This window comes from Micromonospora sp. CNZ286, from assembly GCF_014207755.1.
In genome coordinates, this window is the sequence record NZ_JACHIZ010000001.1 from 4,798,673 (window position 1) to 4,855,717 (window position 57,045).

Annotated in this window: 53 protein-coding genes (2 of these 53 only partly in view); 35 read left to right on the top strand and 18 right to left on the bottom strand. The window is 71.9% G+C overall.

Translation table 11 applies throughout. From position 1 onward, the window contains the following. On the bottom strand, positions 1-251 hold the beginning of the coding sequence (locus FHX31_RS20955) for a substrate-binding domain-containing protein (protein WP_013285142.1). It extends 865 nt beyond the left edge of the window; the window shows 251 of its 1,116 coding nt (coding positions 1-251); it begins with the start codon at positions 249-251; its stop codon lies beyond the left edge, outside the window. Between the two features lie 369 nt (positions 252-620). On the opposite strand from FHX31_RS20955, the gene FHX31_RS20960 reads away from it, so the two are divergent. The 12 genes from FHX31_RS20960 (at position 621) to FHX31_RS21015 (ending at position 16,440) form a co-directional block, all read left to right on the top strand. Then, on the top strand, positions 621-1,808 hold the full coding sequence (locus tag FHX31_RS20960; RefSeq protein ID WP_013474641.1) for an ROK family transcriptional regulator: 1,188 nt from the start codon (positions 621-623) through the stop codon (positions 1,806-1,808). A 356-nt stretch (positions 1,809-2,164) separates the two neighbouring features. Further along, on the top strand, positions 2,165-3,457 hold the full coding sequence (locus FHX31_RS20965) for a cellulose binding domain-containing protein (RefSeq protein WP_184977051.1): 1,293 nt from the start codon (positions 2,165-2,167) through the stop codon (positions 3,455-3,457). 287 nt (positions 3,458-3,744) lie between these two features. Beyond that, complete coding sequence (locus FHX31_RS20970) at positions 3,745-6,174, top strand: ricin-type beta-trefoil lectin domain protein (RefSeq protein WP_184977052.1); 2,430 nt, start codon at positions 3,745-3,747, stop codon at positions 6,172-6,174. Between the two features lie 124 nt (positions 6,175-6,298). Further along, a complete protein-coding gene (locus FHX31_RS20975; protein ID WP_184977838.1) occupies positions 6,299-8,023 on the top strand; it encodes a family 43 glycosylhydrolase in 1,725 nt (574 codons plus the stop codon). Between the two features lie 11 nt (positions 8,024-8,034). Next, positions 8,035-9,159 (top strand): RICIN domain-containing protein, encoded by a 1,125-nt coding sequence (locus tag FHX31_RS20980; RefSeq protein ID WP_013474637.1) that lies wholly within the window; start codon positions 8,035-8,037, stop codon positions 9,157-9,159. A 104-nt stretch (positions 9,160-9,263) separates the two neighbouring features. Further along, positions 9,264-9,680, top strand: a complete 417-nt coding sequence (locus FHX31_RS20985) for a PPOX class F420-dependent oxidoreductase (RefSeq protein WP_013474636.1) — start codon at positions 9,264-9,266, stop codon at positions 9,678-9,680. A 43-nt stretch (positions 9,681-9,723) separates the two neighbouring features. Next, positions 9,724-10,314, top strand: coding sequence for a DinB family protein (locus FHX31_RS20990; protein ID WP_184977053.1), 591 nt, complete (start codon positions 9,724-9,726; stop codon positions 10,312-10,314). Between the two features lie 88 nt (positions 10,315-10,402). Beyond that, positions 10,403-12,214 carry a hypothetical protein gene (locus FHX31_RS20995; protein ID WP_184977054.1) on the top strand — a complete coding sequence of 604 codons (1,812 nt, stop codon included), beginning with the start codon at positions 10,403-10,405 and terminating at the stop codon, positions 12,212-12,214. A gap of 15 nt (positions 12,215-12,229) precedes the next feature. Further along, positions 12,230-13,264 (top strand): glycosyltransferase family 2 protein, encoded by a 1,035-nt coding sequence (locus FHX31_RS21000; RefSeq protein WP_013285132.1) that lies wholly within the window; start codon positions 12,230-12,232, stop codon positions 13,262-13,264. A gap of 114 nt (positions 13,265-13,378) precedes the next feature. Beyond that, complete coding sequence (locus tag FHX31_RS21005) at positions 13,379-14,509, top strand: SPFH domain-containing protein (protein ID WP_184977055.1); 1,131 nt, start codon at positions 13,379-13,381, stop codon at positions 14,507-14,509. Then, a complete protein-coding gene (locus FHX31_RS21010) occupies positions 14,506-15,594 on the top strand; it encodes a TFIIB-type zinc ribbon-containing protein (RefSeq protein ID WP_013285130.1) in 1,089 nt (362 codons plus the stop codon). Before FHX31_RS21005 ends, FHX31_RS21010 begins: the two co-directional genes overlap by 4 nt. 147 nt (positions 15,595-15,741) lie before the next feature. Next, positions 15,742-16,440, top strand: a complete 699-nt coding sequence (locus FHX31_RS21015; RefSeq protein ID WP_071096025.1) for a DUF4386 domain-containing protein — start codon at positions 15,742-15,744, stop codon at positions 16,438-16,440. Between the two features lie 6 nt (positions 16,441-16,446). On the opposite strand, the gene FHX31_RS21020 is transcribed toward FHX31_RS21015, so the two are convergent. Next, on the bottom strand, positions 16,447-17,244 hold the full coding sequence (locus FHX31_RS21020) for an SDR family NAD(P)-dependent oxidoreductase (RefSeq protein ID WP_184977056.1): 798 nt from the start codon (positions 17,242-17,244) through the stop codon (positions 16,447-16,449). An 87-nt stretch (positions 17,245-17,331) separates the two neighbouring features. On the opposite strand from FHX31_RS21020, the gene FHX31_RS21025 reads away from it, so the two are divergent. After that, positions 17,332-18,183 carry a helix-turn-helix transcriptional regulator gene (locus tag FHX31_RS21025; RefSeq protein ID WP_184977057.1) on the top strand — a complete coding sequence of 284 codons (852 nt, stop codon included), beginning with the start codon at positions 17,332-17,334 and terminating at the stop codon, positions 18,181-18,183. 75 nt (positions 18,184-18,258) lie between these two features. Here FHX31_RS21025 and FHX31_RS21030 read toward each other — a convergent pair whose 3' ends face one another. Beyond that, positions 18,259-19,494, bottom strand: a complete 1,236-nt coding sequence (locus FHX31_RS21030; protein WP_184977058.1) for a cellulose-binding domain-containing protein — start codon at positions 19,492-19,494, stop codon at positions 18,259-18,261. A gap of 241 nt (positions 19,495-19,735) precedes the next feature. Then, positions 19,736-20,599 carry a DUF6745 domain-containing protein gene (locus FHX31_RS21035; RefSeq protein ID WP_071096028.1) on the bottom strand — a complete coding sequence of 288 codons (864 nt, stop codon included), beginning with the start codon at positions 20,597-20,599 and terminating at the stop codon, positions 19,736-19,738. 152 nt (positions 20,600-20,751) lie between these two features. Here FHX31_RS21035 and FHX31_RS21040 point away from each other — a divergent pair, with 152 nt between their 5' ends. Beyond that, complete coding sequence (locus FHX31_RS21040; protein WP_030270875.1) at positions 20,752-21,213, top strand: SRPBCC family protein; 462 nt, start codon at positions 20,752-20,754, stop codon at positions 21,211-21,213. Positions 21,214-21,259: 46 nt separating this feature from the next. On the opposite strand, the gene FHX31_RS21045 is transcribed toward FHX31_RS21040, so the two are convergent. The 4 genes from FHX31_RS21045 to FHX31_RS21060 all read right to left on the bottom strand — a co-directional run bounded on the left by FHX31_RS21045 (position 21,260) and on the right by FHX31_RS21060 (position 27,667). Then, the gene (locus FHX31_RS21045) at positions 21,260-21,952 is read right to left on the bottom strand and encodes a hypothetical protein (RefSeq protein ID WP_145752571.1); all 693 of its coding nucleotides are present in this window, start codon (positions 21,950-21,952) and stop codon (positions 21,260-21,262) included. 16 nt (positions 21,953-21,968) lie between these two features. After that, complete coding sequence (locus FHX31_RS21050) at positions 21,969-24,278, bottom strand: NucA/NucB deoxyribonuclease domain-containing protein (protein WP_402881794.1); 2,310 nt, start codon at positions 24,276-24,278, stop codon at positions 21,969-21,971. Positions 24,279-24,439: 161 nt separating this feature from the next. After that, a complete protein-coding gene (locus FHX31_RS21055) occupies positions 24,440-26,299 on the bottom strand; it encodes an AfsR/SARP family transcriptional regulator (RefSeq protein ID WP_184977060.1) in 1,860 nt (619 codons plus the stop codon). Positions 26,300-26,488: 189 nt separating this feature from the next. Next, positions 26,489-27,667 (bottom strand): zinc metalloprotease, encoded by a 1,179-nt coding sequence (locus FHX31_RS21060; RefSeq protein ID WP_184977061.1) that lies wholly within the window; start codon positions 27,665-27,667, stop codon positions 26,489-26,491. A 128-nt stretch (positions 27,668-27,795) separates the two neighbouring features. Here FHX31_RS21060 and FHX31_RS21065 point away from each other — a divergent pair, with 128 nt between their 5' ends. From FHX31_RS21065 to FHX31_RS21075, 3 genes are all read left to right on the top strand, one after another. After that, on the top strand, positions 27,796-29,379 hold the full coding sequence (locus FHX31_RS21065) for a nucleotidyl transferase AbiEii/AbiGii toxin family protein (protein ID WP_013474624.1): 1,584 nt from the start codon (positions 27,796-27,798) through the stop codon (positions 29,377-29,379). A 93-nt stretch (positions 29,380-29,472) separates the two neighbouring features. Then, entirely contained in the window at positions 29,473-30,042 is a 570-nt protein-coding gene (locus tag FHX31_RS21070; RefSeq protein WP_047890929.1) for a hypothetical protein, read from the top strand. Positions 30,043-30,144: 102 nt separating this feature from the next. Next, positions 30,145-30,549 (top strand): DoxX family protein, encoded by a 405-nt coding sequence (locus FHX31_RS21075; protein WP_114919856.1) that lies wholly within the window; start codon positions 30,145-30,147, stop codon positions 30,547-30,549. 23 nt (positions 30,550-30,572) lie between these two features. Here the strand turns inward: FHX31_RS21075 and FHX31_RS21080 are convergent, their stop codons facing one another. Both FHX31_RS21080 and FHX31_RS21085 read right to left on the bottom strand, forming a co-directional pair. Continuing rightward, on the bottom strand, positions 30,573-31,697 hold the full coding sequence (locus FHX31_RS21080; RefSeq protein ID WP_091329216.1) for a glycoside hydrolase family 53 protein: 1,125 nt from the start codon (positions 31,695-31,697) through the stop codon (positions 30,573-30,575). An 11-nt stretch (positions 31,698-31,708) separates the two neighbouring features. After that, on the bottom strand, positions 31,709-32,884 hold the full coding sequence (locus FHX31_RS21085; protein ID WP_091329217.1) for a cellulose binding domain-containing protein: 1,176 nt from the start codon (positions 32,882-32,884) through the stop codon (positions 31,709-31,711). A 210-nt stretch (positions 32,885-33,094) separates the two neighbouring features. Here FHX31_RS21085 and FHX31_RS21090 point away from each other — a divergent pair, with 210 nt between their 5' ends. From FHX31_RS21090 to FHX31_RS21100, 3 genes are all read left to right on the top strand, one after another. Next, on the top strand, positions 33,095-33,373 hold the full coding sequence (locus tag FHX31_RS21090; protein ID WP_091329219.1) for an FmdB family zinc ribbon protein: 279 nt from the start codon (positions 33,095-33,097) through the stop codon (positions 33,371-33,373). 21 nt (positions 33,374-33,394) lie between these two features. Beyond that, on the top strand, positions 33,395-34,648 hold the full coding sequence (gene fmdA, locus FHX31_RS21095) for a formamidase (protein ID WP_184977062.1): 1,254 nt from the start codon (positions 33,395-33,397) through the stop codon (positions 34,646-34,648). 98 nt (positions 34,649-34,746) lie between these two features. Then, entirely contained in the window at positions 34,747-35,076 is a 330-nt protein-coding gene (locus FHX31_RS21100; protein ID WP_184977063.1) for a cupin domain-containing protein, read from the top strand. Positions 35,077-35,162: 86 nt separating this feature from the next. Here the strand turns inward: FHX31_RS21100 and FHX31_RS21105 are convergent, their stop codons facing one another. Continuing rightward, complete coding sequence (locus tag FHX31_RS21105; protein ID WP_091329221.1) at positions 35,163-36,059, bottom strand: hypothetical protein; 897 nt, start codon at positions 36,057-36,059, stop codon at positions 35,163-35,165. Next, positions 36,056-36,439 (bottom strand): PadR family transcriptional regulator, encoded by a 384-nt coding sequence (locus FHX31_RS21110; RefSeq protein WP_030270894.1) that lies wholly within the window; start codon positions 36,437-36,439, stop codon positions 36,056-36,058. The genes FHX31_RS21105 and FHX31_RS21110 overlap by 4 nt, the downstream gene beginning before the upstream one ends. Positions 36,440-36,530: 91 nt before the next feature. On the opposite strand from FHX31_RS21110, the gene FHX31_RS21115 reads away from it, so the two are divergent. Together FHX31_RS21115 and FHX31_RS21120 are read left to right on the top strand one after the other, a co-directional pair. Next, a complete protein-coding gene (locus FHX31_RS21115) occupies positions 36,531-37,778 on the top strand; it encodes an FAD-dependent oxidoreductase (protein ID WP_184977064.1) in 1,248 nt (415 codons plus the stop codon). A gap of 8 nt (positions 37,779-37,786) precedes the next feature. After that, the gene (locus FHX31_RS21120; protein WP_225319448.1) at positions 37,787-38,275 is read left to right on the top strand and encodes a MarR family transcriptional regulator; all 489 of its coding nucleotides are present in this window, start codon (positions 37,787-37,789) and stop codon (positions 38,273-38,275) included. A 17-nt stretch (positions 38,276-38,292) separates the two neighbouring features. On the opposite strand, the gene mraY is transcribed toward FHX31_RS21120, so the two are convergent. Then, a complete protein-coding gene (gene mraY, locus FHX31_RS21125) occupies positions 38,293-39,396 on the bottom strand; it encodes a phospho-N-acetylmuramoyl-pentapeptide-transferase (RefSeq protein WP_013285107.1) in 1,104 nt (367 codons plus the stop codon). Positions 39,397-39,511: 115 nt separating this feature from the next. On the opposite strand from mraY, the gene FHX31_RS21130 reads away from it, so the two are divergent. The 3 genes from FHX31_RS21130 to FHX31_RS21140 all read left to right on the top strand — a co-directional run bounded on the left by FHX31_RS21130 (position 39,512) and on the right by FHX31_RS21140 (position 40,862). Next, positions 39,512-39,721 carry a hypothetical protein gene (locus FHX31_RS21130; RefSeq protein ID WP_013285106.1) on the top strand — a complete coding sequence of 70 codons (210 nt, stop codon included), beginning with the start codon at positions 39,512-39,514 and terminating at the stop codon, positions 39,719-39,721. A gap of 13 nt (positions 39,722-39,734) precedes the next feature. Then, a complete protein-coding gene (locus tag FHX31_RS21135; RefSeq protein ID WP_162881521.1) occupies positions 39,735-39,899 on the top strand; it encodes a hypothetical protein in 165 nt (54 codons plus the stop codon). Positions 39,900-40,055: 156 nt separating this feature from the next. Continuing rightward, positions 40,056-40,862, top strand: coding sequence for an aminoglycoside adenylyltransferase domain-containing protein (locus FHX31_RS21140; RefSeq protein ID WP_184977065.1), 807 nt, complete (start codon positions 40,056-40,058; stop codon positions 40,860-40,862). A 109-nt stretch (positions 40,863-40,971) separates the two neighbouring features. On the opposite strand, the gene FHX31_RS21145 is transcribed toward FHX31_RS21140, so the two are convergent. After that, on the bottom strand, positions 40,972-41,826 hold the full coding sequence (locus FHX31_RS21145) for an aldo/keto reductase (protein WP_184977839.1): 855 nt from the start codon (positions 41,824-41,826) through the stop codon (positions 40,972-40,974). A gap of 96 nt (positions 41,827-41,922) precedes the next feature. On the opposite strand from FHX31_RS21145, the gene FHX31_RS21150 reads away from it, so the two are divergent. Next, the gene (locus tag FHX31_RS21150; RefSeq protein ID WP_047890939.1) at positions 41,923-42,336 is read left to right on the top strand and encodes a nuclear transport factor 2 family protein; all 414 of its coding nucleotides are present in this window, start codon (positions 41,923-41,925) and stop codon (positions 42,334-42,336) included. A gap of 38 nt (positions 42,337-42,374) precedes the next feature. Here FHX31_RS21150 and FHX31_RS21155 read toward each other — a convergent pair whose 3' ends face one another. The 3 genes from FHX31_RS21155 to FHX31_RS21165 form a co-directional block, all read right to left on the bottom strand. Then, entirely contained in the window at positions 42,375-43,352 is a 978-nt protein-coding gene (locus FHX31_RS21155; protein ID WP_145752552.1) for a phosphotransferase family protein, read from the bottom strand. A 93-nt stretch (positions 43,353-43,445) separates the two neighbouring features. Continuing rightward, positions 43,446-45,917 carry an ABC transporter permease gene (locus FHX31_RS21160; protein ID WP_184977066.1) on the bottom strand — a complete coding sequence of 824 codons (2,472 nt, stop codon included), beginning with the start codon at positions 45,915-45,917 and terminating at the stop codon, positions 43,446-43,448. Beyond that, entirely contained in the window at positions 45,914-46,675 is a 762-nt protein-coding gene (locus tag FHX31_RS21165) for an ABC transporter ATP-binding protein (RefSeq protein ID WP_184977067.1), read from the bottom strand. The genes FHX31_RS21160 and FHX31_RS21165 overlap by 4 nt, the downstream gene beginning before the upstream one ends. 270 nt (positions 46,676-46,945) lie before the next feature. Here FHX31_RS21165 and FHX31_RS21170 point away from each other — a divergent pair, with 270 nt between their 5' ends. Next, positions 46,946-48,049 carry an FUSC family protein gene (locus FHX31_RS21170; protein ID WP_184977068.1) on the top strand — a complete coding sequence of 368 codons (1,104 nt, stop codon included), beginning with the start codon at positions 46,946-46,948 and terminating at the stop codon, positions 48,047-48,049. Between the two features lie 20 nt (positions 48,050-48,069). Here the strand turns inward: FHX31_RS21170 and FHX31_RS21175 are convergent, their stop codons facing one another. Next, complete coding sequence (locus tag FHX31_RS21175) at positions 48,070-49,143, bottom strand: XdhC family protein (protein ID WP_091329231.1); 1,074 nt, start codon at positions 49,141-49,143, stop codon at positions 48,070-48,072. Between the two features lie 116 nt (positions 49,144-49,259). Between FHX31_RS21175 and FHX31_RS21180 the strand changes: the two genes are divergently transcribed. The 8 genes in view from FHX31_RS21180 to FHX31_RS21215 are tightly spaced (at most 34 nt apart) and all read left to right on the top strand, a layout consistent with a single transcriptional unit that may run on beyond the window. Further along, positions 49,260-50,132, top strand: a complete 873-nt coding sequence (locus FHX31_RS21180; RefSeq protein ID WP_123109534.1) for an FAD binding domain-containing protein — start codon at positions 49,260-49,262, stop codon at positions 50,130-50,132. A gap of 2 nt (positions 50,133-50,134) precedes the next feature. Continuing rightward, positions 50,135-50,683, top strand: a complete 549-nt coding sequence (locus tag FHX31_RS21185) for a (2Fe-2S)-binding protein (RefSeq protein ID WP_013285096.1) — start codon at positions 50,135-50,137, stop codon at positions 50,681-50,683. Continuing rightward, positions 50,680-53,070 carry an aerobic carbon-monoxide dehydrogenase large subunit gene (locus FHX31_RS21190; RefSeq protein ID WP_123109533.1) on the top strand — a complete coding sequence of 797 codons (2,391 nt, stop codon included), beginning with the start codon at positions 50,680-50,682 and terminating at the stop codon, positions 53,068-53,070. The genes FHX31_RS21185 and FHX31_RS21190 overlap by 4 nt, the downstream gene beginning before the upstream one ends. Before the next feature lie 34 nt (positions 53,071-53,104). Then, positions 53,105-53,950 (top strand): XdhC family protein, encoded by an 846-nt coding sequence (locus FHX31_RS21195; RefSeq protein WP_184977069.1) that lies wholly within the window; start codon positions 53,105-53,107, stop codon positions 53,948-53,950. A gap of 8 nt (positions 53,951-53,958) precedes the next feature. After that, on the top strand, positions 53,959-54,531 hold the full coding sequence (locus FHX31_RS21200) for a nucleotidyltransferase family protein (RefSeq protein ID WP_396851860.1): 573 nt from the start codon (positions 53,959-53,961) through the stop codon (positions 54,529-54,531). Continuing rightward, positions 54,528-55,397, top strand: coding sequence for an AAA family ATPase (locus FHX31_RS21205; protein WP_030270922.1), 870 nt, complete (start codon positions 54,528-54,530; stop codon positions 55,395-55,397). Before FHX31_RS21200 ends, FHX31_RS21205 begins: the two co-directional genes overlap by 4 nt. After that, the gene (locus tag FHX31_RS21210; RefSeq protein ID WP_047890949.1) at positions 55,394-56,203 is read left to right on the top strand and encodes an SRPBCC family protein; all 810 of its coding nucleotides are present in this window, start codon (positions 55,394-55,396) and stop codon (positions 56,201-56,203) included. The genes FHX31_RS21205 and FHX31_RS21210 overlap by 4 nt, the downstream gene beginning before the upstream one ends. Next, a protein-coding gene (locus FHX31_RS21215; protein ID WP_013285090.1) for a vWA domain-containing protein crosses the window boundary here: on the top strand, positions 56,200-57,045 show its 5' portion. Its footprint extends 390 nt past the window's final position; 846 of the gene's 1,236 nt are visible here — the first part of the coding sequence; the start codon lies at positions 56,200-56,202; the stop codon falls past the right edge of the window. The genes FHX31_RS21210 and FHX31_RS21215 overlap by 4 nt, the downstream gene beginning before the upstream one ends.

The following is a 57,045-nucleotide window of genomic DNA, read 5'->3' on the forward strand; positions in this document are numbered from 1 at the left end:
CCCTCGTGCCAGACGAAGGCGGCGGAGTACTCGCCGTCCTTGACCTTCTGCCGCTCCTCGGGGGTGAGCGAGAGCTGGTCGGCGGCGGTCGGCGTCTCGCCGCCGGGGCCGACGAACGACAGGCTGGGTTCGGTACGCGGGCCGCTCGACGCGCCGCCGCTCCCGGAGGTCTCGTTCGAGCAGGCGCCGACCATGAGCGCCAGGGCGCAGAGCGCGCCGAGGGCGGCACCACGTCTACGGCTGAGAATCATTGCTCTTCCCTTCACAGCAACGGGGTCTGGAACCGGTGATTCCGGACTGACACGGGGGTCCGATGCGACCGGCACGGCGCGTGCGGGGGCACCCGCCGCCGTCCCTGGGGGCCGGCGACCTCTATTTCCGTTCAGGGTGAAAGTATTATCGCGTTCATCACAGGGAGTCAAGAGTGCTGGTCAGAGATTCGACCCACTCCGTCCGGCGCTCCTCCACCGCGCTTCACCTCGGGTTTCGCGCTTGGGCCAGGCGGGAGCCGGAGACGGACCGCGCCGGGGAAGTCCGCCGGGACGACATGGCCCGGGTGGTTGCTCATCCACCGGCGCAGCTTTAGCATTCGGTCGGAAATAAAATCGGCGGAGGTGGGCGTGGAATCTCGGGCACCCCGGGCGGCGAACCGGTCCACGGTGCTGGCCCACGTGCTGACCCATGGTCCGGTGAGCCGTACGGCCATCGGCCAGGAGACCGACCTCTCCCCCGCCACCGTGTCGCGGATCGTGGAACAACTGCTCGACGAAGGGCTGCTGACCGAGACCGACGGCGCCCCGACCACCACCCGGGGCCGGCGGGCGACCCGGGTGGCGATCGCCGCCGGACGCGGCGTGGTCTGCGGGGTCGACGTCGGAGGCTCCAACGTCCGGCTGGTCGTCGCCGACCTCGCCGCCCGGCCGCTGACCGGCCGGACCGTGCCCACGCCCGCCGACTACGACGCGCCCCGGCTGGCCCAGTGGCTGGCCGACCTGATCGTCGCGACAGTCGGCGCCGACCGGGAACGGCTCGACTGCGTCGCGGTGGGCCTGCCCGGCGCCGTCCGGCAGGGCGACCGGGCGGTCTCCAACGCCCCGAACCTGCCCCAGGTGGAGGACCCGCTGTTCCTGCGGCTGCTGGAGAAGCACCTGGGCACCGCGGTCGAGGTGGACAACGACTCCAACTACGCGCTGCTCGGGGAGCTGCGCTTCGGCGCCGCCCGGGACGCGCAGACCGCGGTGATGCTCACCATCGGGGCGGGGCTCGGCGCCGGCGTCGCCATCGACCGCCGGCTGTTCCGGGGCCGCAGCGGCCTGGTCGGCGAGTTCGGCCACCTGCCCGCCGGTCCGCTCGGCGCACCGCTCGAACGGATCATCAGCGGCTCCGGCATCCTCGCCCGGGCCCGCGAGCTCGGCCTGTCGTTCGACAACGCGGCCGACGTGTTCCGCTCGGCCGACCCCCGCCTGGCGCCGGTCCGGCAGTACGTCGAGCAGGCGCTGCTGGTCATCCTCACCGCGGCGGTGGTCGCCTACGAACCGGAGGTGATCGTCCTCGGCGGCGGCATCTCCCACGCGCTCACACCCGACCTGGTCCGGCTGCGCGGCCGGCTGCACGAGATCGTGCCCGCCGCCGAGGCGACAGTGCACGGCGCGGAACTCGGCGACCTCTCCGGCGCGCTGGGCGCCGTGGTCGCGGCGCTGCACACCGCGTACCGGCGACTCGGGCTCGCGGAGGCCGACCTGGCCCGCGTACCCCAGCCGGACGCCCTAGCCGGCTGCGACCTGCCGGCCCTGGCCGACCACGCCTGAGCAGGCGGCGGCGCCGACGCCGTACGCTCCTGTGAGCGCTCACCCGGCGGCCCACCCGGCACTCCTCCGGGCCCGGCCGGTTGAACATGTTATCGATAACCTGCTATGTTCCGGCACGGGAGCGAAGGGCACGCTCCCCGTCACCCCCGCAATCGGCAAGGCGACCCGAGGCACCTTCCTCGCCGCCCCGCCGGTCGGTGACCGGTCCGGGCCGCTCCGCCGATGCACGCCGACGCAGGCGGCCACGGACGACTTCGGCCCCGGCCGCACGCGCGGCTCCGCGCCCTCTTCGCAGGCGACGTCGGCATCGACGGACGGTCCGGCCTGCACCGCCACCCAGGGCAAGGAGTCAAGCAATGGCGAAACGAACACCGCTTCTCTCATCCATCGCCGCCGCGGCCGTGCTCCTCGCGGCGGTCGCCGGCGGCGCGCTCAACGGCGGCCTCGGCGAGACGGCACAGGCGTCGACGAACGGCACACTCGCCGCGACCGCCGGCTGCGGCAAGGCACCCACGCTGTCCAGCGGGACGCGCACCATCTCCAGCGGCGGACAGAACCGCAGCTACATCCTGCGCATCCCGGACGGGTACGACCGCAACCGCCCGTACCGGCTGATCTTCGGGTTCCACTGGCTCAACGGCTCGGCGAACAACGTCGCCTCGGCCGGCTACTACGGCCTGCTGCCGCTGTCGAACAACAGCACGATCTTCGTCGCGCCGCAGGGCATCGACAACGGCTGGGCCAACACCAACGGCCGCGACCTGACGCTGTTCGACGACATCTCCCGGCAGGTCGAGAACGACCTCTGCGTCGACACCAGCCAGCGGTTCGCGCTCGGCTGGAGCTACGGCGGGGCGATGAGCTACGCGGTGGCCTGCGCCCGGCCCACTGTCGTCCGCGCGGTCACCGTCATCTCCGGCGCCAACCTCAGCGGCTGCAACGGCGGCACCCAGCCGGTCGCCTACTTCGGCATCCACGGCATCTACGACAGCGTGCTGAACATCTCCGCGGGCCGGTCGCTGCGGGACACGTTCGTCCGCAACAACGGCTGCACCGCGCAGAGCCCGCGCGAGCCGAGCCGGGGCAGCCTCACCCACATCACCACCACGTACTCCGGCTGCCGCGAGGGCTACCCGGTGCAGTGGGCCGCGTTCGACGGCGACCACACCCCCAGCCCGGTGGACGGGTCGTCCAGCCCGAACGACTCCCGGACCTGGACGTCGGGGGAGATCTGGCGGTTCTTCAGCCAGTTCGCGTCCACCACGCCGCCGCCCACCACCGCGCCGCCGACCACCGCCCCGCCCACCACGCCTCCGCCCACCACGCCCCCGCCGACCGGTGAGCCGGGCGCCTGCACCGCCACCTACCGGACCGTGAACACCTGGCCCGGCGGCTACCAGGCCGAGGTCACGGTGGCCAACAACGGCGCCGCCACACTCAACGGCTGGACCGTACGCCTGACCCTGGCCTCCGGCCAGGCGATCAGCAGCCTCTGGAACGGCGTCAACACCGGCACCTCCGGCTCGGTGTCGGTCCGCAACGCGGCGTACAACGGCACGCTGGGCGCGAACGCCTCGACGACGTTCGGGTTCACCGCCACCGGGAACGGCGCCACGGCGCCCAGCGGCGTCAGCTGCACCAGCCCCTGACCGGGCCGGCCCGCCGATCCCCGCACGGGGAGCCGGGCCGTGGGGTGGCACCGCGCCGCCCCCGGCCCGGCACCGGCGAGAGGACCGACGCCCCGCCGGACGCCGGGATGTGCTCTAATTAACTCTGGTCGATGTTTGCGCTAACATTGACGACCCCGCAGGCCACCACCACCGGCACCCCTGGGGCCACCGCACCGCCGCTGTTAGCGTTTACACCGACGGCCATCCACAACTCGCGAGGCACCGTCCCGGACGGTCGGGCGCCCGCGCGTACCCGAGGAGCCGTCATGGTGATCCCCCGTCCCCGGCCCGTCCGATCCGGGCCATCGCGTCTCGCCGCACCCGCCCTCGCTCTCGCCCTGGCCGCCACCGGCGGCGGCCTGACGCTCGCCGCGACCCCCGCGCAGGCGGCCACCTCGATCACCGTCAACGGCGCCTCCGGCGGCCAGACGTTCGACGGGGTCGGCGCGGTCAGCGGCGGCGGCGGCAACAGTCGGCTGCTGATCGACTATCCCGAGCCGCAACGCGGGCAGATCCTGGACTACCTGTTCAAGCCCGGCCACGGCGCCGCGTTGCAGATCCTCAAGGTGGAGATGGGCGGCGACACCAACTCCACCAGCGGCTCCGAGCCGAGCCACGAGCACGTCCGGGGCGATCTCAACTGCAACCGCGGCTACCAGTGGTGGATCATGGAGCAGGCCAAGGCCCGCAACCCCGCCATCAAGCTGGCGGCACTGCCCTGGGGCGCTCCCGGGTGGATCGGCAACGGCAACTTCATGTCCCAGGACATGATCAACTACTTCGTGGACTGGCTGGGCTGCGCGCGGCAGCACAACCTCACCATGGACTACATCACCGCCGCCCAGAACGAGAAGCGGACCGACGCGAACTGGACCATCAGCCTGCGTCAGGCGCTGAACGCCAACGGCTACAGCGGCGTGAAGATCATCTACGGGGACGACTACCCGGGCAGCTGGGGCCCGGCGAACGCCGTCGCCGGCAACACCACGCTACGCAACAGCATCGACGTGCTCAGCGGCCACTACCCGTGCGGCTACCTCAGCGCGCAGACCACCTGCACCGTCTCGTCCACCGCCACCAGCACCGGCAAGACGCTGTGGAACAGCGAGGGCGGCTCGCAGGACTACAACGACGGCGCCAAGCCGCTGGCCCGCGGCATCAACCGCGGCTACATCGACGGCCGGATGGTCGCCTACCTCAACTGGGACCTGATCGCCGCGATCACACCGAACCTGCCCTGGTCCACGGTCGGGCTGATCCTGGCCAACCAGCCCTGGTCCGGCTGGTACTCGGTCGGCAAGAACACCTGGGCGCTGGCGCACACCACCCAGTTCACCGCGCCCGGCTGGCGCTACCTCGACTCGTCCTCGGGCTACCTGGGCGGCAACCGCAACAACGGCAGCTACGTGTCGCTGCGCTCCCCCACCGGCGGCGACTACAGCACCGTCATCGAGACCATGGACGCCACAGCGGCGCAGCAGCTCACCGTGAACGTCACCGGCGGGCTCTCCACCGGCCAGGTGCACGTCTGGTCCACGAACCTGAACTCGACGAACCCGAACGACTTCTTCGTCCGCGGCGCGGACATCACCCCGTCGGGCGGATCGTTCTCGCTCACCGTCCAGCCCGGACACCTCTACACCGTCACCACGACCACCGGGCAGGGCAAGGGCACCGCCACCAGCCCGGCCCAGGGCTCGCTCGGCCTGCCGTACCGCGACGACTTCGACGGCTACGCGGCCGGGCGGATACCGAAGTACCTCCAGGACATGCAGGGCGCGTTCGAGACCGTCGGCTGCGGCGGCGGCCGGGCCGGCATGTGCCTGCGGCAGATGTCCGCGCAGGCCCCGATCACCTGGAAGACGCTCGCCGACCCGGCCACCTACGGCGGGAACCTGAGCTGGGGCAACTACACCGTCTCCGCCGACGTCCTGCTCGAACAGTCCGGCTACGCCCAGATCCAGGGCCGCGTCGGCACCACGAACCTCGACCCGATCGGCCGGTACAACGGCTACTTCCTGCGGGTCACCGACTCCGGCTCGTGGTCGATCCTGCGCAACAACACCGCCGGGCAGCTCGCCACGCTGCGCAGCGGGAACGTCGCCGCGCTCGGCACCGACCGCTGGCACAGCCTCGCGCTGGGCTTCGCCGGCTCCACCATCACCGCCACCATCGACGGCACGACTGTCGGCACGGTCACCGACTCCACGTTCGGCACCGGCCAGGTCGGCTTCGGCACCAGCCAGGGCGAGACCGCCCAGTTCGACGACCTGTCGGTGGTCGCCGGCCCGGGCGGCAACCCCGGGGGTACGAGCGGCGCCCTGCTCAACCCCAACTCCAGCCGCTGCCTGGACGTGCCGAACCAGTCCCAGACCAACGGCACGCAGGTGACGTTGTGGGAGTGCAACGGCGGCGCCAACCAGCAGTGGACGGCGACCTCCGGCCGGCAGCTCCAGGTGTACGGCAGCAAGTGCCTCGACGCCGAGGGCCAGAGCACCTCGTCCGGCACCCGGGTCATCATCTGGGACTGCAACGGCGGCGCCAACCAGCAGTGGAACGTCAACACCGACGGCACGATCACCGGCGTCCAGTCCGGACTGTGCCTGAGCCCGAACGGCGGCGGTACCGGCAACGGCACCCCGATCGTCCTGTCCGCCTGCACCGGCGGCAGCAGCCAGAAGTGGAGCCGGGCGTGACGGCCCGACCTTCGCCGACCGTACCCATCCGCCGCGGCGCGGCCTACCGGGGAGACGACCTGTGACCTCAACGCTATGGAGACCCGACCGCCGGACCAGACGATGGCTCGCGCTGGCCGTGACCATGCTCGCCCTGCTGGGGCTGGCCCCGGTCATCGCCGGAGGGCTGACCCCGACCGTCGCCCGGGCGGACAACCCGATCGTGCAGACGATCTACACGGCCGACCCGGCCCCGCTGGTCCACGACGGCCGCGTCTACCTCTACACCGGCCACGACGAGGACAACTCGACCTGGTTCACCATGAAGGAGTGGCGGGTCTTCTCGTCCGACGACATGGTGAACTGGACCGACCACGGGTCGCCGCTCAGCCTCGCCACGTTCAGCTGGGCCAAGCAGGACGCGTGGGCCGGCCAGGCGGTCCAGCGCAACGGCAAGTTCTACTGGTACGTGCCGATGGTCGTCCGGGCGACCGGCCAGATGGGCATCGGGGTGGCGGTGGCGGACAGCCCCACCGGGCCGTTCCGTGACGCCATCGGGCGTCCGCTGGTGAGCAACGGCGAGATCGACCCGACGGTGTTCATCGACGACGACGGCCAGGCGTACCTGTACTGGGGCAACCCGCGACTGTGGTACGTGAAGCTGAACGCGGACATGACCTCGTACTCCGGCAGCCCCACCCAGATCCCGCTGACCACCGCGGGCTTCGGGGCGCGGACCGGTGACGCGAACCGGCCGACCCTCTACGAGGAGGGGCCGTGGGTGTACAAGCGCAACGGCCTCTACTACATGGCGTTCGCGGCCAAGTGCTGCTCGGAGTTCGTCGCCTACTCGACCGCTCCCGGGCCGCTGGGCCCGTGGACGTACCGCGGGACGATCATGCCGACCCAGGGCAGCAGCTTCACCAACCACCCCGGGATCATCGACTTCAAGGGCAACTCGTACTTCTTCTACCACAACGGCGCGTTGCCCGGCGGCGGCGGTTTCACCAGGTCGGTGGCGGTGGAGAAGTTCTCCTACGGCGCTGACGGCTCGATCCCCACGATCAACATGACCACCACCGGCGCCCCCCAGGTCGGCACCGTGAACCCGTACTCCCGGCAGGAGGCCGAGACGATGGCCTGGGGGCAGGGGGTCGAGACCGAGGCGTCCTCCCTGGGCGGGAGGAACGTCGGTTACATCGACAACGGGGACTACATCAAGGTCAAGGGCGTGGCCTTCGGCGCCGGCGCGACCAAGTTCACCGCCATGGTGGCCTCGGCCGGCAGCGGGGGGTCCATCGAGCTGCGCCTGGACAGCGTGACCGGCCCGCTGGTGGGCACCTGCCAGGTGACCCCCACCGGCGACTGGCAGACCTGGACCAACCCGAGCTGCCCGGTCAGCGGCGCCACCGGCACCCACGACCTCTACCTGCGGTTCACCGGCGGCAGCGGCTCGCTGTTCAACATCGACCACTGGTGGTTCACCTCCGGCCTCAGCGGCACCCCGCCGCCGGTCCCCCCGTCGACCCCGCCACCCTCCTCTCCCCCGCCGCCCAGCACGCCGCCGCCGACCGGCGACGCCTGCACCGCGACCTACCGCACCACCAACTCCTGGTCCGGCGGTTTCCAGGCCGAGGTGACGGTCACCGCGGGCGCCGCGGCGCTCAACGGCTGGTCGGTGCGGTGGAACCTCGCCGGTGGTCAGAGCATCAGCCAGGTCTGGAGCGGCACGCTGAGCACCAGCGGATCCACGGCGACCGTCCGCAACGCGGCGTACAACGGCTCCGTGCCCGCGTCCGGCTCGACCACGTTCGGCTTCATCGCCGACGGCTCACCGTCCACCCCGTCCCTGACCTGCACCAGCCCGTGAGAGGAGCGTTCATGCGTACCGGAGCGAGGAGATGGCTCACCGCGGGCGCCGCGCTGGCGCTGCTGGCCGCCGGCGTGCTGACGCCCGCCGGCCCGGCGGGCGCGGAGTCCAACGGCGGCACCCGGGTGATGCCGCTCGGTGACTCCATCACCGAGGGCACCCAGGTGCCGGGCGGTTACCGGATCGGCCTGTGGCAGCGGCTGGCCGGCGGCGGCTACCGGGTCGACCTGGTCGGCTCGCAGTTCAACGGGCCGGGCAACCTCGGCGACCACGACCACGAGGGCCACCCCGGCTGGCGCATCGACCAGATCGACGCCAACATCACCGGCTGGCTGAACGCCTACCAGCCGCGCACCGTGCTGCTGCACATCGGCACCAACGACATCCTGCAGAACTACAACGTCTCGACCGCGCCGAACCGGCTCTCCTCGCTCATCGACCGCATCACCACCACGGCGCCGAACGCGGACGTGTTCGTCGCGCAGATCATCCCGCTCGCCAACTCCGGCCAGGCGGCGGCGGTGCGCACGTTCAACGCCGCGCTGCCCGGCATCGTGCAGTCGAAGGTGAACGCCGGCAAGCGGGTCCACCTGGTCGACCAGCACTCGGCGCTGACCACCGCCGACCTGATCGACGGCATCCACCCGACCGCCACCGGCTACGACAAGATGGCAGCGGTCTGGTATCGCGCGTTGCAGTCGGTGTCCGGCAGCATCGGCACCCCCGGCAGCGGCGGCGGCACGTACCAGAACGTGCAGCTCGTCGGCGCCGGCTCGGGCCGGTGCCTGGACGTGCCGAACGGCAGCACCACGAACGGCACCGCGGTGCAGCTGTACGACTGCTGGGGCGGCACCATGCAGCGCTGGACCTACACCTCGGCCAAGCAGTTGCAGGTGCTTGGCAACAAGTGCCTCGACGCGAGTGGGCGGGGCACCGCGAACGGCACCAGCGTGATCATCTGGGACTGCAACGGCCAGCCCAACCAGCAGTGGAACCTCAACGCCAACGGCACGATCAGCGGCGTCCAGTCCGGGCGCTGCCTGGACGCGGCCGGCTACGGCACCGCCAACGGGACCAGGATCAACCTCTGGGACTGCCACGGCGGCACCAACCAGCAGTGGAGCGCACGCGCCTGACCGGCGTGCGACGGGCTCCCCGGCGGGCGCCGCCGGGGAGCCCGTCCGGGCGGCGCCGTCCGCATGACCAGCGGCGAACCCGGCCGGTACGTAGAGTGAGAGCCATGTCGAAGCCGCCGCTGCCCGAGCCCGCCGTCGCCATGCTGCGCAAGCCGAATCCGGCCGTCATCGCCACGCTGCGCGACGGCCAGCCGGTGTCCGCGGCCACCTGGTACCTGTGGGAGGACGGCCGCGTCCTGGTGAACATGGACGAGGGCCGCCGCCGGCTGGCGCACCTGCGCAGCGATCCCCGGGTCTCCCTGACCGTGCTGGACGAGGAGAACTGGTACACCCACGTCAGCCTCATCGGGCGCGTCGCCGAGTTGCGCGACGACGACGGCCTGGCGGACATCGACCGGATCTCGCAGCACTACACCGGGCGGCCGTACCCCCGGCGGGACCGCAACCGGGTCAGCGCCTGGATCGAGATCGAGCGCTGGCACGGGTGGGGCGCGCACAAGGACAACAGCCAGACCGGCTGACGGCGCCCCCACGATGTCCGACCCATGCGGAAGAGTGTCGGGCATGAGTGAGCCGTACGACCCGAAGGCAACGCTGCACCACTACCTGCGCGCGATCCGGGAGAATCTGATCTGGAAGCTCGACGGGCTGAGCGAACGTGAGGCCCGGCTTCCCCGCACCGCGACCGGCAACAACTTCCTGGGCCTGCTCAAGCACTGCCTGAACGTCGAAGCCGGCTACTTCGGGCCCACGTTCGGCCGCAAGTTCCCCACCCCCGGGGAACTGGTTCCGGACGACGCGTTCGACGGCGACCCGCAGGCGGACTGGTACGCCCGGGCCGACGAGACAAAGGACGGGCTGATCGACCTGTACCGCCGCGTCGGGGCGTTCGCGGACGAGACGATCGAGACGCTGCCGCTGGACGCGCCGGGGCGGGTGCCGTGGTGGCAGCCGGGCCGGCAGGACGTGACACTGCACCATGTCATCGTGCACGTCTGCGTCGACCTGGCCCGGCACGCCGGGCACGCCGACGTCATGCGCGAGCAGCACGACGCGGCGATCGGGCTGGGGCGGGACAACCGGAACGTTCCCGAGGGCTACGACTGGCCGGCGTACGTCAGTAAGCTGTCGGCGCTCGCCGACCGGTTCGAGTAGCCGGCCTTCCGGTATGCCGGCCGGAAGTTTCAACCACATTTCGGACAGCGGATCGACAGGACCAGCAGCATCGTGAAGCATCTATCCCATGAAAATCCGGCCCGCCGTCGCCCCGCCGGCCGCTGAGGACACCGGTCCCGCGCGGCCTCCCGCCGAGCCGCCCTCGGACGACCGCCCCTCCGACGGGCGTTCCCCGGACGGCAGACGCCGGTGGCGGCCGAACCCGGAGTGGACGCTGGCGATCCTGGGCAGCCTGCTGCTGGCGGTGGTGCTGACCTGGCCGACGATGCGGCACCCGGCGACCACGATCCCCGGCGACCTCGGCGACCCGACGTTGCAGGCGTGGCAGGTCGCCTGGTCGGGGCACGCCCTGCTCAGCGACCCGGCCAACCTCTGGAACTCGAACACGTTCTACCCGGAGCGCTACACCTACGCCTACAGCGACACGCTGCTCGGGTACGCCCCGTTCGGGATGCTCGGCTCCGGCTTCGAGGCCGCTGTGATCCGCTACAACGTGCTCTACGTGCTGCTGCACGCGCTGGCGTTCCTCGGGGCGTACGCGCTGGCCCGGCAGCTCGGCGCCAACCGCTGGGGCGGTGCGGTCGCCGGGATCGCGTGGGCGTACGCGCCCTGGCGGCTGGCGCACTCCGGCCACCTGAACATCCTGTCCAGCGGCGGGATCGCGCTGGCGCTGGCGATGCTGGCGCGCGGCCACGGCTGGTCGCTGCGTCACGGATACCGGCCGGAGCGCCGCCGGCCCGGCTGGGCGGTGGCCGGGTGGCTCGTCGCGGCCTGGCAGGTGACGCTCGGCTTCGGCATCGGGCTGCCGCTCGTCTACTTCCTGCTGGCCGCCGTGCTGGTGGCGGCCGGCTGCTACGGCTGGTCCTGGTGGCGCAAGCGGGAGCGCCCCCCGTTCGGCCGGCGGCTGCTCGTCGCGGACCTGGCCGGCGGCGCCGTGTTCGGCACCGTGACGCTGCTGCTCGGTCTGGTCTACCTGCGCGTGGTCGACCTCAACCCGCAGGCCGTCCGCTCGCTGGACTGGACCAAGATGTTCTCCCCGCCGCTGATCGGGTTCGTCACCGCGCCGGGCGACTCGTGGCTGTGGGGGGAACGGCACGCCGCCGCCCGCGAGCAGCTGTCCTGGCCGCCGGAGATGGCGCTGCTACCCGGCATGACGCTGATCGGGCTGGCCGCGGCGGGGCTGTTCGTCTCGGCGTTCCCGGTGCGGCACCGGATCGCGCTGGGGCTCGGCGTGGCTGGCACCGTGCTGCTGGGCCTGGGCGCCACGCTCGGCGGGGACGGCGACCCCGGCTACCTGACGTTGTCCAACCTCCTGCCGGGCTGGGACGCGTTGCGTACCCCGGGCCGGATGATGCACTGGACCAGCCTGCTGCTCGCCGTGCTGGCGGCCGGGCTGGTGACGGCGCTGGCCGAGTCGTGGCGCCGGCCCGCGGCCGCACGCGTGTCCCGGGCCGCGGCGGCGCTGGTCCTGCTGGTGCCGCTCGCCCTGGTCACGCTGGAGGGCGTCAACCGCACGCCGCACCCGACCGTGCCGACGCCACCGGCCGCGATACGGACCGCGCCGGAACCGATGCTGGTGCTGCCGGCCGGCGGGGTGGGCGATCTGAACTACATGCTGTGGTCCACCGACGGGTTCCCCCGGATCACCAACGGGCTCGGCGGCTTCGAGCCGGTCACCCAGGCCCAGACGCGGGTCGCCGTGGCGACGTTCCCCGACGCGGGCAGCGTGGCCTACCTGCGCGGGATCGGCGTGCGGTCGGTCGTCGCGGTGCCGAGCCGCGCGGCGGGAACGCCGTGGGACGGCATCGAGAACCGGCCGGTCGACGGGCTGGGCATCACCCGGGAGGATGTCGATGGCACGCTTGTCTACCGCCTCTGACGGCGTGGGCGCCGGATGCGTGTGTCCGGGCCGGGCGGGGTGAGCACCGTGCGGTTGTCGGTGGTGGTGCCCTGCTTCAACGAGGAAGCGTCGGTGGAGCGGCTGCACGAGATGCTCAGCGCCGCGCTCGCCGAGCTGACCGACGTGGACGTCGAGGTGGTGTACGTCGACGACGGCAGCGAGGACGGCACGCTGGCGGCGCTGCGCCGGCTCGCCGCGGCCGACCCGGCCGTCTGCTACACGTCGCTGAGCCGCAACTTCGGTAAGGAGGCGGCCATGCTCGCCGGCCTGCGCCGGGCCACCGGCGACGCGGTCGTCATCATGGACGCCGACCTGCAACACCCGCCGCGGCTGCTGCCCGAGATGGTGATGCTCTACCGCCAGGGGTTCGACCAGGTGATCGCCCGCCGGGACCGCCGCGGTGACCGGTTCATCCGGATGGTCGCCTCGCGATCCTTCTACCGGCTGGTCAACTGGTGGATAGACGTCCGCCTGCTCGACGGCGCCGGTGACTTCCGGCTGCTGTCCCGGCTCGCGGTGAACGCGATCCTGGCGATGCCGGAGTACAACCGCTTCTCCAAGGGCCTGTTCTCCTGGATCGGCTTCCGCACCGCCGTGGTGGCGCACCGCAACGAGACCCGGCAGGCCGGGCAGAGCCGCTGGACGTTCGGCAAGCTGTTCAACTACGCGTTCGACGGCCTGCTGTCGTTCAACAACCGGCCGCTGCGCCTGGCCATCTACGGCGGACTGTTCCTCACGCTCATCGCGGTGGGCTACATGGCCTGGGTGGTCGCCGACGCCGTGGAGAAGGGCATCGACGTGCCCGGCTACACCACCATCATCGTCAGCGTGATCGGGCTCGGCGGCATCCAGATGATGATTCTCGGGGTGATTGGCGAGTACATCGGCCGGATCTACTACGAGACGAAGCGCCGTCCGCACTATCTGGTGCAGGAGACCGAACGCGTCGTCGACACCCCCGGCCGGGCGTCCCGGATTCCGGAGCAGCGTACGGCCACCGGCGAATCGATGGCCGGCGAAACCGGCTGAGCAACCCCGATCGGTGGGCGCCGATAGGCGCAGAATCGTTCTCTTTTCGCAGGTGGCGGGCGGTTGCTATGGTCGCCCGCGACGCCGGAGACCGGCGCCGAGGAAAGGGTTGCGATGGGGCTGATGGACAAGCTCCGGGGCGAACTCATCGACATCATCGAGTGGCTGGACGACAGCCGCGACACGATGGTCTGGCGATTCCCCCGGTATCAGAACGAGATCAAGATGGGCGCCAAACTGGTCGTCCGGGAGTCCCAGACGGCGGTGTTCGTCAACGAGGGGAAGATCGCCGACGTCTTCGAACCCGGGACGTACACGCTGGAGACCCGCAACCTGCCGATCCTGTCCACGCTGAAGGGCTGGAAGTACGGCTTCAACTCGCCGTTCAAGGCCGAGGTGTACTTCGTCAACACCCGGCAGTTCACCGACATGAAGTGGGGCACCCAGAACCCGGTCATCCTGCGCGACGCCGAGTTCGGCGTCGTCCGGGTAAGGGCGTTCGGCGCCTTCGCGGCCCGCGTGGTGGACGCGTCGCGGCTGCTGCGGGAACTGGCCGGCACCGATCCGCAGTTCCGCACCGAGGAGGTGCAGGAATACCTGCGGCAGCTCATGGTGGGACGCCTGGGCGGCGCGCTCGCCACGGCCGGCGTGCCGCTGCTGGACCTCGCCGCGCACCAGGACGCGATCGGCCGGCGGCTGGCCGCCGTGCTGACCGAGGAACTGGCCGAGGTCGGAATCGCGATCCCCAAGTTCGTCATCGAGAACGTGTCGGTGCCGCCGGAGGTCGAGCAGGCGCTGGACAAGCGGACCAGCATGGGCGCGGTCGGCGACCTGGACCGGTACACCCGTTTCCAGGCCGCGAACGCGATGGAGGCCGCGGCGAACAACCCGGGTGGCGAGGCGGGCGCGGGCATCGGCCTGGGCCTGGGCATGGCGATGGGCCAGCAGATGGCTCGGTCGATGGGCGGTGGCGCGGCCACGCACCCGGCCCAGCCCGCCGCCACGCAGCCGGCCGCCGCCGAGCCGCCGCCGCTGCCGGGCCAGGCCCAGTGGTACGTCGGCGTCGGCGGCCAGCGGCAGGGCCCGTACGACCTCGGCGCGCTGGCCGAGCAGGCGAACGCGGGCGCGCTCGGCGCGGACACGCTCGTCTGGCGTACCGGGATGGCGCAGTGGCAGCCCGCCGGGCAGGTGCCCGAGCTGGCGTCGGTGCTCGCCAGCGTCCCGCCGCCGCTGCCGCCGCAATGAGCGACACGGCTGTCTCGCCGCCCTCCTACCAGTGCGGGGGGTGCGGCGCCCGGGTCGAGTTCGCGCCCGGCACGACCGCGCTGAGCTGCCCGTACTGCGGGCACCGGCAGGAGATCGCCGGCGCCGGCCGGGAGGTACGTGAGCACGCGTACGCGGAACTGGCGTCGCTGCCCCGCAAGCCGGTGGCGAGCGTCGGGGCGCACACGTTCGTCTGCCCGGGCTGCGGCGCCCGGACGGAGAGCGACGCGCTGGCGCAGCGCTGCCAGTTCTGCGCGGCTCCCCTGGTGGCCGACGCCGGGGCGGGTGAGCTGATCGCGCCGGAGGCGGTGCTGCCGTTCGCCGTCGACCGCAACGGTGTGCGGACGGCCCTGGGCCAGTGGTGCCGCAGCCGCTGGTTCGCGCCCGGGAGCCTGAAGAAGATCAGCGAGGCGGAGACGCTCAAGGGCACGTACCTGCCGCACTGGACGTTCGACGCGCGGACCGTGTCGGACTACCAGGGTCAGCGGGGCGAGCACTACTACGTCACCGAGACGTACACGGTGACAGTCGACGGCAGGCAGGAGACGCGGACCCGGCAGGTGCGGCACACCCGGTGGCATCCGGCCGCCGGCACCGTACGCCGGGACTTCGACGACGTGCTGGTGCCGGCCACCACCCACCTGCCCACCGAGCAGTTGGACAAGCTGGCGCCGTGGCCGCTGACCGAGGCGGCCGCGTACCACGGCGACTACCTGGCCGGATATCAGGCGCTGCGGTACGACACCGAGCCCGAGGCGGGCCTGACCGAGGCGAAGGCGCGGATGGCGCCGGTCATCGAGGGGGACTGCCGGTCGGACATCGGCGGTGACGAGCAGCGGGTGTCCGCCGTGGACACCACGTACTCCGACGTGTCGTACAAGCTGGTCCTGCTGCCGGTGTGGATCGCCGCGTACCTGCACGCGGGCCGGTCGTACCAGGTTCTGGTGAACGCGCGGACCGGTGAGGTCATCGGCGAGCGTCCCTACAGCACGGCGAAGATCGTGGCGGCGGTGCTGGCCGCGCTGGCGCTCGTCGCGCTCGTGGTGGCGTACGCGATGAGCCGCTGACGCGCACGGGCCACCGGTGTGCCGCACCGGTGGCCCGTGCGCATCGCGCGAGGTGACTGCCCGAGCGGCCGATGTGCCGCCGCGCGGGTCCACAGCAGAGTGAGGGCATCACCACCATCGGCCGGGCGGCGACGGAGGGAAGCCCCGATGGACTCACTGCGGAAGACCTCGCTGGTCGCGGGCGGCGCCTATCTGCTCACCTTCGTCTCGATCCCCACCGTGGCCCTGTACGCCCCGGTCCGCGAGTCGGACTACGTCCTCGGCACCACCTCGCAGGCTCCGGTCGTCCTCGGCGGCGTCCTGGAGATGATCGTCGCGCTCGCCTGCATCGGCACCTCCGTCGCGCTGTACCCGGTGCTCACGCGCCAGGGTCCGGCCCGGGCGCTGGGCTTCGTCGGCGCCCGGGTGCTCGAAGCCGCGGGCATCCTCGTCGGCGTCGCGAGCATCCTGACGCTCGTCGCGCTGCGGGAGTCCGACGCCGGACCGGACGCGCTCGTCACCGGACGCGCGCTCGTCGCGTTCTACGACTCGGTCTTCCTGCTCAGCCAGGGCTTCCTGCCCGCCGTGAACGCGCTGCTGCTGGGCACCCTGCTCTACCAGTCCCGCCTCGTGCCGCGCGTGCTGCCGGTGCTCGGGCTCGTCGGCGCGCCACTGCTCGTCGCCTCCGACCTGGGCACCCTGTTCGGCGCGTGGGACCGGCTGTCAGCGGTGGCGGCGGTCGCCGCGCTCCCCATCGCGGTGTGGGAGTTCTCGCTCGGCGTCTACCTGGTCGTCAAGGGCTTCCGGCCCTCCCCCGTGACGGACGGCGCGGTCGAGCCCCGTCCGGTCCAGGACGCCACCGTCTGAGCCGGGTCAGGCCCGCGCGCCGCCGTCGACCCGCAGCACCGTACCGGTGACGAAGGAGGCGCGGTCGCTGAGCAGCCAGGCGGCGGCCTGGGCGATCTCGTCCGGTTCGGCGGCCCGGCGCAACGGGCTGGCGGCCGCGAGCCGGTCGATGATGCCGGGCGACTCCGCGTCCCAGGAGCGCATCATCTCGGTGAGCGTGCTGCCCGGGGCGATCGCGTTGACGCGGATGCCCTCCGGCCCGTAGGTGATCGCCGCGGACTCGGTGAGGCTGTTCACCGCGCGCTTCATCGCCCCGTACGCGGGCAGTGCGGGGTTGCCCATCAGGCTGCCGACGCTGGAGTTGTTGACGATCGCGCCGGTGCCCGCCGTGGCCCGGATCGCGGCGACCTCGGCGACCATGGCGAGCCACGGTCCCTTGAGGTTGACGGTGTAGACGTGGTCGAAGTCGTCTTCGCGTACCCGGTCCATCGGTCCGGGCGGCACGATCGTCGCGCCGTTGTTGAAGGCGACGTCGAGGCGGCCGTACACCTCGACCGTGCGGTCGACGGCGGCGCGCACGCTGGCCGCGTCGGCCAGGTCGCAGACCACGTACTCGGCGGTGCCGCCGGCGGCCCGGACCTGCTCGGTGACCGCCTTCAACTGCTCCTCGGTCCGGGCGGCGAGCAGCACCCGGGCACCCTCGGCGGCGAACAGCCGGGCCGCCGCGGCGCCGATGCCGCGCCCGGCGCCGGTGATGAAGGCGACCTTGCCGGCCAGCAGGCCGACGGTCGGGTGGACGATCGTGTCGGTTCGTGTGGTGTCCATGCCGGCAAGCCTGCGTCCGGTCGCGGAGCCCATCCAGGTACCGCCGGTACCTGGATACGCGCCGCCGCACGAGGGCACACTGGGGTCGTGGACCGACGTGAGCTGGCAGTGTTCCTGCGCAGCAGGCGGGAGCGGATCACCCCGGCCGACGTGGGCCTGCCGGCCGGACGGCGTCGCCGCACCCCGGGACTGCGCCGCGAGGAGGCGGCGCGGCTGGCGTTCATCTCCACCGAGTACTACACCCGGCTGGAGCAGGGCCGGGGTCCGCGTCCGTCGCGGGAGGTGCTGGCCGGGCTGGCCCGCGCGCTGCGGCTGTCCGACGCCGAATGCGACCACCTCCACCACCTGGCCGGGGCGCCGCCCGCGCCGCCGTCCGGGCCACCCCGGGAGGTACGGCAGAGCGTACTGGACCTGCTGCACCGGCTGCCGCAGGCGGCGGCGTTCGTGACCTCGGCGGCGTTCGAGGTGATCGCCTGGAACGACCTCGCGGCGGCGCTCATGGAGGACTTCTCCGCAGTGCCCCGGCGGGACCGCAACCTGGTCCGCCGGGCGTTCCTCGGCCCGCACCTGCACGGCGCGGGGCTGTACGACGTGTCGGACGTGGGCGAGTTCGCCCGCCACTCGGTCGGGCGGTTTCGTGCCGCGGCGGCCCGCTATCCGGACGACCCGGAGATGGCCGCGCTGATCGCGGAGCTGCTCGCCGGGAGCGAGGAGTTCGCCCGCCTGTGGGCCTCCCACGAGGTGGGCGGCGCGCGGACGCTGTGCAAGACGTTCCGGCACCCGCTGGTCGGGCCGGTGACTGTCAACTGCGACGTCCTCGACATCACCGACCGCGACCAGCAGGTGGTCATCTACACCGCCACGCCCGGCTCACCGTCGGAGGAGGCGCTGCGGCTGCTCTCCGTGATCGGCACCCAGCGGATGACTGTCGAGCACTGAGCCGCCCGCCCTCGGTGGAACGCCATGGGTGTCCGCGCTCCCGTTCGACACCCATGACGTTCCACTCGCGGTGGGTCAGCAGCCGATCCGGGTGGAGCCCATCGCCACGTCGTCGTACCAGAGGGTGTCGGCGCCGCCGCCGTAGCTCTCCCAGCCCAGCTTCAGGTCGGTGAGCTGCGGTCGCCAGGTGCGGTTGTACCACTGGCCGTCGATGTCGTGCGTCGGCACGCCGTCGGCGGTCAGCCCGGTCACGGCGACACCGTCCAGCCACGTACGCAACTGGCCGGCGGAGCCGTCCACGATGAACTCCAGGCAGGCCCAGCGGTTGGTGGGCAGCGGCACGCTCTGCGCCACCCCGGCCGGGCTCTGCTCGGGCAGCGTGGCGTCGTCGGAGGCACGGTTCCACTGGAGCGCGCCGTTCTGGCCGCCCAGCCGCAGGTCCCGGTTGCCGTCGGCGGCGTCGGACATGGTGATCATCGTGGTGTGGTCGGTGGGCTGGGCGGTGGTGTGCCGGACCCAGATCCGGGCGTACCTGACGCTGCCCAGGCCGCTGAGGTTCTTCGTGGTCCGGACGAACACGTGGTTGCAGTACCCGGCGGCACCGTTGATCCGGACCGCGCGGCTGCCGCTGTGCGTGGTGGTCGTGTCGATGGAGGCCGTGCCGGCGCCGGAACAGTCCGGGCTCACCACGCTCCAGTCACCCGACGGCGTCGAGCCGGTCTGGTTCTCGAAGCCGTCGCACAGCACCGCCCCCGCACACCCGCTCGGCGGCGGCGTGGTCGGCGGCGGCGTCGTGGGAGGTGGCGTCGTGGGCGGCGGGGTGGTCGGTGGAGCAGTCGTGGGTGGGGCGGTGGTCGGCACCGCCGTGGTGGGCGGCGGCGTGGTCGGGCCGGTGCCGTTGCACGGTATGCCGTTCAGGCTGAACCCGGTCGGCGCGCCGCCGGCGGTGCCGTACGTGCCCTGCACGCCGAACTCGGTCGAGCCGCCAGCCGGGATGCTGCCGTTGTACGACATGTTGCGGGCGGTCACCGTCGACCCGGACTGGCTCACAGTGGCGTTCCAGCCGTTCGTGACGCGCTCGTCCCCGGCGTACGTCCAGGTGACCGTCCAACTGGAGACGGCGGTGTCACCCGGTGACACCTTGATGTTCGCGGTGAACCCGCCGGGCCACTGGTTGGGTGTGTAGTCGACCCGGCAGCCCTGTGCGGCTGCGGCCGGGCCGGTGAGCAGGGCCGTACCGGCCGCGGTGACGGCGGCCAGCGCGGCGACGGCCGCCACGAGCGGGGCGGGGCGGGCACGGAGAATCGTCATGGGAAGTCCTTCGGCGTCGGACAGGGCGCAGCGGCGCGCGTCGTCGTCGGACGCGGCGGTGCGCGAGGATGCGGCGCGGCGGTGCGCCACGGTGAGTGGTCGATGCGTACGACCGATGTGCCCGGCTCGAAAGGCGGCCCGGTCAGCCGCCGAGGTCCGGTCTGCGGACCTCGGCGGCGCCCGAGCCCAATCTATTTACCGTCGCCTATCCAATCAAGGTCTCCGCCCGCGCGGATGCCCGTCATCCCGGATCGGCGCCCACGCCGCTCAGCAGCGGTTGCCAGCCGTCGCGGTAGCGCACACCGCCGGGTCGCAGCCGGACCCGGTCGTGCGGCGTACCGGGGACCGGCTCGATCCGGATCACCTGTGGCCGGTCCACCACGACGCAGACCTCCTCCCCCGGCCACCACCAGCCGCAGGAGCGGGCCAGGTCGGCCCAGGTGTCCAGGTGTCCGGCCTCGTCCGGCCCGTACCGGGCGAGGCCGAGCCGGCGCAGCACGTCGTAGTAGGCGATCCAGGACGCGTCCTGCTGCCCGTACCAGCACACGGGCACCGGGCCGTCGCCCGCGAGCGCCGCACGCACCGGCAGGTAGAACCCGTGCGCGAGGCTGCGGTGCAGCGCCGCGCGTACCCCCTGGTGCAGGACGACGGCGAGCGGTACGCCGCCGTCGAACGCCCGCTGCGGCGCCAGCTCGGGCCACGGCTCCTTGGCCTTACCCCTGCGTGCGGGTGACAGCTCGGGATCGGTGTGCACGACGCCCGCGCTGAGCGCGCCCCGGAGCTGGGACACGACCATGGCGATGTCGCTCGCCAGCATCGGTGTCCGGGGCGGCCGTACCGCCCGGATGCGCTCGTGGAGCCGGTCGAGTGTGGGCCAGCCGCTGACCAGAGGCAGTGCCTTCGCCGGCGAGTCGACCCATTCGAAGCGGGGTCGCGGCCGCGACGCCCTCGCGTAGACGGCGGTCAGGCAGCGCTCGGCGGTGGGCTTGTCGGCCGGCTGTGTGGACAGGGCGTGGTCGAGCCATTCCTGGCGGATCCGGACCGCCTGCTGCCACAGGTCGTGCGGGGTCTTCGCGGCGTCGTCGCGCCGCGTGGGGGCGCTCATCGCGCCGGGGCGTCGCCGCCCTTCCGGTAGGAGATCATGGAACGACTCTGACCCATGTCGCGGCACCGCTCAAGCGAATTCCGTACCGTGGCCGAATCCGCAGTGCCCGGCCAGGAGAGAAGGGAACACCGCTGCCCGTGGACAGTGACCGCTTGACCCGACCCCCTGTCATCACCGCGCAGATGCTCATCCGCCGGCCCGCCGCCGAGGTCTTCGAGGCGTTCGCCGACCCGGCGGTGACCACGAGGTTCTGGTTCACCAGGAGCAGCGGCCGGCTGGAACCCGGCGCCGTCGTCACCTGGGATTGGGAGATGTACGGCGTCTCCACCGTCGTCACCGTCAAGGACGTGGAGGAGAACCGCCGCATCCTGGCCGAGTGGGATCCGGAGTCCCCCACCCAGGTCGAGTGGCGGTTCCTGCCGGGTGAGGACGACACCACGCTGGTCCGGATCACCGAGACGGGCTTCGCCGGCACCGCCGACCAGGCCGTGAGCAGGGCGATCGACTCGATGGGCGGGTTCACCATGGTCCTCTGCGCCTGCAAGGCGCTGCTGGAGCAGGGTGTGCTGCTGAACGCCGTCGGCGACGCCCACCCGGCCGGATTCGAGGACTGACCGCGGCTGCGGTGGGTGGGCCGGGGCCCACCCACCGCAGGCCGGTCTAGCTGCCGAGCGTGGCCTTCGCCGCGTCGATGGCGTCGAGCAGCCGTTCCTGGTGCTCGAAGCCGTCGTCGTCGATCACAGGGCTCGCCCCGCATTCACGCTGCCGCGCGTGCAGCAGCGTCTCGTCCACCGGAGTCACCGGGAAGGCCAGCGGGTCGAGGCCGGGTGCCCCGTCCGCGTCCTCGACGACGAGCCACTTGTTCGCCTCGTCGTAGCGGACCACACCGGCGGCGATTCCCCTGGTCCACTGGTCGAAGAGGACGGCCAGGCTGGGGGCGGCACGGACCGACTCCCAGGCGTCCTCCCCGACCGGGTAGCGCCAGATCTCCCCCTTGTGCTCGCCCGCGAGGACGAACGTGTAGAGCAGGAAGTCGAAGTGGAACAGGGGTAGTTGCTGCCGCCAGGGGAACGGCGTGCCGATCGACAGCCCCAGGTAGTCGAGCGCGTCCCCACCGTCCGGCCACGGCATCCGCCATCCGCCGTTCGGGAGCAACCGCGCGTCCGGCCAGCGCTGCGACTGCAACCAGGCCAGCTGATCCGCGACGTGGTCCACGTCGAAGATCCGGCGCACCCGGTCCGGCGGCGGCCCGGCCGGCGACTCGCCCGAATCGGGCCAGTCGAGGCCGGCAGCAGTCGCCGCGACGCGGTACTCCCGCACCGCTTCGCGCAGTACGCGCATGTCGTCGAGCATCAGGAGGCTCCTCGGCTCACGGTGCCACGGGCGTCATGCACAGGCTAGCCCCGCCGCCGCTGAGCTTGAAGGCGAAGCTCGGGCCGCCGGCCTCGACCCACGGCTTCACCGGCAGCACGACGAACTTGGTCTTGTCGCTCACCTTGCACTTGCCGTAGAACGCGTTGATGTCGTTGGCCTGCGGAAGCGACTCGGCTGTCGACACCAGCTTCAGGCTGGCGACCTGGCCGGTCAGGTCGACCGCCTGGTCGGTCGACCAGAACGGGAACTCGTCGCAGGTCTGCCCGGAAACCCGTACGTCGCACGCGTTCGGTTTGAACGCCGCGGTGCCGAACCAGCCGCGGCTGTGGCCCTTGGCGCGCGCCGCCTGCCCGCCGGCGCTTCGCGCCGGGTAGAACCACACCGCCCGGGTCGGCGGCTGCGGATATCCGCCGTCGCCCATCGCCGCCACGATGTGCTTGCCGGTCTCGGTCATGTCGGCGCCCTTGTAGTTCTTGGCCCCGGGTACGTAGACGATGATGTCGTCGTCGCATCCGGCCTTGCCCTGGGTGCCGCGCTGCGCCGTACATGCCTGGTCGATGATCCGCTTGAGGCGCGCGTCCTCCGTGGAGTCCCAGGCGAAGGGCAGGTTGCGCTGGTTCGCCACCAGCTTCGTCGTCTTGATGACCTCGGCGTAGACCTTCAGGCTGTTGTACCACTCGCCCTCGTCCAGGCCCCAGTTGTCGAACTGCTCGAAGTCGACGTCGTGCGAGATCGGGTACTCGATGAGCCCGTTGACGCCGATGGTGCCGGGGAAGAGGATGGCGAGCAGCGTGCCCAGCGCGGCCCCGAGGCCGAGGCCGCCGAGGCCGACGACCCACCACGAGATGCTGGCGGCGGCTACCGGGGCGACCGCGGCCGCCGCGGCCGTCTCCGCGACGGGAGCGATGAGCGTCGCGCAGGCGCCGCTGCTCAGACACCAGGCGATCGGCACCACAGCCGCCTGCAACAGCAGCGGCCGGGGCTGCGTGTCGTCGATCGACGAGATGACCGGACCGCGGCCGGAGGGAGCGATGGCGAACAGCGTGCGGGTGAGGTCGTCCGCACAGTCGACGAGCTTCTCGCCGGACGGTGGCAGGACGGCGTCGAGGCAGCTGGTGTCGGCTGCGCGGTAACAGCCGAGGAAGATCTGCGTGGCGCCGGAGGGCACCGGCACACTCGCACGCGAGCTGGCCGCGATGTAGATGTCACCACCGGCGCCCGCGCATTGCGACGCTTCACTGGCGGTGGCCTGCGTGACCGCCGGCGACAACTCGTCCACGTGGATCATCGTGGTGAAGTCGCCGGCGAGTTCCCGCACCACAGTGCCGTCGGCGCTCAGCGCCTCCACCCGGAAGGCGTACGGCGTGTACTCCTCGAGCGGCTCGATCGGGAGCTTGATGACGCTGTCCGCCGTACACGGGCTGGCCACGTTGCCGTTGCCGTCCTCGCAGAGCTGGTCTCGCTCGAAGTGGTCGTAGATCTCGCCGTCGAGGTAGGCGCGGTAGCTCGCCTCGGTGGCCGGGTTCGGGTGCCAGCTGGCCATGGCGCCGCCCTCGTCCGGGTCCAGGGTCAGGCCGGCGTCCACGTCGGGCGGCGGCGGCAGGGCGTCGGTCGTGAAGGACGTCGTGGCGGGCGTCTTCGACCGGTTGCCGGCCAGGTCGACGGCGACCACGGAGACCGTGTGGTTGCTGGACGGCTGGAGTCCGGTGATCGAGTACGAGCGGGTGCCGACCGTGGTCCGGTGCGGGGTGCCCCCGTCGACGGTGACCTCGTATCCGGCGAGACCGTAGTTGTCGGTCGCGGCACCCCAGGTCACCTTGGCGCCGGTGGCCGTGATCGTGCCGACCGCCAGGTTCGGAACGTTGCTCGGCGGGATCAGGTCCAGCACGGTGATGTCGCGCAGGATCCGTGCGTAGCGGCCGGGTTCGCGCTGGGCACGGGTGCAGACCTTCACCGGACCCAGTCGCGGTGGGCGCATGCTGGCGGTCCAGGAGGCCGACCAGTCCGTGACGCCCTCCGGCGGCGGGCCGTAGGTGAAGCTGGTCGAGGTGGTCTTCTCGACCGAGACGTCCACCATCGTGGCCTGCTTGTGCACGTAGCCGCTGACGGCGATCCTGCCGTTCGCGTCGACCGCGACCTCCGACCCGGCTGCCGGTCCTTCGAGGCGGATGGACGCGTGGTTGACGTCGTCCGGCACGGACGGGTCGGCGCATGCCGGCAGTTGCGCCTCGGTGACGACCTGGGCGGATGCCGGCTGGCTGATCATGCTGAGCGGGAGGAGGATCGCGACGGCGAATGCCGTCATGCGTATGGACCGACTGAAATAGCGATGACGTCTGTAGCCTGACATGCCGCCCCGTCTCACTGAGATTGGTCGATGACGAGCGGAGCCTGTCACGGCGATCTATATTCGAGATACTTTGTCGTCTACGCTCGCCGGACGACCCGAGCGGTCGGCAGAATCGATCACCCGGACCGGGACGACAACGTGAGGAACGGGTTCCCCCGAACGAGCCGCGACGCCGGCCCGGACGGCACTGTCGACAATTCGGCGGCGTAATCCCTGACCAGCGCCGGCAGCCGGTAGCGGGCTGCACCGTCCCGGGCGACCAGGTGCGCATCGACCAGGCCTTCCATGGCCCGCCTGATCCGTTCGGTGGACTCGCCGAGTTCCGCCGCGGCACGGTCCACCGCCGCCGGAGCCTCCGGGCAGGCGGCGAGAAGCTCGAACAGCCGGCCGGCCACCTCGTCCTCCGAGGCAACACCCGCGACGGCGGCGGCCAGGCTCGCTCGTACGGACAGGTCGTCGTAACTCAGCAGATCCAGCGTGCTCCCTCCCGCTGTGAGTTCGCCGACCAGCGCGGCCACCGGCATCCCCGGCCACGTCGCCAGTCTCGAGCCGGCGACCCGCAGCGCCAGCACCGATCCGGCACACAGGCCGATCAGCTCGGCTGTCGCGCCCGGATCCGCGGCCAGCCGTTCCGGACCGGCGAGCGCGGCCAGCAGTTCCCGGGCGCCGGGTTCGGCCAACGGCGACAGGGCGACCCGCCGTACACCGTCGAGGTTGCCCAGAGCGCGCCGGGCCACGGCGATCAGGGCAGGACCGGGACTGGCGGGCAGTAGGGGCCGCACCTGGGCCGCGCCGGTGACGCCGTCGAGGACCAGCAGCAGCCGGCGTCCGGCGGTGAGCGAGCGCAGGCGCCCGGCGCGCTCGTCGGCGCTGTCGGGCATGTCGCCCGCCGCGACGCCGAGCGCGCGCAGCACCCGGGCCAGCAACTCCGCCGGGGTGACCGAGGCCCGGTACGCGACGTCGACGAAGATCTGCCCGTCGGTGAACTCACCGGCCACCGCGTGGGCCGCGTGTACGGCGAGCCCGGTCTTGCCGCTTCCCGGCGGGCCCGTGACGACCACGACAGCGGGTGCGCGGCCCGTCGCTCCCGTGCTGACCTCCCCCGCTTCCCTGGTGCGCCCGACGAAGGTGACCAGATCCGGTGGCAGCTCCCGGGGCACCGTCCGGCCGGTCTCGGCGGCGGGAGCCGGATCGGCGGCCGACGGTGCCGCGATCACCGGCGGCGGCCGGGTGTACGAGACGTCCGGCGCCCGTTCCAGGATCGCCCGGTGCAGGGCGGCCAGTTCCTCGCCCGGCTCGATGCCGAGGTGCTGGTCCAGCCGGGCGCGCGCGTCCCGGTAGGCGGCCAGTGCGGCCGGCACCTCACCGCAGCGGTACAGCGCGAGCATCAGCTGCCCCCACGCCCGTTCCCGCAACGGGTACGCGGCCAGATGCTCACGCAGCCCGGGTAGCAGCTCGGCATGCCGGCCGACCGCCAGGCGGGCATCGGTCAGCACCTCGAACACCTGAAGCCGCTGCTCCTCCAGGCTCGCCCAGCGGTTGTCGAGCGTGGTGCCGGTCGGCAGCCCTTCGCCCGCCGCGCCGCGCCACAACGCGAGCGCGGCGCCGAGCGCGGGAACGGCGTCGAGCGCATACCCCCTGACCAGTGCCGTGCGGCCGTTCTCCGCCAGCCGGTGGAACTCCGTGACATCCAGCTCGTCGGGCTGCATCCGCAGCTCGTACGCGTTCGGACGCGTCACCAGCCGGTCGCCCACCATCCGGCGCAGCGCCGCCGCGTGCGAACGCAGGTTGGCCGTCGCCGAAGGCGGGGGGACGTCGGACCAGACCATGGCGGCCAGCCGGTCCAGGGACACCGACCGGTTCGCCGCCAGCGCGAGCCCGGCGAGCACGGCCCGCCGCTTTCCCGGTCCCGGCGCGACGCGCCGGCCGCCGACCCGCAGCTCGACAGGACCCAGAAGCCGAATGTCCAATTGCATCCCGTCGCTCCCCCGTCGAACTCCGAGGCCGCCCACAGTAGGCGGCCCCGCAGATCAGGACAAGGCATTTCGATAAGGACCAAATGTGACGGGAATCAATGCAAGTAGCGGTGTGTCGACGTAACGGAAACACCGCAGAAAACGCCCGACTAGATCATGACGGCGACGAGCCACCGGCTCGTCGAGCGGTCAGGCGCCGGCCATCGGTGCCGGCGCGAACATGGGCGGCGCCGGATCGGCTGCCCGGATCGCGGCCACGAGCTGTGCCAGTTGCGGGTAGCCCCCGGCCGCGCGGAGAAGGTGATCCGCCTCGGCGGGGTTCCCGAGATACGACTCGGCGGCCGCACGCAGAAGAAGCGCGACGGCGCAGAGGTCGCGCGACTCGGCGCCGGGACGGACGTCGAGAAGCAGCGATCGCGCATCCTCGGGCCGCTGGTTGAGCAGGTGAGCCAGGCTCATCACGATCCGGGCGGACAACGCTCGCGGCTGCGTCCGGACGGCGATCCGGGCGAGTTCCGAGATCTCCCGCACCTCCCGGCGTTCCACCGGCGCGCCGGTCACCACCGCGGCGTACAGGTACCACATTCCGAACTGGAGGCTCAGCATCTGGCCGATCGCCGCGGCGGCCGCGGGATCGGTGCCGCCCGCGCGAGCCAGCGCCGCGAGCCGCTCGGCCTCCTCGACCAGATCCGCCGACTGCGTGTGTCCCGCGCTCAATCTCTGCTGGTAGGCAGCGAGGGCCAGGAGCGGATCGCTGCCGTCGCGGGCCTGAATCCCGACCCGGTGGACGTCACCACCCGCTCGGGCGACCGCCCGCAGCGCCCTGACCACCTCCTCCTGGTAGTAGCCGGCCCGCAGCCCTTCACGGGCGGCTGCCGGAGACCGGAGCCAGCGGAGCAGGTTGTGGCCGTCGCTGTGGGTCGAACGCCCCGGAACGAGGTTGGTCAGGCCGAGCAGCGCCCCGACGAACGCGGCGCCGAGCAGCGTCAACCGCGTCAACGCCGTACCGGTGGACGCCGACGCGACGACGAGTGCCGTCGCGGCGCACAGGTTGGCCAGCGGGCCACCGAGATAGAACAGCACCATCCGCAGCGGTAACGCCGTCATCGACGGCGAAGGGCGGACCGACACCTCGTTGCGCCAGCCGTTGAAGGGCGCGACACGGACCGCGATGACCGGCAGGCGCAGCAGCTTCGCCACGACGAGGTGACCGCACTCGTGCAGGACGAGGTGCAGCCACAACGACACGCAGGTGAGGCCGGCGGCGACGATCGCATCCATCACCGACTCGGTGACGAGCAGCGCGAACGCCGTCGCCTCCACCGCCAGGAGGAGTGACACGGCGACCAGCCGACGGCGGACCTTCACCAGGAGATGGTACGGCCGGACAGGCGGCGGCAGTGGGACACGCGCGCTCACGCCCGGCACAACCACGACCCGACGGTACGGCCGTAGAGCCGCGGCCCGGGCTGGACGGCGTGTCGTAGGCTTCGCCGGTGCTTGAGGTGTCGGGGGACTTCGAAATCCATGTGACGGCCCAGCCGCACGACGCGGAGAGGCTGTCCGCCCTCGCCGCGCGGCGCGGGCTGAAGTTCGTCCACATCGTCCTCGACCAGGGTGCCTACACCTCCCAGCCGATGCTCACGCTGACCGGGCGGGGCACGCACGCCGAGCAGCAGGCCGCGGCAGAGCGCCTGCAGGGCGAGGTGGAGGCGTCCGGGATCCACGTGTGCCGCACGAAGATCGAAGTGGCGCCGTGGGCTGCCGGTGTGCCGAAGTCGGACGAGGAGGCCGCGGCGGAGCCGGCCGCCCGCTACTTCGAGCATCACGTCAAACTGCTGCTGGCCGGGCCGACGGTGGCGCGGACACTGGCGCTCACCAGCCTGGTCGAGCCGCACGGGGCACGGCTGTCCCGCAACGCACGCCGGGTACGCGCCGACGGTGTGCAGGAGCGGTTCGTCACCCAGCGCTGCTACCGTGTCGGGCTCGCCACGGCCGGGCAGCGCCTGGAGGCCCTCGTCGCGGCCGTGTCCGCCGCCGGCTTCGAGATCGCCGCGGTGGAGCAGGAGTACGTGGTGTTCGACAGCGGACCGGTCCGCGACCTCGGCTGGCTGGACCCGCCCGGGAGCCCGGAGAAGACGCGGCCCAGCGACTGGGTGACGGAGCGCGAGAACACCATGCGGTCCGCGCCTGCCCGGTCCCGGGGCTTCCCGCCGACCTACCAGCCGCTGCCCGCCGACGCTCCCGTCCGCCAGCGCGCCGCGTTCGATCCCGCCCTCAAGCAGTACCCGAACGCGTACCGCGCCGGTGAGCCGGACTTCCTCGTGCCCGAGACCGGCCGGCGGTGGAGCGCCGCCCGGCGTACCGCGCTCACCGGCGTGCTTGCGGCGATCGCGGCGGCCCCCGTGGGCCGCCACCTGGTGCTGCGGGGTAGTGCGCTGATGCCGGTCCAGGTCGGCGCCGCCGCACGCGAGCCCGGCGATCTGGACTTCGTCGTCGTCCCGCACACGGTCACCAGCGGCAGCGACGAGGCCCGTACGCTGCTCGACGCCGTCAAGGCCGCCCTCCGGAGCGTGCCGGACGCCGGCCTGCGACCGGACCGGATCAGCGAGGCGGCCATCTGGACGTACGAGCGGGCCGACGGCCGCCGCCTCGTCGTCCCGTTCGGCATCGCCGGAGCGCCGGACGGCCACGTACAGATCGATATCGTCTTCGGCGAGGAGCTGCCGCTCCCGCCGGAGACGGTGATGCTCCCCGGTGTCGCCGTTGCGGTGCTCGCCGCGCCCGCGGCGCTGGCGCTCGCCTGGAAGCTGCTGTGGCTGGCCACCGACGCGTACGCGCAGGGCAAGGACCTGTACGACGCGGTCCTGCTGGCTGAGACCACGAGCGTGGACCGGGATCTCGTCCGCCGCCTGATGCGGCCGGAGCTGGGCGCCGAGGCGGACGGCTTCAGCGCCGAGGACGTGCTGACGTGGAGCATCGACTGGGACAACTTCGTCGACGAGTACCCCGGGATCGAGGGAACCGAAGAGCAGTGGACGAGGCGGCTGGCTTTGGCCCTCGAACGCGCCTGGGGATAGCCGTACCGCGTAGCGGCGCGGACAACCGTCGGCCTGAATTCGAAGAAGGAGGCCCGGCTCGACCAGTTGCCGCCGAATGACACTCTTGCGCCGATGGACGCGTTCATCTCACAGTTACCGGCGTTGCTCGGCGTCGTTGTCGGTGCCATGGGCACAGGCCTGGTGGCCTTCCTGTCCGCCAGAAGCCAGTGGAGGCGCGGCCAGGCCGTGCGGTGGGACGAACGACGACTGGAGGCATACAGCGAGTTCGCCCAGGTACTGAAGGAGATTCAGGCGATATCGCTGAAGGTGCTGGCTACCGCGGCCGGGGACAAGTACCGCTCGGGACTGAACGAAGCAGAGGCTTTTCCTCGGCTCGCCGAGGCCGACATCAGGCACACCCTCGTCTGGGAGAGCCTCTTGCTGCTCGGGGACGCTTCCACCGTCGTCGCCGCACAGGACTGGCGAGAGGCAGTCTGGCGACTCGAACACCGAGCCCGTGGCGTCGACGAGAACTCCGAGCCGTTACTGGAGCTGGTCCAGCAGGCGAACGCGAGTCGGGATCGCTTCTATCATGCCGCTCGGCGCGGCCTCGGCGTAGGCGGCGGATCGGTCGCTCAATCCGACCGCCTACAGCGACGCCTCGCCTCCGAAAACCACGAGCCTCCGTCCCCAATCAGCTGAGCCGGCCAGACCTCGCGATGAGTTCAGTCGCCTCCGCCGGTCTGACCTGGTGTATCCGATCGGATGCGGGAAACCGGCAGACCGCCAGGAGGGACGAGAACCATGACCGTCGTCGACACCACTCACCCGCCCGTCGCGCGCGGGTTGCACCGGACGCTGTGGGCGCTGCAAATCGTCCTCGGGGTCTTCCTCATCGTCGCCTCCGCCGGCCCCAAGCTGTTCGGCGAGACGAACGCGGTCCAGACCTTCGAGGACATGGGAGCCGCACCCTGGTTCCGTTATCTCGTCGGTCTGCTGGAACTGGCCGGTGGCATCGGGCTGCTCGTGCCTCGGCTGGCCGGCCTGGCCGCCGTCGGGCTCGCGCTGCTCATGGTCGGCGCCGCCGTCACCCAGGCGTTCATCCTGCACGGCGGCGCGCTGGTGCTCACGCCCGTGGTGCTGTTCGCGCTGTTCGTGTTCATCGCGTGGGGCCGCCGCCACTCGATCCGCTCGCTCCTCGGGCGCTGATCAGGGGTGCGCCGGCCGGCCCGTCAGGGCGTCCAGCGCACCCCCGGGTTCACCCGCCCGGACCAGTCGAAGACGGCCATGTTGTCCCACTGGTTCCCGGTGCCGTTGATGTTCGCCGGATCCCAGCCGTTGCCGCTGACGGCGTACCAGGTCGGTTCCCAGTAGAAGACACCGACGGCGCCGGCGTTGCGGGCGGTGTTCTGGACCCAGTCGAACTCCTGGGCCTGCCCGGCCCAGGTCGCGCCAATGCCGTCGCAGGTCGCGTCGCCGATGGCGTTCGGCTCGCTGTCCGCGTTGTCCCGGGTGAAGGGGTACGCGGTCTCCACGATCACCACCGGCTTCCCGTAGCGGTTCCGCAGGTCGACGATGTTGTTGTAGAGGTTCGCCAGGCTGCCGTGCCACATGCAGTAGTACGACAGGGCGGTCATGTCCCACTGCACGCCCTGGGCGCGGATGCCGTCGTAGAACCACCGGGCGTTGGCGTTGCTGTCGGCGTTCGCGGTGTGGATCATCACGGGGATGCCGCCGCCGCAGGCCTTCACCGCGTTGTAGCCCTGCTTCAGCAGGCCGGCCAGCGGGGCGAAGTCGTTGTTGACGACCTTCCCCTCGTTCCACAGCATCCCGACGTTGATCTCGTTGCCGATCTGCACGCTGTCCGGCAGGGTGCCCTGCCCGCGGAGGGCGGCGCAGACGTCGTAGGTGAACGCGTACACGTCGTTGCGCAACTGGCTCAGGCTGTGCCCGGCCCAGGCCGCGGGCTTGTACTGCTTGCCCGGGTCGGCCCAGGTGTCGGAGTAGTGGAAGTCGATCAGCACCTTGAGGCCCTTGGCCTTCGCCACGCGCGCCTGGGCCAGCACCCTGCTCTTGTTGTTGTAGCCGCTGGCCGGGTTGTTCCACACGCGCAGCCGGACGTAGTTGAGGCCGACGGACCTGAGGATGTCCAGCGGGTCACGCGCCACCCCGCCTGCGTCGTAGTACTTCGCGCCCAGATCCAGGCTGCGCTGCAACGAGGAGACGTCGGCGCCCCGCATGCTGAGCGTGTTCGCGGCGGCGACGGGCGCGGGCGTACCCCCGAATGTGGTGGTGACGGCGAGGGCGACGGCCGTGACGGCCCCGGCGAGGGCGCGGCGGCGGTGGGGTGTGCTCACGAGACTTCCTCTCAGCCGACAGTGCAGGGGGCGCCGTTGAGCGAGAAACCGGTCGGCGGCGCGTCGCTCGCACTCCACCGCCCCTGGAAGCCGAAGGTCGCGGAGCCGTTCGGCGCGATGACGCGGTTCCAGTCGGCGTTGCGGGCGGTCACGGCGGCGCCGGTCTGGCCGACTGTGGCGTTCCACGCGGTGGTGACGTGCTGGTCCCCCGGGAAGCTGAAGGTGACGATCCAGCCGTCGACCGACGTCGTCCCGGTGTTCTGGACCGTCACCGCGGCCACGAAACCGCCGGGCCACTCGGACTGGTTCCGGTAGGTCACCCGGCAGGTCGAAGGCGGCGGGGGCGGCGGCGTGGACGTCGTCGGCAGTGTGACCGTGTTGGACGCGATCGACACGTTGCCGGCCGCGTCCCGGGCCCGCACGTAGTACAGGTTGCGCAGCGGCGTCGACGGGGGCAGCAGCGCCGTGTACGTGGTCCCCGGCACGGTGGCGACTCGGGTCGAGGTGAACCAGCCGTCGAACCGGTAGACGTCGTACCCGAGCACGCCGGCGTCGTCGGTCGACGGCGACCAGGACAGCGTGGCGGTCGAGGCGGTCACCTCGCCGACTGTGAGGTTCTGCGGCGCGCTCGGCGGGGTGGTGTCCGGGCCGGTGTCGGTCACCGGGGTGACCACCGTCAGCGCGTCGGTGGACGGCGATCGGCGCCCGGACCCGTCCCGGGCCGACACCCGGAACGAGTACTGCCGGCCCGGCTGGATGTAGCCGGTGATCGTGGTGGTGGTGACGTCGCCGAGGCTGATGCCGTAGACCACGTCGTCGAACGCCTGGTAGTAGGTGACGTCGTACCCGGCGACGGGGCAACAGCCGGGCCTGGCGGCCGTCCAGGTGAGGGTGACCGACGTGGTCCGTACCTGGGTGGCGGTCAGGTTCGTGGGCGCGCTCGGCGGGAACGGCGTGGTGCTGGGCGTGCTGGGCGTCGAGGTGGGCGGCGCCGCCGTCCCGGTCGGCTCCGCGGCGGGCACCGCTGCGCCGCCGGGCGCCGGGGCGACAGCGGGGTACGCGGTGCCGGCGTCCGCCGACGGCGCGACGGTCAGAGCGGCACCGAGCACTGCCGTGGACAGCACGACCGCGGCCGTCAGACCCGGCCGCAGACGGCGGAACAGCAAGGACGAGAAGACGGCAGCCATAGGTCGACAATGCCCGCCATACATCGATGATCGCCAACGTGTCCCACACCTCGGCCGGTGCCACGGCCCCGCAGGCCGCCGCGAGGCGCGACCTCCGCTTCATTCGTCGTTTTGCGCCGCTTATGTCAGCAATCGGTCACAATCGGATAGACAGGGTGAGCCGCTGCGGAACGGCCACCGCACGCACGAAAGGCTGGACGGGAAGCGGCGATGGCCACCTTCGAGTACCGCTGCCCGCAGGACGGCAGCTTCGACGTCGTGATGCCGGTCGGCACCGCGGGCCCGTCGACGAACTGCCCCCGGTGCGGGTTCCCGGCGACACGGGTGTTCTCCGCGCCACGGTTCACCCGCATACCGGCGGCGCTGCGCGAGGCCGTGGACCGGACCGAGCGCAGCGCGGAACAGCCGGAGGTGGTCGGGCGGGTGCCCGGCCGTCGCCCGGCGCGTCACTCGACGAACCCGGCCCACGCCCGCCTGCCCCGATGGTGACCACGAGAAGGGCTCAACGCCGTGCCTGAACTGCTGTTCCCCCTCGACTCCACGAAGAGGTTCACCGACCAGGAGAAGGTCGGGCACAACCGCTGGCATCCCGACATCCCGCCCGTGGCGACGGTACGGCCCGGACAGTCGTTCCGTGTCCACTGCCGCGAGTGGTTCGACGGCGCGATCCACAACGACGACTCCGCCGAGGACATCCGGGACGCTCCGCTGACCCGGGTCCACGCTCTCAGCGGCCCGTTCGCAGTCGAGGGCGCCGAGCCGGGCGACCTGCTCATGGTCGACATCCTCGACATGGGCCCCATCCCGCAGGAGTCCGGTCCGCTGGCCGGCCAGGGCTGGGGTTACACGGGCATCTTCCCCACCGGCAACGGCGGCGGCTTCCTGACCGAGCAATTCCCCGACGCCTACAAGGCGGTCTGGGACTTCACCGGCCACAAGGCCACCTCACGGCACATCCCCGGGGTCTCGTTCACCGGGATCTCCCACCCGGGGCTGATGGGCACCGCCCCGTCCGCGTCGCTGCTGGCGACCTGGAACCAGCGGGAGGGGGCGCTGATCGCCACCGCGCCCGACCGGGTGCCGCCCCTGGCCCTGCCCCCCGAGCCGCAGGACGCGATCCTCGGCAGCCTCACCGGCGCCGACTTCGACCGGGTCGCTGCGGAGGCGGCGCGGACCGCTCCGCCCCGGGAGAACGGCGGGAACCAGGACATCAAGAACTTCACCGTCGGCAGCCGGGTCTTCTACCCGGTGTACGTGACGGGAGCCAACCTGTCCCTCGGCGACCTGCACTTCTCGCAGGGCGACGGGGAGATCACCTTCTGCGGCGCCATCGAGATGGGCGGCTTCGTCGACCTGCACGTAGACCTGATCAAGAACGGCATGCAGACGTACGGCGTCGCCGAGAACACGATCTTCATTCCGGGCGACACCCCGCCCCAGTTCTCCCAGTGGCTGGCCTTCTCCGGGCTCTCGGTCACCCTCGACGGCGAACAGCGGTACCTCGACTCGCAGCTCGCCTACCAGCGCGCCTGCCTGCACGCCATCGACTACCTGACCCGCTTCGGCTACCAGCCGGAACAGGCATACCTGCTGCTCGGTGCCGCACCCATCGAGGGCCGGCTCTCCGGCGTGGTGGACATCCCCAACTCCTGCGCGACCGTCTACCTGCCCACCGAGATCTTCGACTTCGACATCCGCCCCTCGGCTTCCGGTCCGACCCGGATCGATCCGGGCAAGGGCGCCCCGAAGGCCACCATGCCGTAGGCAGGTGCCCCTGAGGGCCGGCGGTTCGGCGACGGGCGGCCGCGCTACGGTTCCCGGACGAGGATCGCGCCCGGCGCGACGAGGAGAGGGGACACCTCATGCAGAAGTCATCCCTGACCGCACTGGCCCGCGAGCAGCTGAAGCTCGCGCACGGCTCCTCCAGCGGCCGCAGCAGCTCCACCGTCTACGGCGGTCACGAGCACAGGCTCCGACAGACGCTGATCGCGCTGACCGCCGGGCAGATGCTCAGCGAGCACGAGAATCCCGGCGAGGCCACCGTCCACGTCCTGCACGGCCGGGTCCGGCTCGGCGCCGGCGAGACGTCCTGGGACGGCGCACCCGGCGATCTGCTGATCGTGCCGGACCGCCGGCACACGCTGGAGGCGCTCGTAGACTCAGCGGTGCTGCTCACCGTCGCCAAGCGCTGACGACCGCACGCGTCCTCATCGGGCTTCGATGACGGAGGTGGCCCCCGCCGGGCGGTCCGGCCGGGGCCGGGCCGCCCGTCCGCCGGTCAGGCGCGGGTGCGCTGCCGCAACCGGGTCGAGACGATCGCGCCGACCGCCATGAGGACCGCGACGGCCAGGGACGGCAGGGCGTCCGGCCGGCGCAGCAGTTCTTCCGTCAACCCGGCGTTGTCCAGCTGGTGGACCGTGCCCAGCAGGAGGGTCGGGACGACCGCGATCAGCAGTCGCTGGTCGGCGGTCGCCACCCACAGGAAGGCGGCCACCCCGGCGATCACCATGGCGGCGGCGACGATCCGCGGGACCGCGTCGACCATGCGGAGGCCACCCGCGGGGATCAGATGCAGGGCGAGGATTCCGGCGGTGACCAGGACGGCGTTGGCGCGAGGTGCCGGCGGCACGTCCGCCGGCCGCCGCAGGCCCAGCACGATCAGCGGCGTGGCGACAACCGGCGCCCACCACTGCGGCAGGCCGTTGAGGAACAGGTACGGGGAGATCAGGCTCGGCACCACCGCCCCGGCAACAGCCAGGACGGCGGCGGTGCGGGCACGGCCGGCGACGAGCGCCACCAGCGCCGCGATCAGCACGACCTCGTGGACGCCCTGATTGCGCAGGATGGTCACCGGGTCCGAGAGTCCGCCGTACCGGAACGCCTCGACGATGTCGTCCAAGCCGATGAGGACGCCCAGCGCCAGCACCGCCAGGGCGCCGAGGTGGATGCCCTGCCAGAACAGCACGGCAGTGGGACGGGCCGCGGCGCTGCCGCCGTACACCCGCAGGCCGCCCCGGAGGAGCGAGACCGCCTCCCGGGCGCTGGGCCAGCGACGGGTGGTGGGTTCGTCCCCGATCAACGTGTCGATCAGTTCGTCGGCGCGTTCCCGGCGGTAGCCGGCCGGGTAGGCCCGCAGCAGCATGCGGTAACGCCTCTCCAGGACATCGGAACTCATGCTGGTCTGATCCTCACGGTAGAAGGTTGACGGGCACTTGCCTGCGATGCGACCCGGCGCGGCAGGCGGTCCATGACCACCCGGGCGGCCTGGGCGAGCCGGTCGGCCTCCTCGGTGAGTACGCGGCAGCCCTCGTCGGTGAGCCGGTAGTAGCGACGGGCACGCCCGTTGACGATCTCCTCACCGTCGGCGGCGACGAGTTCCTCGCCGAGCAGCCGGTCGATCACCGAGTACAGCGATCCGGCAGCGAGGGTCACCCGCCCGTCGGACAGCTCGGTCACCCTCTTGATCACGGCGTAACCGTGGAGCGGCCCACTGAGCAGGGCAGCGAGGACGAAGTACGACGGTTCCCGTAGCGCGGGACGCGAAGCAGATCCCATGAGCCGAATATACAACCAACTTGAGTATCAGTCCAAGATGACTGTTCACAGTGGCCATTGCCCAAATCATCTTAATGATTAAGGTAATCGGATGAGCACATCGACCGACTTCTCAGTGGCGATCGCCGGCGCCGGCCTCTCCGGCCTCTGCCTGGCCCAGTACCTGACGCGCGCCGGCATCGACGTGCACGTCTACGAGCGGGATCCCGGCCCCTTCGTCCGGCGGCAGGGCTACCGGATCATCCTCGACCGGTACGGGCTGGCGGCGCTGCGCGAGAGCCTGCCCCGCCCGCTGTACCGCCTGGCGCTGGCCACCGGCGACGAGCCCGGCGGGCACCTGCGCTTCACCGACAGACGGCTGCGGGACGCCTTCACGATCACCTTCAAGGACGACCCGCACGAGACCCGCCAGGTGGACCGGCTGACCCTGCGGTCGATCCTGCAGTCCGGGCTGGACGGGCGCATCCACTACGGCAGGGCCGCCGTCGCGGTGGACAACGGCGGTCCGGCCGGGCTGCGGCTGCGGTTCTCCGACGGCAGCGCCGCCGCGGCGACAGTCGTGGTGGGCGCGGAGGGCGTCGGCTCGGCGCTGCGCGCGCAGCTCATGCCGGACGCCGACCCGGCGGACACTCCGATGGCGGGCATCTACGGCCGGTCGCCGTTGTGGCGCGACGGCGCAAGCGTCATCCCGGACGCGCTGCGTACCAGCGGAGTCCTGTCCATCGCCGACCGGCCCGGCAGCGCCTTCTTCTTCACCTCAATGCGGTTCGGCGAGAGCCCGCGGGAGGCGTTCTCGCGCCTGGCTCCGGGCAGCTACGCCCCCACCGGCGACGACTACGTCATGTGGGCACTGCTGCTCGGGCGGGACGAGCTGCCTCAAGGCGTCCGCGGGGACCTGCGGGCGCTGTGGCACGTGGCGGCCCGGATGAGCATCGACTTCCACCCGCTCGTCCGGCGGCTGGTCGACACGGCGGAACTGGACGCAACTGTGCTCAACCTGTTCGCCACCGGCCGGCGCCCGCACCGGTGGGCGGTGCCCCGGGCGACGATGATGGGCGATGCCGTACACGTCATGCCGCCGTTCGGCGCTCATGGCGGCAACACCGCGCTGCGCGACGCCGCACTGCTCGGCCACCGGCTGGTCGAGGCCCGGCGGAACGGCACATCCGTGGAGGAGGCGATCGCCGGATACCAGGACGAGATGGTGCCGTACGCCTTCCACGCCGTCGACAACGCCGCGAGGCTGATGCACCGCCTCACCGGTGGCGCCGCCGCACCGCACTGGGTGCTCACCCGCGTGCTACCTCGGCTGCACCGGGTCACAGTGCCGGAGGCATGATTGCCCGCGTGTCCCACGATTCGGCCCGCGCCTCCGCGATCGCCGACCTCATGCGCGCCGGGCGGGAGACGTCGCGGCTGTCCATGGTGTTCCGGTACGCCATCGCGGAGCGGCTGGGCCTCGCCGTGAGCGACCTGGAGTGCCTCGACTACCTGGCGGACATCGGCTCCGCCACCGCGGGGCAGATCGCCGAGCGGACCAACCTCACCACCGGTGCGGTCACCAGCATGCTCCGCCGGCTCCAGCAGGCCGGCTACGTGACGACCGAGCGCGACCCGGCAGACCGGCGGCGGGTCGTCGTCACCATACGGCCGGAGCGGATCGCCGACCTGGAGCGGCCGTACGAGCGTTTCGCCGAGCGGGCGGAACGGCTCGTCGAGGGCTACAGCGCCGAGGAGGTCAGGCTGCTGGTCCGGCACCACGACCGCCTCCAGGCGATGTACCTCGCCGAGTTGGACCACCTCCGCGACGGCGACACCGCCCAGCGGTCCACCTGAACCGGCGTCTCCTGTCGCTATCCCACGGTCGCCAGGAAGTCCGAGTAGAACAGGCCCAGGCCGGCCGCGACGCAGACACCGGCCACGATCCAGAAGCGGACCACGATGGTGGACTCGCTCCAGCCGGCCAGCTCGAAGTGGTGGTGCAACGGCACCATCCGGAAGACCCGCTTGCCGGTGGTCCGGAACGAGACGATCTGGATCACCCAGGTCGTGGTGATGATGACGAAGAGCCCACCGATCAGGATCGAGAGCAGCGTCGTACGGGTCACCACCGCGAGCCCGCCGATCAGGCCGCCCAGCCCGAGCGCGCCCACGTCACCCATGAAGATCCGGGCCGGGGACGTGTTCCACCACAGGAAGCCCACACAGGCACCGGCCGCGGCTGCCGCGATCATGGCGATCTCCAGCGGATCGCGGACCTGGTAGCAGTACTCGTTCACGCGGGCGTACCCGTCGTCGGCGCACCAGTGCCGGTACTGCCAGAAGCCGATCAGCGAGTACGCGCCGAGCACCAGGATCGACGCGCCGGTGGCCAGGCCGTCGAGGCCGTCGGTGAGGTTCACACCGTTGGACATCGCCGTGATCACGAAGATGAAGACCATGACCGCGCCGACCTTGCCGACGTCCAGCCAGCTGATGTCGCGGATGAGCGAGATGTGCTCGCTGGCCACGGTCTGGCCGTTGGTGCTGGGCACGTACAGCGCGGCCACGCCGAACCCGCCGCCGACGAGCGCCTGGCCGAGCAGCTTGCCCTTGGCGGACAGCCCGTCGGAGTTGCGCCGGCGCACCTTGAGGAAGTCGTCGAAGAATCCGACCGCGCCGCAGAAGACGAACAACCCGAGCAGCACCAGGGCCGTCATGGTGGGCCCCTCCTGCGCGATCTGCCGTTCGGGCAGGGTGGTCAGGGCGAGATGCCCGGCGACGTACGCGAGGACCGTCGCCACGATGAAGACGACGCCGCCCATCGTGGGCGTACCCTTCTTTCCCTCGTTGCTGGCGAGCCCGATCGACCGGATCGGCTGACCGGCCTTCAGCGCGCTGAAGACGCGAATCGCCACCGGCGTGCCGAACAGGGAGATCACGAACGCGACAGCGGCCGCGACGATGACCGCCCTCACGGACGGCCCACAAAGTCATCGATCACGACACGTGAGCTTGCCATCCGGAGGCGGACGGAGCAGCCCCTGAGCTTCACCACGCCGAAGCTGGCCCGCACGCCGTAGCGTCGACGGCATGAGAACGATTGTGGTGTCGCTCGCGGTGGCCGCGGTGGTGTTGCTCGCGCTCGTCGTCTTCGTCGCCCGGCGCGACCGGTCGAGGCGCCCGTCGGACGAGGACTCGGCTGCGGTCCGCCGGGCCGCCGCCGACCAGCACCGGCACGACGCGCAGCGGCAGGCCACATCGGGTCTCGCGGAGCGGCACCGCAACCCGCCGAGCACGTAGGCGCGACCGGCGCATGCGGTTGCGCGTACAGCCGCTGCTTCTGCCCGCCGGAGAGCCGCCGGCGCTGCGCGCCGAGCAGCTCCCGCAGCTTCCCGTTGTCGTGTTGCGGTTCGATGCCGACCATCTCGCCCTGCTCGACGGCGAAGCTGACGCCGTCCACAGCGGTGTGCTCGCGTAGCGCTTGAGGAGGCTGTCCACCTCGATGACTGCCATGGCAGAAGCGTGCCGTCCGAGGTGGTTGATGCCGGGGTCAGCCGAGCCTCGGCGTACTGCCGGCGTGGGCGGGTCGACTTACTCGATGGCGGCCAGGCGGGCCGCGGCGCAGGATCACCTGGTGGTCCCACCTGACATGGTTCTCTCCGATCTCCGCGAGGCGTGGCGCCGGGCGCTGGCCGGCAGGCTCCTGGGCCTGTACCTGCACGGCTCGCTGGTGGCAGGCGACTTCGCCGTGAACCGCAGCGACCTCGACCTGCTCGCGGTGCTCACCGACGATCCGGACGAGAAGCTCCTCGACGTACTCGCCGAACTGCATTCCGACCTCGACCGGCGGCACCCGCAGTGGGCCGGCCGGATCGAGGTGGAGTACGTGTCACTGGACGCGGTGCGCGCCGATCCCGGCCGGGATCACGTGATCGCCCGGATCAGTCCCGGCGAGTCGTTGCACCTGTTGCCCGCCACCACCCACCGCGTCGTGACCTGGTCCGCCGTGCACGACCACGGCCGTACGCTGCTGGGACCGCCGGCCGGTGAGCTGCTGCCCGCCGCCGACCCCGGCCTCGTCCGCGCGGCCCTGCTGGACCACGTCCGCGACTGGCCGGCCTGGGTGCTCGAGATGACCCCACCTGGAGCCCAGTCGTACGCGGTGCTCACGCTCTGCCGGGCCTTCCAGCGCCTGCGCCATGGCCGGCAACTGTCCAAGCGGCAGGCCGCCGAGCAGACCATCACCGCCTGCCCTCGATGGGCGGACCTCATCGCCTGGGCGCGCGACTGGTGGTACGACTCCGGCCAGGACACCGATCCCGGCCGGTTCGACGAGGTCCGGGCATTCGTGACCGAACTCAGCGCCGCCATCCTGGCCCCGACCGATGGTGGGCAGTGGCGCGAGCTGGACTGCGACGCGGCGACGAAGCAGGCGAGCTAGACGGCCTCCACGGCGATCAGGGCCATCCCGGCCAGGAACGCCGACCTAACCGCTGCCGGCAAAGGGTGAGACCTTCCGTCGAGGGTCGTGGACTCGTGGCAGGGCGCCGCTAGTCGAGCCGGGCCAGTTCCTCGGGGGACAGGCGCAGCGCCCCGGCGGCCAGGTTCTCGACCAGATGGTCGGGGTCGCCCGTACCGGGGATGGCCAGCATGTGCGGCCCGCGGCTGAGGGTCCACGCGATGCGCACCTGCGCCGGCGTCGCCCCGTGCGCCCGGGCGACGGCCGCCACCGCCTCGTTGCCGGCCACGCCACCTGCCTCACGTCCGTCGCCGGCGATCGCGAAGAACGGCACGAAGGCGACGCCCTGCTCCCCGCAGGTGCGCACGAGCTGGTCGTGCACACGTCGGGTGTCGACGCCGTACGGGTTCTGCACGCAGACCACCGGGGCGATCGCCTGTGCCTGCGCGAGGTGCTGCGGACGGATGTTCGACAGGCCGAGATGCCGGATGAGCCCGGCGTCCCGCAGGTCGGCCAGCGCGCCGAAGTGCTCCGCGACCGACTCCAGCCCGTTCTGGCGCAGGTTGACGACGTCCAGGTGGTCACGGCCCAGCTGGCGCAGGTTCTCCTCGACCTGTCCGCGCAGCTGGTCGGGCCGGGCCAGCGGCAGCCACTCGCCGGAGGGGTCGCGGCCCGGCCCGACCTTCGTGGTGATGACCAGTTCGCCGGCGTACGGCGAGAGCGCCGTGTTGATCAGCTCGTTGGCCGACCGCAGTGGCGAGAAGTAGAACGCCGCCGTGTCGATGTGGTTGACGCCGAGCTCGACCGCCCGGCGCAGCACGCCGATGACGCGTTCGCGGTCGCTCGCCACACCGCGGTTGCCGGTCAGGCGCATCGCGCCGAATCCGATCCGGGTGACGGTCAGGTCGCCGAGCGTCCAGGTGCCTGCGGACGCCGCAGTAATCATGTTGGGCACCGGGCGAACCTAGCCATCCCCGCTGACCTGCACAGGCGGTCATCCGCCCGATACCGGTTCCCGGAGATCGCTGTTAGGTTATCTACAGTGAACGACGATGATTTTCCCACGGGGAACGGCGGCGCGGATCTCGCCGGGGTCGAGGGCTTACGCGCCGCTGAACGGCGTCTTCAACGTGCCCAGCTGTCCTCCGACGTCGCGGAGTTGGATCGGCTGATCGACGACCGCCTCGTGTTCACCGGGCCTGACGGCCGTCTCTACTCCAAGCAGGACGACCTGCACGCGCACCGATCCGGCCAGCAGACGATGACCCGGGTCGACGAGGAGGACCTGGCCGTGCTCGCCGTCGGCGGCACCGGGGTGACGTGGTTCCTCGGCACGCTGGAAGGCACCCTTGCCGGCGAGCCGTTCGTCGCCCGGGTCCGCTACACGCGCACATGGATCCTCGACGAGGACGAGGGGTGGCGCCTGCTCGCGGCACACGTCGGTCCGGCCGACTGAGACACCCTCGCGCACGGTCCCGTGGTGCCGGGCTGCCGTCAGATCGCGGCGAGCGCCTTGGTGATGTTCCACTCGGCCAGGTCCAGCATCCACTTCCGATCCGGAAAGTCGGTGTCCGCGATCCGCAGTGGCCCTTCGATCAAGGACAACGTCTGCGCGTATCGGTAGAGCGCCAGCCGGTGGGGGTCTAGAGCGACCGGGCGCAGCGCCGGGTATGTCTCGCCGAAACGCATTTGCAGCCAGGCGTGGTCCCATTCGACGTCGAAGTACGTCAGCCCCTCAAAATCGATCATGACGGCCTCACCGGCCGGTGTGACGAGCACGTGATCCGGGCCGAGTTCGCCGTGCACCAGCCCGTACTCCTCGCGTGGGGTGACCGCGCTCCTGAGGTGGCGTACGTGGGCGGCTACCCGGTGGTGGGCATCGGCCAGCCGGGCGTCGCGGGCCGCTGCCGCGTCGAGGTGGCCGAGCGCGCGGTCGACGATCACGTCCTCGGTGCGTCGCGTCTGTGATGCCTCGCCTCGGGCGATGGCCGCGACCTTTCCGTAGTGCGGCCCGAAGGCCGTGTGCATGCGGCGCAGGGCGTCACCGAGCGCGGACAGCGGCGTGACGGCAGCGGCCGGATCGTGTTCCACCAACGCCTCCAGCCGCAGCGCGCCCGCGTCCTCGACAAGCGCGATGTCGGCGTCGAGGTGACTGCCGTCCCGGTCGATCATCAACAGATGCGGGACACGCACTCCTGCCCCGGTGAGCGCCGCGTGGGCGGCGGCGAAGAGATCCGCACCCGACGCATCAGTGAACGGGTCGTCCGGGACCGCCGGCGACGGCGGCCAGTAGTTCTCGCCCGCGGCCCACACGTACAGCATCACGGTTGTCCGGTCGTCCAGCCGAAGCCGGTAGACGCCCTTCTTGGTGCCGCCCGTCAGCCGGTCCAGGGCAGCGAGCCGCCGGTCCGAGCCGAACTGGTCCGACACCAGGTCGTGCAGGTCATCCGGTTGCAGGAATGTCCGCGTCATGGCCGCCTCTCGTCGGACCGAAGCGGCCAGGCTGCCAGGCCGGGCACCGGCGCACAACCGGGTTGACGCACTGGACCCGCCCCGCCGCCGGTCCTACTCCTTCAGGCCGATGTTGTCGATCGGCGGAGCGCTGAGCAGCCGCCGGACGGGCCACACCGTGCTCACCGACGCCAGCAGTGCCGTACCGCCGAGCACCGCCGCCCACCCGAGCGGCGGCACGTACGGGATCGGGCTGCCGGTCAGTCCGTTGACGATCGCGCTCAGCGTCAGCATCGCGATCGTCGCGCCGATCAGCACCGCCGTGCCGAGCAACCCGGCCTGTTCGGCCTGGACCATCCCGCGGATCTGACGGCGGGTGACCCCGACCAGTTGCAGCAGCGCCAGCTCGCGGCGGCGGGCCAGCGCCGCCATCACCATCGTGGTGGCCGCCGCCAGCGCCGCGTACCCGACCATCACGCCGATCAGCAGCCGGTTCAGCCAGGCGCCGAGCGCCAGATCGGTGCCGAGCAGGCGCGTACGGGTGGCGGCGTCGAGAACCTCGGCGCCGGGCCGCGCCGCCGCCCACGCAGCCAACGCGGTGCCGGCGTCCGGGCCGCCGCGGACCAGGACCTCGTCGACGGTGTTCCCCGCCGTGTGCCCGGCGACCGTCCCGGCAGCCAGGGTGACGTCGCCGAAGCCGAGGCCACGGTCGTAGATCGCGACGACGTCCAACGTGACAGGGGTGCCGTCGCCCAGCCAGAGTTCCGCCTTGTTGCCGACGTCCCAGCCGGACGACGACGCCTGCGTCGTGGACAGGGCGACGGTGCCGGCGCGCAGGTCGGCCAGGGTGCCCTTGCGCACGGCGAGGTCCATCGTCGACGTGACGCCCGCCGGGTCGACGGACTGCGCGCCGACCGGCTCGATGCCGCCGAGCGCCCGCACCACGACCTGGGTGCGGCGTACCCCGGTGGCCGCCTGCACCCCGTCCAGCTCGCGGATCTCCCCCGCCGCGTCCGCGGGCAGTCCACCCGGAGCGACGAGCACCCGCTCGGCGAGTGTTCCCGCGCTGCTCTGCGTGGTGGTCTGCCGTTCCAGGTTGTTCTGCAGGAACCAGACCGAACCGCCGAACCCGACGGACAGCACGAGGGCGGTCAGGACCGTCGCCATGCCCTGCGCGTTGGCCCGCAGGTTGGCCGCAGCCAGGTATCCGCCGGCCCGCCAGATCCGCGGCAGCACCGGGGTGAGCAGGCGTGCCGCGTACGCGTTGATCATCGGTGCGAGCAGCGCCACCGCGATGACGAACAGGTAGAGCATGCCGACCGCGCCGGCCAGCGCCCCGGCCGACCCGGCGGCGCCGAGCGTGAACGCCCCGGAGCTGCCGGCCGCCATCAGCGTCAGCACGCCGGCGATCAGCCGTACCGGGCCGCTGCGCCGGGGTTCGACAGCGATCTCGCCGAGCGCCTCGATCGGTTTGATGGCGGTGACCCGGCGTGCGGCGATCAGCGCGGCGACCACCGCCACGAGGACCGCCGTACCGATGGCGGCGGGCACCGCGAACAGACCGCCCACCATCGGGAAGCCGGCCGGCACGAACCCCCGCCCGACCAGTTCGCCGTGCACCCAGCGGGCCGCCAGCAGGCCGGCCGGGCCGCCGATCGCGGAGCCGGCCAGGGCGAGCAGCGTGGCCTCGGCGACCAGCATGCGGCGCACCTGCCCCGGCGTGGCGGCGACCGCGCGCAGCAACGCCAGGTCACGCCGACGGTGCCGGACGGACAGCCCGATGGTGCCGGCCACCACGAACACGATCAGCAGGACGACGTACCCCCCGAAGGCCGACCCGGCCTCGACCAGCAACCTCTGTGCGGCCTGGTTCTCCGGCTGCTCGGCCTTCCCGCGGTCCTTTCCGGCGTACGCCGTGGCACCGGCCGCCGACGCGATCTCCCGCACCGCGCCGAGGTCGGCGCCGGGCGCCGTCCGTACGCCGATCGCGTCCACCCGGCCCGGGTGCGCGGACAAGCGGGCGGCCTGCGCGTCGGTGAAGAACACCGCCGCCGAACCGGTCTCGGCGGTTCCGCTCACCCGGTACGACCGGCTGATCCCGCCGACGACCAGCTCGATGCGGTCGCCGGGCGTCACGCCGAGCCGGGTGTCGGCCACCACCTCGTCGTCGTTGCGGGGCGCGGCACCGGCGGCGAGGGAACGGCCGGTGAAGGCGTAGGTGTCCCAGCCGTGGCCCACGGCCGCGGGTGAGCCGATCAGCACCGCGTGGTCGCCGGTGACTGCCGTGACGCCCGGCACCCGGCTGATCCGGTCCACGAGGTCGGCGTCCACGGTGCCGCCCTCGGGCAGCGTCACGGTGCTCGTGGTGGTGTCACCGTCGAACTCGCGGAACGTGTGGCTGATCGTGCGGTTGGCGACGACCACGTCGGCGCTCGCCCAGAGCCGCGGCTCCGGGCGGAACCGCAGCCCTGACTCGACGAGCGTGCCCATCGCCACCAGGATCAGCACGCCGGCGATCAGGGCCAGCAGGGTCGCGGCGGCGGGGCCGGTGCGGTGCCGCAGCAGGCGGGCGGCGAGGCCGGTCATCGGAGGACCCGCCCGTCCAGCGAGGCCAGGTGCTCGGCGATACGGACGGCTCCGAGCTGCGGGAGGTCGGCGACCATCGCACCGTCGGCCAGCACGAGCACCCGATCCGCGTACGACGCGGCGATCGGGTCGTGGGTCACCATCACCACCGTCTGCCCGTGCTCGTCCACGACCGCGCGCAACAGCGTCAGCACCTCCGCCGCGGTCCGCGAGTCGAGGGCGCCGGTGGGCTCGTCCGAGAAGATCACCTCGGGGCGGGTGGCCAGCGCACGGGCGATCGCCACCCGCTGCTGCTGGCCGCCGGACAGCGCCGCCGGCCGGTGGTGCAGCCGGTCGGCGAGGCCGACCCGCTCGACCACGTGGGTCAGCCAGGCCCGGTCCGGGCGGACGCCGGCCAGACGCAGGGGCAGCACGATGTTCTCCTCGACGGTGAGCGCGCCGATCAGGTTGAACGCCTGGAAGACGAACCCGATCCGGGTACGACGCAGCTCGGTCAGGCGCGTCTCGGACAGCCCGGACAGGTCGGTGCCGCCGAGGATCACCCGACCGCTCGTGGGGCGGTCGAGCCCGGCCGCGATCTGCAACAGCGTGCTCTTGCCGGAGCCCGAGGGGCCCATCACCGCGGTGAAGGTCCCCCGGCCGAAGCCGACATCGACGCCCGCGAGCGCGGTCACCTGGTTGCGGCCGGCGCCGTACACGCGGGTGAGTTGTTCGACACGTACCGCCGGTTCGATGGTGCGTCCCGGATGGTCCGGCATTCTGGTGGCCTCTCTCCGTGTCATCGGCAGGAACTGCGCGCACCAGAAACGCTATTGACCTGGAGGAACGGCGACCATCCAGCGGGCTGCCCGATCCGGGTACAGCAGGCGCTACCACCGGCCCGGGCGCTCGCCTGCCGGCACGTCGTCCGTTCCACCTGCCGCCCGCCACCCGAGCGATTGAGCAGGTCACAGCCGGGGTAGTGGGCCTCCTCGCGGAAGATCGATCGGCGGCCGGTCCCGGCCTGCCCGGCGAGAGGGGTACCACCGGTGCGGACCTGGGTACGCGACGCCGTCGCGCGGTTGCGCGGTGACGGGATGACAGTGGTCGAGCTGACCGCCGCCGCTGTGGTCGCGTGGATCGTGGCGGCGGTGGTGATCCGGCACCCGGACCCGTTCTTCGCGCCGACCGCCGCGCTCGTCGTGCTCGGCGAGTCCCGCGGGCGACGGCTGCGGCAGACCGTCGAGATCCTGTTCGCCGTGGCGGCCGCCGTGCTCGTCGCGGAGCTGCTGGTGTACGCGCTGGGCCCGGGCACCGAGACGGTCCTGCTGGTGCTGCTGCTGACCACCACGACGCTCGTGGTGATCGGGGCCCGCCGGGCCCTGGTCGTGCAGGCCACCGTCTCGGCCATGTACCTGGTCGTGGTCTCCGCGCCGAACGGGACGCTGATGCCGTTCCGCTTCGTCGACGCGCTCATCGGCGGCGCCGTGGCGCTTGCCGCCAGCCAGCTGATGGCCGCCCGTGACCCGCTGGCACCACTGGTGGCCCAGGCCCGGCGCAGCTACACCGACCTGGCCGACCTGCTCGACCAGGTCAACGCGGCGCTGCGGGGCTGCGACGAGGACGCCGCCGGCGCCGCGCTGGACCGGGCGCGGCAGGTGGACGACTGCGTCGCCGAGATGCAGGCCGCGGTGCTCGCCACCGGTGAGACGCTGCGGCTGGGACTGCGCCGCCGGCACCTGGGCAAGCTCGTCGAGGTGGAGGCCACGCTGCGGCAGCTCGACTACGCCGCCCGCAACATCCGGGTGCTGGCCCGGGCCGGTGTGACCCTGACCCGCCGGCACACCGCCACGCCGCCGGAGCTGGCCGCCGCGATCGGCGCGCTGACCTCCGCCGTACGGTCGGCTGGTGAGGCCATGGCTCACGACCTCACCGGCGCCGACGCCGACCGGCACGCGCAGCGGGCCGACGCGGCGGCGCTGGAGGCGGTCCGGATCGCCGCGGGCCTGCTGCGGACCGATCCGCCGCTGCCGGTCACCATGATCGTCGGGCAGATCCGGGCGACAGCGATCGACCTGCTGCGCGGTGTCGGCCACGACGACGTGGCGGTGCTGGACCGGGTGGACGAGGCGCTCGGCCTGAGCCGGGGGTGACACGTCCGCCGCTGGTCCGCTCAGCGGTGGTGGATCGGGGTGTCGAGGTCCGTCAGCCGCCGGCCGGACCCTCCCGCGGCCAGGGCGACGAACTCGGCGGCGATCGCCACGGCTGTCTCCTCCGGCGTACGCGCCCCCAGGTCGAGTCCGATCGGTGAGGAGAGCCGGGCGAGGGCGGCCTCGTCCACACCCGTCTCGCGCAGGCGGCGCAGCCGGTCGGCGTGGGTGCGGCGGCTGCCCATCGCGCCGATGTAGCGGGCCGGGGTGCGCAGGGCGACCTCGAGCAGCGGGACGTCGAACTTCGGGTCGTGGGTGAGGACGCAGAGCACCGTCCGCTCATCGACTGCCGTCGACTCCAGGTACGTGTGCGGCCACTGGACGACGAGGTCGTCGGCATCGGGGAAGCGCTTGCGGGTGGCGAACACCGGACGGGCGTCGCACACCGTGACGTGATAGCCGAGGAAGCGGCCGATCCGGGCCACCGCGACGGCGAAGTCGATCGCGCCGAAGACGATCATCCGTGGTGGCGGCAGGTACGACTGGACGAAGACGGACACCTCGTCGTGCCGCTGCTGCCCGCGCGTACCGAGTCGAACGGTTCCGGTGGTGCCGAGGGCGAGCATGCCCTCGGCCTGCCGCGCCACCGCACGGTCCAGGTCGGCGTCGCCGAGGGTGCCGGCCACCCGGTCGGGCCAGACCACCATCTGGGCCGTCCCGGCCGACGCCGTCGCCACCGGCGCACCCGCGCGGATCGCGGCGAGCACCGCGTCCGGCTCGGTCAGGACGACGTCCGGCTGGACCAGGACCTCGATGGTGCCGCCGCAGGTCAGGCCCACCTCGAAGGCGTCGTCGTCGCCGACACCGTACGTCTCGGTGCGTGCCTGGCCGGTGCGTATGGCCTCCTGGCAGAGTTCGTACACCGCGCCCTCGACGCAACCTCCCGAGATGCTGCCGACGACCTCACCGTCGGCGCAGACCGCCATGGCCGCGCCCGGCGGTCTGGGCGCCGACTTCCAGGTCCGCACGACTGTCGCGACGGCGAACCGGACGCCTGCGGCACGCCACGCGGTCAACCCGTCGACGATGTCTCGCATTGCCGCACGATCCGTGAGCAGCAGCGGCACCGTCAACGCCGACCTAAGGACTTGCTTAGGTCGGCGTTGACTTCCGCGGGCACCGGCACCACATTGACGACTTCCGGAGGTGCGACATGCAGGTGCCGGCCCCGTTCGAGTACGAACGAGCAACCAGTGTGGACCATGCCATCAGCCTGATGGAACGGCTGGGCAGCACGTCCCGGCTGATCGCCGGCGGGCACAGCCTGCTGCCGATGATGAAGCTGCGGCTGGCCAGTTTCGACTATCTCATCGACATCAACGATCTCCACGACGAGCTCGGCTACATCGAGGCGGGCCCGGACGAGCTGCGTATCGGTGCGCTGACCCGGCATCGGGAACTGCTCGAGTCCGCCACCCTGACGGCGGCCTTCCCGATCTTCGCCGACGCCGAACGGGTGATCGCCGATCCGGTGGTGCGCAACCGGGGCACACTGGGCGGCTCCCTGTGCCAGGCGGACCCGTCGGAGGATCTGTCCGCGGTCTGCACCGCCCTGGACGCGAGCTGCGTGATCCGTGGGCCGGGCGGCGCCGAGCGGGTGGTGTCCATGGAGGAGTTCCACGTCGGGCCGTACGAGACGGCCGTCGGCGACGGGGAGATCCTGGTCGAGATCCGGCTGCCGGTGCGGCCCGGCTGCGGCAGCGCCTACGAGAAGGTGGAGCGCCGGGCCGGCGACTGGGCGGTGGTCTCGGCGGGCGCCGCGGTCTGGCTCGACGGCGGCGTGATCTCCGACGCCCGGGTCGGACTGGCCGCTGTGGGTCCGAACACCACCGGCATCCCGGAGATCTCCTCGGCGCTGCGCGGGCAGGAGCCCGGCGAGAGCCTCTTCGCGCAGGCCGGCGCGATCGCCGCGCGCAGCTGCGATCCGGCCACCGACCAGCGGGGCAGCGCGGACTACAAGCGGCACCTGGCCGACGAGCTGACCAGACGGACCCTGCGCCGGGCCGTGGAACGGGCGAGGAGCTGAGCATGCAGGTCACCATGACCGTCAACGACGTCGAGGTCACCCGGGAGATCGAGGGCCGCCTGCTGCTTGTGCACTTCCTGCGCGACGTGCTGGGCCTGACCGGAACGCACGCGGGGTGCGACACCAGCAACTGCGGCACCTGCGTCGTCTGGCTCGACGGCGAGCCGGTGAAGTCGTGCACCGTGCTGGCCGCGATGGCCGGCGGACACCAGGTGCGTACCGTCGAGGGCCTGGCGAAGGGCGCGGAGCTCGACCCGGTCCAGCAGGGCTTCATCCAGTGCCACGGCCTGCAGTGCGGCTTCTGCACGCCCGGCATGATGATGACGGCTCGCGCGCTGCTGAACCGCAACCCGGACCCGACCGAGGCGGAGATCCGTGAAGCGATCTCCGGTCAGATCTGCCGCTGTACGGGCTACGCCACCATCGTGCGCTCGGTGCGCTGGGCCGCCGTGCACGAGGCGAACGCGGCCGCCGCGGTCACCGAGACCACCGAATCACGCGAAGCCGGCGAGATCGACAACGCCGGCCGGCCCGCCGGGAGCGTCGTATGACGACTGTGCACGAGCGCGTGGACACCTTCCACGACAACGACCAGAAGCCGGTGGGCTACGGCCGCATGCTGCGGAAGGAGGATCCGCGGTTCGTACGCGGCCGGGGCCGGTTCGTCGACGACGTCCGGCTGCCCGGCATGCTGCACCTGGCCATCCTCCGCTCGCCGGTGGCCCACGCGCGGATCCTGAGCATCGACACGAGCGCCGCCGAGGCCTCACCCGGCGTCAAGGCTGTCGTGACCGGGGCGATGCTGGCCGAGCAGGGCCTGGCCTGGATGCCGACGCTCTCCAACGACGTGCAGGCCGTGCTCGCCACCGACAAGGTGCGCTTCCAGGGCCAGGAGGTGGCGTTCGTCGTCGCCGAGGACAAGTACGCGGCGCGGGACGCGCTGGAGCTGATCGACGTCGAGTACGACGTCCTCGATCCGGTCGTCGACGCCCGCCGCGCGCTCGAACCGGGCGCCCCGGTGATCCGCGACGATCTCGACGGCAAGACCGACAACCACTGCTTCGACTGGGAGACCGGTGACGAGGCGGCCACCGCGGCCGTGTTCGCCCGCGCGGACGTCGTGGTGAGCCAGGACCTGGTCTATCCGCGGGTGCACCCCGCGCCGATGGAGACCTGCGGGGCGCTCGCCGACTTCGACCCCGTCGACGGCAAGCTGCGCCTCTGGTCCACCACGCAGGCGCCACACGCGCATCGCACCCTCTACGCCTTGGTGGCGGGTATCCCCGAGCACAAGATCCAGGTGATCTCGCCGGACATCGGCGGCGGCTTCGGCAACAAGGTGCCGATCTATCCGGGATACGTCTGCGCGATCGTCGCGTCGATCGTCACCGGGAAGCCGGTGAAGTGGATGGAGGACCGCTTCGAGAACCTGATCAGCACCGGCTTCGCCCGCGACTACATCATGCGTGGTGAGATCGCAGCGACACGTGACGGCCGGATCCTGGCCATCCGCACCAACGTCCTCGCCGACCACGGCGCCTTCAACGGCACCGCCGCGCCGGTGAAGTACCCGGCCGGCTTCTTCGGGGTGTTCACCGGCAGCTACGACATCGAGGCCGCGTACTGCAAGATGACGGCGGTCTTCACGAACAAGGCGCCGGGCGGTGTGGCGTACGCCTGTTCGTTCCGCATCACCGAGGCCGTCTACCTCGTCGAGCGGATCGTCGACTGCCTCGCCGACGAGCTGGGCATGGACCCGGCCGAGTTGCGGCTGAAGAACTTCATCCGCCCGGAGCAGTTCCCCTACACGACGAAGACCGGCTGGGTGTACGACTCCGGCGACTACGAGCCGACCATGCGGCTGGCGATGGAGATGGCCGGCTACGCCGACCTGCGGCGCGAGCAGCAGGAGAAGCGGGCCCGGGGCGAGTTGATGGGCATCGGCGTCGCGTTCTTCACCGAGGCCGTCGGCGCCGGCCCGCGCAAGAACATGGACATCCTCGGCCTGGGCATGGCCGACGGCTGTGAGCTGCGCGTGCACCCGACCGGCAAGGCAGTGGTCCGGCTCAGCGTGCAGTCCCAGGGCCAGGGACACGAGACGACGTTCGCGCAGATCGTCGCCGAGGAGATCGGCATCCCGCCGGACGACATCGACGTGGTGCACGGCGACACCGACAACACGCCGTTCGGTCTCGGCACGTACGGCAGCCGGTCCACACCCGTCTCCGGTGCCGCGGCGGCCCTGGTCGCCCGCAAGGTCCGCGACAAGGCCAAGATCATCGCCTCCGGCATGCTGGAGGTCTCGGTGGCCGACCTGGAGTGGGACAAGGGTTCCTTCCGGGTCAAGGGCGACCCGGGCAGGAGCGTGACCATCCAGGACATCGCGATGCGGGCGCACGGCGCCGGCGACCTGCCCGAGGGCGTCGAGGGCGGGTTGGAGGCGCAGATCTGCTACAACCCGTCGAACCTGACGTATCCGCACGGGGCGTACATCTGCGTGGTGGACATCGACCCCGGCACCGCGCAGGTCAAGGTGCGGCGGTTCATCGCCGTCGACGACTGCGGCACCCGGATCAACCCGATGATCATCGAGGGGCAGGTGCACGGCGGTCTGGCCGACGGAGTCGGCATGGCCCTGATGGAGATGATCGCGTTCGACGAGGACGGCAACTGCCTCGGCGCGTCGCTCATGGACTACCTGATCCCCACCGCGCTGGAGGTGCCCGACTGGGAGACCGGCTTCACCGTCACCCCGTCCCCGCACCACCCGATCGGCGCGAAGGGCGTGGGCGAGTCGGCCACCGTCGGCTCTCCGCCGGCGATCGTCAACGCGGTCGTCGACGCCCTCGAACCCTTCGGCGTACGGCATGCCGACATGCCGTTGACGCCGTCGCGCGTCTGGGACGCGATGCGCGGCAACGCCCGCCCGCCGATCTAGGGGAGGTGGCCCCGTGACGACTATCGCCCGCCGTATGCATGATCTGACCGTCTCGCGCGCGCCGTTCGTGCACGCCACAGTGGTCCGGGCGCAGGACCCGACGTCGGCCCGGCCCGGCGACGACGCGGTGATCCTGCCGGACGGCACCATCGAGGGTTTCGTCGGCGGGATGTGCGCCGAGAGTTCGGTGCGGGCGGCCGCCCTGGACGCCCTCCGGGACGGCACGGCGCTGCTGCTGCGGGTCCTGCCGGACGGCGCGCCCGCCTTCCCCGATACGCCGGGGGCACGGGTCGTGGTCAACCCGTGCCACTCGGGCGGGGCGCTTGAGATCTTCCTGCGCCCGGTGCTGCCCGTACCCGTGCTGGGTCTGGTGGGCGACACGCCGATCAGCGCGGCGGTGGCCACCCTGGCGGCCTTCCTCGACTTCGAGGTGGCCACGTCCGGTGACCACTCGGGCGCGACGGCGGTCGTGGTGGCCGGCCTGGGCAAGGGCGAACAGGACGCCGTCCGCGCCGCGCTGGACGCCGGAGTGGGGCACATCGCGCTGGTCGCCAGCCGGACCCGCGGCGCGGCGGTGCTCGACGAACTGGCGCTGTCCGACGCGGAGCGCGCCCGGGTCCGGACCCCGGCCGGACTGGAGATCGGGGCGCGCTCACCGCAGGAGATCGCGCTGTCGATCATGGCCGAGGTGGTGCGGGCGCTCCGGGTGGACGGCCTCGCCTCCTCCCCCGCACCACCCGCGGCGCTCCCCCAGCAGGCAGTCGACCCGGTGTGCGGGATGACAGTCCTGGTCGGGCCGGACACCCCGCACGTGCGGATCGACGGCATCGACCACTGGTTCTGCTGCCCCGGCTGCCGCGACCGGCACGTGGCGGCGTAGCCGTGTTCGTGACCGGCCTGGTTCTGGCCGCCGGGGCCTCGGTGCGCCTCGGCGAGGCCAAACAACTGCTGCCGTACCGCGGGCGGACGCTGCTCGACGCCACCCTCGACCTGGCCCGCTCGTGTGCCTTCGACCAGGTGCTGGTGACCCTCGGCGGCGCCGCCGACCTGGTCCGCGAGCGGGTGGACCTGACCGGGGTCCAGGTCGTCGAGAACGCCGAGTTCAGCACGGGCTGCGGATCGTCGGTCCGCGCCGCGACGCAGGTGGTGGACCCGCGCGCCGACGGGCTCGTGCTCCTGCTCGGCGACCAGCCCGGCGTACGGGCCGCCGACGTACGCCGGGTCGCGGCGGCGACCACCCCGCTCGCGGTGTGCCGGTACGCCGACGGCCTGGGGCACCCGTTCTGGTTCGCTCGTGACGTCCTGCCGGAGCTGCGTGTCCTGCACGGTGACAAGGCGGTGTGGAAGCTGCTGCACTCCGGCCGGCACCCGGTCACGGAGGTACCTGTGGACGGGCCGGTGCCGATCGACGTGGACACCCGCGCGGACTACCGGCGGCTGCTCTCGGGCGAGGCGCGGTGAAGGATCCGCAGGCCGTGCGGCGCCGGCTCGACGCCGTCGACTACCTGGCCGACGACGGCATGGCGATGGCCGTCTTCCTCGCGCTGGAGCTGGGCAAGCCGCTGCTGCTCGAGGGTGAGCCCGGCGTCGGCAAGACCGCGGCGGCGAAGGCGCTGGCGCGGGCGATGGACACGACACTGATCCGGTTGCAGTGCTACGAGGGCCTGACCCCCGGCGAGGCGCTGTACGAATGGAACTACCAGCGGCAGTTGCTCGCCATCCGGCTGGCCGAGGCCCGGCACGCCTCGCTCACCGACGCCGACCTGTTCGCCGCGGAGTTCCTCCAGGAACGGCCGATCCTGCGGGCGGTACGCCACCCGGGGCCGGTCCCGCCGGTGCTGCTGATCGACGAGATCGACCGGGCCGACGACGAGTTCGAGGCGCTGCTGTTCGAGTTCCTCGGCGAGTCCGGGATCACCATCCCCGAGCTGGGTACGTTCACCGCGACCACGCCGCCGGTCGTGGTGCTCACCTCCAACCGCAGCCGCGACCTGCACGACGCACTGCGCCGCCGCTGCCTGTACCACTGGATCGACTTCCCGCAGATGGACCGCGCCACCGAGATCGTCCGGCGGGCCGTGCCGGGCGCCACCGAAGGGCTGATCCGCACGGCGACCGCCTTCGTCGGCGACGTACGCGCCCTCGGCCTGGACAAGGCACCCGGCATGGCCGAGGCCATCGACTGGGTCGCCGCGCTGTCAGTGCTCGGCGCCGCCGACCTCTCCGCCGACGACGTCGTCCGGACCATCGGCACCATCGCCAAGACCCCCGACGACCGCGCCGCCGTCGCCGCCGCGCTCGGCGCACACCAGGAGAGGCCGGCATGAAGATCACCAACGAGTTCACAGTCGACGTCCCGATCGCGCGGGCGTGGGCGATCCTCACCGACCTGGAGGGCATCGCACCGTGCCTGCCGGGCGCCCGGCTGACCGGCGTCGACGGCGACGTCCACCAGGGCACGGTGAAGGTCAAGGTCGGTCCGGTCGTCTCCGAGTTCGCCGGCACCGCACGTTTCGTCGAGAAGGACGACAGTCGCTATCGGGGGGTGATCGACGCGAAGGGCCGCGACCGGCGGTCGGCGGCCAACGCGTCCGCGCTGGTCACCGCCGAACTGCGGCCGGACGATCAGCGCACCGTCGTCAGCGTGGACACCGATCTGAAGATCTCCGGGCGGTTGGCCCAGTTCGGCAGCGGCATGATCAAAGAGGTGTCGGGCAAGCTGCTCGCCCAGTTCGTCGCCAACCTCGAGGCGAGGCTGGCGGCCGAGAGGACCGGCGACAGCACGGCCGGCGACCCGCACGAGGCCACCGCGCCTGACGCACCCGAGCCCGCACCCGCAGTCGCCGCCGCGACCGGCCCCGACGCCTCCGCGGCTCGCACCCTCGCGGCCGAGGCGGCAGCGCCCGACACCGCCTCGCCCTCGTCCGCCACGCCGCCCGGGTCCGCCGTGGCCGGCACCCCCGTGGCCGCCTCGGCGTCCACCGGTCGACCGGATGCCGGCAGCAGCGCCGAACCGGAGACGCTGGACCTGCTCGGCGTCGCCGGTGGTGCCGTCGTCAAGCGCCTCGTGCCGGTGCTCGTCGGGATCGTCGTCGTCGGTGCGGTGATCGCCTGGTGGGTCGCACGCCGGTGAGGCACGGTCTGCTGCGCGGCGTCGACCGCGCGGCCTTCGCGACGGCGTTCGCCGACCGGTTGCGGCGGGCCGGCGTACCCGCCGGGCTCACCGAGGCCGGTGACTTCGTCCGGGCGCTCGGCGTGTGCACACCCGGGGAGACGACCGCGCTCTACTGGGCCGCCCGGATCAGCTTCGTGCGGCGGCACGCCGACCTCGCCGCCTTCGACAGCGTCTTCGCCGCTGTGTTCGCCGACGCGCCGCCGCTGCCGCTCACCCGGTCGGCGGCCCCGCCGGGCGCTCGCGACGACGTACACCTGCCGGTGCCCGCCGACACCGACGCCACCGGCGACGGCGGTGGGCTGCCGTGGGCGACGTTGCCGGCGCCCGTCGCCGAGGCGGAGCCCTCCGATGCCGGAGTGCGGCTGCCCGAGCGACGGCCCAGCGCCCTCGCCGGACTCGCCGACCGGCCGTTCGAGGACCTCGACGACGCCCAGCTCGCACTGCTCGGCGAGGCCCTGCGCGAGGCGGTCGCGCGCTGGCCGTCCCGGCGCACCAGGCGGCACGCCGTAGGCCCGGCCGGGCGGCGGGTTGCGCTGCGTCCGACGATCGCCCGCGCCCGACGCACCGCGTGGGAGCCCGTCGAGGTCGTCCGCGAGCGGCCGCTACGCCGGCCGCGCCGGGTCGTGCTGCTGTGCGACGTCAGCGAGTCGATGCGGGCCCAGGCCCACGCGTACCTGCACCTGCTGCGGGCCTTCGCGATGACCACCGACGCGGAGGTGTTCGCCTTCGCCACGACGCTCACCCGGCTCACCGTCGCGCTGCGGCACACGTCGGCGTCCGCGGCGATCGCGCACGCGGGC

Bases quoted from the DNA above. Each gene is read 5' to 3' on its own strand.
- FHX31_RS21175 (WP_091329231.1), bottom strand. From the start codon at position 49,143: ATGCGAGACATCGTCGACGGGTTGACCGCGTGGCGTGCCGCAGGCGTC.
- FHX31_RS20975 (WP_184977838.1), top strand. From the start codon at position 6,299: ATGCTCGCCCTGCTGGGGCTGGCCCCGGTCATCGCCGGAGGGCTGACC.
- FHX31_RS20980 (WP_013474637.1), top strand. From the start codon at position 8,035: ATGCGTACCGGAGCGAGGAGATGGCTCACCGCGGGCGCCGCGCTGGCG.
- FHX31_RS21155 (WP_145752552.1), bottom strand. From the start codon at position 43,352: ATGACGCGGACATTCCTGCAACCGGATGACCTGCACGACCTGGTGTCG.
- FHX31_RS21075 (WP_114919856.1), top strand. From the start codon at position 30,145: ATGACCGTCGTCGACACCACTCACCCGCCCGTCGCGCGCGGGTTGCAC.
- FHX31_RS21165 (WP_184977067.1), bottom strand. From the start codon at position 46,675: ATGCCGGACCATCCGGGACGCACCATCGAACCGGCGGTACGTGTCGAA.
- FHX31_RS21015 (WP_071096025.1), top strand. From the start codon at position 15,742: ATGGACTCACTGCGGAAGACCTCGCTGGTCGCGGGCGGCGCCTATCTG.
- FHX31_RS21030 (WP_184977058.1), bottom strand. From the start codon at position 19,494: ATGACGATTCTCCGTGCCCGCCCCGCCCCGCTCGTGGCGGCCGTCGCC.
- FHX31_RS21110 (WP_030270894.1), bottom strand. From the start codon at position 36,439: ATGGGATCTGCTTCGCGTCCCGCGCTACGGGAACCGTCGTACTTCGTC.
- FHX31_RS21090 (WP_091329219.1), top strand. From the start codon at position 33,095: ATGGCCACCTTCGAGTACCGCTGCCCGCAGGACGGCAGCTTCGACGTC.
- FHX31_RS21070 (WP_047890929.1), top strand. From the start codon at position 29,473: ATGGACGCGTTCATCTCACAGTTACCGGCGTTGCTCGGCGTCGTTGTC.
- FHX31_RS21190 (WP_123109533.1), top strand. From the start codon at position 50,680: ATGACGACTGTGCACGAGCGCGTGGACACCTTCCACGACAACGACCAG.
- FHX31_RS21100 (WP_184977063.1), top strand. From the start codon at position 34,747: ATGCAGAAGTCATCCCTGACCGCACTGGCCCGCGAGCAGCTGAAGCTC.
- FHX31_RS21145 (WP_184977839.1), bottom strand. From the start codon at position 41,826: ATGATTACTGCGGCGTCCGCAGGCACCTGGACGCTCGGCGACCTGACC.
- FHX31_RS21020 (WP_184977056.1), bottom strand. From the start codon at position 17,244: ATGGACACCACACGAACCGACACGATCGTCCACCCGACCGTCGGCCTG.
- FHX31_RS21210 (WP_047890949.1), top strand. From the start codon at position 55,394: ATGAAGATCACCAACGAGTTCACAGTCGACGTCCCGATCGCGCGGGCG.
- FHX31_RS21105 (WP_091329221.1), bottom strand. From the start codon at position 36,059: ATGAGTTCCGATGTCCTGGAGAGGCGTTACCGCATGCTGCTGCGGGCC.
- FHX31_RS21160 (WP_184977066.1), bottom strand. From the start codon at position 45,917: ATGACCGGCCTCGCCGCCCGCCTGCTGCGGCACCGCACCGGCCCCGCC.
- FHX31_RS20990 (WP_184977053.1), top strand. From the start codon at position 9,724: ATGAGTGAGCCGTACGACCCGAAGGCAACGCTGCACCACTACCTGCGC.
- FHX31_RS21055 (WP_184977060.1), bottom strand. From the start codon at position 26,299: ATGCAATTGGACATTCGGCTTCTGGGTCCTGTCGAGCTGCGGGTCGGC.
- FHX31_RS21185 (WP_013285096.1), top strand. From the start codon at position 50,135: ATGCAGGTCACCATGACCGTCAACGACGTCGAGGTCACCCGGGAGATC.
- FHX31_RS21115 (WP_184977064.1), top strand. From the start codon at position 36,531: ATGAGCACATCGACCGACTTCTCAGTGGCGATCGCCGGCGCCGGCCTC.
- FHX31_RS20965 (WP_184977051.1), top strand. From the start codon at position 2,165: ATGGCGAAACGAACACCGCTTCTCTCATCCATCGCCGCCGCGGCCGTG.
- FHX31_RS21035 (WP_071096028.1), bottom strand. From the start codon at position 20,599: ATGAGCGCCCCCACGCGGCGCGACGACGCCGCGAAGACCCCGCACGAC.
- FHX31_RS21050 (WP_402881794.1), bottom strand. From the start codon at position 24,278: ATGACGGCATTCGCCGTCGCGATCCTCCTCCCGCTCAGCATGATCAGC.
- FHX31_RS20985 (WP_013474636.1), top strand. From the start codon at position 9,264: ATGTCGAAGCCGCCGCTGCCCGAGCCCGCCGTCGCCATGCTGCGCAAG.
- FHX31_RS21010 (WP_013285130.1), top strand. From the start codon at position 14,506: ATGAGCGACACGGCTGTCTCGCCGCCCTCCTACCAGTGCGGGGGGTGC.
- FHX31_RS21130 (WP_013285106.1), top strand. From the start codon at position 39,512: ATGAGAACGATTGTGGTGTCGCTCGCGGTGGCCGCGGTGGTGTTGCTC.
- FHX31_RS21180 (WP_123109534.1), top strand. From the start codon at position 49,260: ATGCAGGTGCCGGCCCCGTTCGAGTACGAACGAGCAACCAGTGTGGAC.
- FHX31_RS21195 (WP_184977069.1), top strand. From the start codon at position 53,105: ATGCATGATCTGACCGTCTCGCGCGCGCCGTTCGTGCACGCCACAGTG.
- FHX31_RS20995 (WP_184977054.1), top strand. From the start codon at position 10,403: ATGAAAATCCGGCCCGCCGTCGCCCCGCCGGCCGCTGAGGACACCGGT.
- FHX31_RS20970 (WP_184977052.1), top strand. From the start codon at position 3,745: ATGGTGATCCCCCGTCCCCGGCCCGTCCGATCCGGGCCATCGCGTCTC.
- FHX31_RS21045 (WP_145752571.1), bottom strand. From the start codon at position 21,952: ATGCTCGACGACATGCGCGTACTGCGCGAAGCGGTGCGGGAGTACCGC.
- FHX31_RS21135 (WP_162881521.1), top strand. From the start codon at position 39,735: ATGCGGTTGCGCGTACAGCCGCTGCTTCTGCCCGCCGGAGAGCCGCCG.
- FHX31_RS21085 (WP_091329217.1), bottom strand. From the start codon at position 32,884: ATGGCTGCCGTCTTCTCGTCCTTGCTGTTCCGCCGTCTGCGGCCGGGT.
- FHX31_RS21000 (WP_013285132.1), top strand. From the start codon at position 12,230: ATGCGTGTGTCCGGGCCGGGCGGGGTGAGCACCGTGCGGTTGTCGGTG.
- FHX31_RS21005 (WP_184977055.1), top strand. From the start codon at position 13,379: ATGGGGCTGATGGACAAGCTCCGGGGCGAACTCATCGACATCATCGAG.